The sequence below is a fragment of the Streptomyces sp. MBT65 genome (assembly GCF_016612545.1).
Lineage (GTDB): Bacteria > Actinomycetota > Actinomycetes > Streptomycetales > Streptomycetaceae > Streptomyces.
Genome location: NZ_JAENRY010000006.1, coordinates 1 through 57,492, shown reverse-complemented (window position 1 = coordinate 57,492; position 57,492 = coordinate 1). Strand labels below are relative to the sequence as shown.

Below are 57,492 nucleotides of genomic sequence, written 5' to 3'. Positions count from 1 at the left end.
GCCGGGAGGCCGCGAAACCGCGAGCCCGCCAGGCCCCGAAGCCGCAGAGCGCGACGCGCATGCCGCCTCGACGCGCAGATCCGGGTACGAGCGCCTGGCGCGCAGGCGGTAGCGGCCCTGGATCGTGTGCCAGGCGTCCAGCTCCGCGTCTCAGATCTGCGCGGCCCTGAGAGGCACCGGTATCTCCACCACGGTCGTCTTTCCGGGGCGGCCTGGCTCGTACAGCTCTCCCATGTCCTGGCCGCCGAATCGGGGGGCGGCGACCACCCGGCGGCCGAGTACAGCAGACGGCACTTCATGGAGGCGCGGACGCTGGTGCGTACGGCCCTGGAGGCGGGCATCGCTGACGGTGAGCTGCGCGAGGACCTCGACTGCGGGCTGCTGGCCACGCAGATCGTCGCCGTCATGGAGGGCCTGGAGAACCAGTGGCCGGCCGATCCCGGCCAGGTCGACCTGGTGGGCGTGTTCCACGCGTACACCAGGGACCTGCGCGAATGGATCCGCGCGACGCCCTGACTCGCGCGGGCGCCGACCCCAGGAGCACCATCCGTCCCGTTATGAGCGTGCAGTAACTCCTCTACGTCCCTCTGTGTACAGCCGATGTTTCATTAGGGTCACCGACGACCCAGCCGTCTCGCATATCGAATCCATGCCCTGTCCAGGCACGGACGGCGGGCCTACGTTCGCGGCCACTTCCTCCACTCGCCGCAGCCCGTGACCTGCGGCTCAAGGCCCTCCGGAGCCCGCCATGGAACACCCCGCGATCAAGCCGTCCCGCCGCAGCGTCCTCAGAGGCCTCGGAGCCACTGCTGTGGCGGCCTCCCCGATCCTTGCCGCCTGTTCCTCCGGCCTCAAGGGCTCGGGCGGCTCGACCGGCAACACCATCAAGATCGGTTACGTCAGCCCGCGCACCGGCGCCTACGCGGCCTTCGCCGAGTCCGACGCGTACATCCTCAAGCAGGTGCGGGCGTTCTTCGCCAAGGGGATCACGCACGACGGCAAGAAGTACGACGTGAAGATCCTGGACCGTGACACGGGCTCGGACCCGCAGCAGGCGGCCACCATCGCGGACGAGCTGATCTCCCAGCAGCAGGTCGACCTCGTCCTCGTCACCGCGACACCGGACACGATCCACCCGGTCGCGGCCAAGTGCGAGAGCGAGGGCGTGCCCTGCGTCTCGACCATCGAGCCCTGGCAGGCCTGGTTCTTCGGGCGCGGCGGCACGCCGAAGAAGACCTTCAAGTACACGTTCCACTTCTTCGACGGCATCGAGCACCTGGCCAGGGTCGAGAGCGACATGTGGCGGCAGCACGACACCAACAAGAAGGTCGGCGTGCTGTGGCCGAACGACTCCGACGGCAATGCCTTCCGGGACAAGACCACCGGTTACCGCGCGCAGCCCCCGACCAAGGCCTTCACGTTCGTCGACCCGGGTTCCTACGAGCCCGGCACCAAGGACTTCTCCTCGATCATCGCGAAGTTCAAGAAGGAGGGCGTCGAGATCCTCGCCGGCGTGCCCTCGCCGCCCGACTTCTCGACGTTCTGGACGCAGGCCGCACAGCAGAGCTTCAGGCCCAAGGTCGCCACCATCTCCAAGGCCATCCACTTCGAGTCGTCGGTGGCCTCCCTGCCGAACAACCTCGGCAACGGGCTGTGCACGGCGAGCTGGTGGGTGCCGCAGTTCCCCTTCACCTCCACGCTCACCGGCCAGACCGCCACCGCACTGGCCGACGACTACGAGAAGTCCCCGCTGGCGAAGGGCCGTTCGTGGAACCAGGGGCTCGGCCCCAACCACGCGCTGTTCGAGGTGGCCAACCACGTCCTGCGCAACGCGAACCCCAAGGACCGCGAGGCCGTCGCCGCCCAGATCGCGAAGACCAGCCTCGACACCGTCCTCGGCCACCTCTCGTGGACCGGCGGCGGCGCCGCCAACCCGGTCAAGAACGTCGCCACCATCCCCATGGTCGGCACCCAGTGGATCAAGGGCAGCGGTGAGACGTACGAACTGAAGGTCATCAGCAACAGCTTGATGCCGATGGTCAAGCCCGACGCCAAGGCGGCGGAACTGTGACCGCTCCACTCCTCGAAGTGGACCATCTCGCCGTGCACTTCGGCGAGTTGCAGGTCCTGGAGGACGTCGAGCTGTCCGTCCCCCGCGGGCAGGCCGTCGGAATCGTCGGCCCGAACGGCGCGGGCAAGTCCACCCTGCTCAGCGCGATCTCGGGCGTCGAGCCCGCGACCGCCGGTTCCGTGCGGCTCGCGGGCCGCGACGTCACCCGCACCTCCGCGGCGCAGCGATGCCGGCTCGGCGTCGGCCGCTCCTTCCAGATACCGCGCCCCTTCGGCGACCTGACCGTGTTCGAGAACGCCCTGGTCGGCGCCGAGCGGGGAGCCCGGCTGCGTGGCGGCCCCGCCCGCGACCAGGCCCTGCGCGCGCTGGAGACCGCCGGGCTGCTCCACCTCGCCAACAAGCCCGCAGGGTCCCTGCCCCTCCTCGGCCGCAAACGGCTGGAGCTGGCACGGGCGCTGGCCACCGGCCCCGAACTGCTCCTCCTCGACGAGATCGCGGGCGGCCTCACCGAGGCCGAGGCGGAGGAACTCGTCGCCACCGTGCTGTCCCTGAAGGAGTCCGGCGTGACGATCCTGTGGATCGAGCACGTCGTCAAGGCCCTGGTCCAGGTCGTCGACCGGCTGGTCTGCCTCGCCTACGGCCGGATCCGCGTCGACGGCGACCCGCACGAGGTACTGGCCAGCGACGAGGTCGCGGAGGTCTACCTGGGAGGTACGGCGGCATGAGCACGCTTCTGCGAGTCGACTCCGTCGACGCCGGATACGGCGACTTCCAAGCCTTGTTCGGCATCGACCTCGAGGTGGCCGAGGGTGAGCTGCTCGCCCTCGTCGGCGCCAACGGAGCGGGAAAATCAACCCTGTTGAAAACCATCGCGGGAGCCCTGAAGCCCTTCCGCGGCACGATCGGCCTGGCCGACGAGGACGTCACCGCCGACCCCGACATCCGCCGGGCCCGCAAGGGCGTCTGCCTGGTCCCGGAGGGCCGCCGGCTCTTCCCGTCGCTCACCGTCGAGGAGAACCTCCAGGTCGGCGCAGCCACCGGGCGCAAAGGCCCCTGGAACCTGGCCAAGGTGTACGAGACGATGCCGCTCGTCGCCGACCGCCGTACCCGCAAGGCGGCCCGGCTCTCCGGCGGTGAGCAGCAGGCCGTCGCCATCGGCCGCGCGCTGATGGGCAATCCGCGTCTGCTGCTCCTCGACGAGGTCTCCCTGGGCCTGGCCCCGCTCGTCGTGGACCAGCTCTACACGGCGCTGCCCGGTATCCGTGCCGAGGGCGCGACCGTGATCCTGGTCGAACAGGACCTGGGCCGCACGTTCGCCGTGGCGGACCGCATCGCGTGTGTCCTGGAGGGCCGGATCGTGCTGACCGGCACGGCGGCCGGACTCACCCGCGACCAGGTGACCGCCGCGTACTTCGGCACCGGCGCCTTCCCGGAGGTGAAGACCCCATGACCTGGCTCAACGTAATCCTGCAGGGCGTCCTGCTCGGCGGCATCTTCGCCATGGCCGCCGCGGGACTGTCCCTCGTCTTCGGCGTGATGCGGATCGCCAACCTCGCCCACGGGGATCTGATGATCCTCGGCGGCTACGTGGCCTCGGTGACCGCGGCCCACTACGGCGTCCCGGTCCCGGTCACCGTCGTCGTGTCGATGGTCGCGGTCGGCGGGCTCGGCTACCTCGTCCAACGCTCCATGCTGGACCGCGCGATGGGCATCGGCGAACTCGCCCCGATGCTGGTCACCTTCGGCATCTCGGTCATCATCCCCAACGTCCTGGTCCAGTTGTTCAGCAGCGACGCGCAGCCCCTGCCCATCGGCTCGCTCGGCACCGCGAGCATCGACCTCGGCGGCGGCCTGGCCATCGGCTGGTTCCCCCTGATCACGGTAGCGGCGGCGGTAGCGGTCCTCTCCTCCCTCCACCTCTTCCTCTACCGCACCCAGCCCGGCCGTATCGTCCGGGCCACGTCCGACGACCGCGCGGTGGTCCGCCTCATGGGCGTCGACAACCGCCGCGTGTACGCCCTGACCTCGGTCATCGCCTTCGCCACCGTGGCCCTGGCCGGTGTCCTCTACACGATGCGGCAGGGCGGGGTCACTCCGTACGAGGGTCAGCTCACCGTCCTGTTCGCCTTCGAGACGGTCATCATCGGCGGCCTCGGCTCGCTGTGGGGCACGCTCGCCGGCGGCGTCGTTCTCGGTGTGGCCCAGTCCGTCGGCGCCCAGATCTCCCCGGACCTCCCCCTGCTCGCGGGGCACGTGGTCTTCCTCCTGGTCCTGGTGTTCCGCCCCCAGGGCCTGTTCGGCAGGAGTGTCCTCGCATGACCGTCCAGACAGCCCCCGCCACCGAGGCGACCGCACTGCCGCCCGTTCACCGGGGTGGCCGCGCCACGGTCCTCGGCCTCACGGGCACAGCCGTCGTCCTGCTGGCGATGGCGGCCCTCCCCTACGTCGTCGAGTCGGGCGTCACGGCCCAACTGGTCAAGCTCTGCTACCTGGTGACCCTCGCCTCCATGTGGAACCTGCTCGCGGGCTACGCGGGCATGATGTCCATGGGCCAGCAGGCGTTCATCGGCCTGGGCGCCTACCTGCTGTTCGTCGTCAACGACCACGGCGTGAACGTCTACGCGGGCACGCTGGTCGTCTCCGCCCTGGTGGCGCTGCTCGCCTGGCCGGTGTCGTACCTCGCCTTCCGGCTGCGCGGCGGCTACTTCGCCGTCGGAACCTGGGTGATCGCCGAGGTCGTCCGCCTGATCGTGGTCCGCTTCGACTCTCTGGGCGCGGCGAGCGGACGCACCCTCTCGGACGTCACCGCCGATCCGGTGCTGCGACGCGCCTTCACCTACTGGCTGGCGCTCGCCGTCATGGCCGCGGCCGTGCTCGGCACCTACGCCGTCCTGCGCAGCCGGCTCGGCCTGAGCCTCCAGGCCATCCGCGACGACGACATCGCCGCCGGTTCCCTGGGCGTGAACGTCACGCGAGGCAAGCGGATCATCTACATCACGGCGGCCGCCGGATGTGCCGCCGCCGGTGCGGTGATCTGCGTCAACAGCCTGGGGGTGGCGTCGCCGACGCAGATCTTCGGGGTGCAGTACTCGGCCCTGATGGTCTTCATGGTGATCATCGGCGGCATCGGCACGATCGAGGGTCCGGTCGTCGGCGCGATCGCGTACTTCCTCCTCGACAAGTACTTCGCGCAGAGCGGTGTCTGGTACCTGATCGTGGTGGGCGCGGCGGCCATCGTGGTCTCGCTGTACCTGCCGCGGGGACTGTGGGGAACGCTTGCGCACCGCACGGGATTCGCCGTCTTCCCGGTGCGCCATACGGTCCGGTCGTAGGCCCGGCATCAGGAAGAGGCGGCCCAGTCGGTAGCTCCTCTCCCTGATGTACGCGCTTCACCTCAAGCGATCCAGTAACCGATCATGATGTGGTTGTCCCACACCGTCATGCCATCTCACCGCGTAACGGGATCACGCATGGTGGATCCGGAGGAGGGAGAGATCCTGCATGGCGGGACGGAGAGCGAACGCCACAACGCAGCCCTCCTCTGCCTTACCTGCCGCCACAAGACTTCCCCGGCAAGACCCATCTCGACAGGCAGCTCGAAAACTCCGCCGACCAGGGCGTCGAAGCCGTCCGCCCCATCCACGACGAGATCAAGACCTCTCATAGAGGGTCTCATCGTTGAGATCGACGCCAAGAGGTCGTGACCCGCATGACCGACAGCCACCAGGGCGACGGCAAAGAAGCCGCGCCCGCCACGCCTGCCGATCCTCTCCGGGCCGTTTCCAGTACGGGCCGCTTCGCGTCCCGGCTCGGACCACACCCCCTTCGGGCGGTCCTCGTACCCACCCGGCGGCCCGGCAGAGGCGCCTGCCCGAAGGCCCCCGGCAGCACTTCTGATTTGTCGTGTCCTGCCAGTGTCCCGAATCCGGCACCCAGGGTCTCGCACACGCCACCCGCGGAAATCTGCCCCATCGCTGGACCACGCCATCTGCTCAGGTCGGAGCGGCGTGAACCAACACCGACCGCAACGGATCCGAACTCACGAGCAGCGGATTCCCTCCGTTCAGGCAAAGTTGACGATCCGACACCCAAAAATGAAAGTTTACGCAGGCCAGAGTCCTGCGCAGGTGGGGCGGGTGGGACTCGAACCCACGGCCGACGGATTATGAGTCCTGGTGTGATCTTGCTGAGTGGTTCCGGACGCTGCTTCGGTTTCCGGAACTGCTTGGTCAGAACGGGTGCTGCCACTTGCCCAGTCCACGCTGTGATGATCTCTGCCAGATCGTCCGCTCACGGATCGCTCACGCAGAAAACACTGCTGAGCAGCCACTTCAGCGTCGTCGAGGCCGAACCCGGCCGAGGATGATCTGGACGAGCAGGATGGTGCGGCGCGCGGAACACCAGGGGCGCCACGTTGCATGCGTCAGGCGAACACTCTGAACCCTTGGGGCCGGCCTGAGGGTTCGAGCAGATTCCCGCCATGGACCGTGACCATGATCGTGGCCTGTCCGCCGGGGGAAGGAATCGCCCGCGAAGCGTTGACCCGCACTCAGTCGTTGTTCATGCACACCGCGGGCGCGGCGCCAGCTGCACGACGCCGGCTCGGGAACCGTCCGACCGGGCCAACGAGCCGATCTCATCGTCCTCGACCGGGACATCACCAAGGTGCCAGCAAAGGACATCCGCGCCACCCAGGTCCGGTACACCCTGATCTCCGGACGGGTGGTCCACGACGCGGTGTCCCGGACTGGACGTGCCCGAACCGAGGCGGCGCAGCACATCGGCGCGCACAGCGCCGGCCGCACAGCCGGTGGCTCCTGCTGCCAAGGGCGCTGACTCGCACAGACCAAGGCGGCCCGGCTCACCCAGGTAGCAGGCGGGGCAACAGATGCCCGCCGACCACGGAATATCGCCTTGGCTTCGGTCCCCGTCGGTCGAGAGGGGATACGTGGCCTGGGCATCGCTCTGACCGGGAGGTTTCGGACGCGTCTCCGAGCATGTCCGTGCGCCGTCTCACGTCGCACGGTCACGGGGAGAACCGCCCGGCGACGGTAAGCGGGCTCGAGGGCGGACACTGTCCGGCTCCCGAGCCCGCTTACCGGTTGGGCTACTTTGCGCGCGTTCGGGCTAGGCCATCTTGATGTACAGGGCCATGGCCAGCTGCTCGTCAAGCGCCTGCATCGTCGTGAAAGACCCACTGCCGATCTGGTAGTTCAGGGGAAAGTGGTTCTGTGTCGCGTTCTCGGCTGCCTGGGACAGGCCTCCCCAGTTGTTCTCCAGATCCAGGGACGTCAGCTGGAGGGCGCGCGACCCGCCGTTGACGACGGACGAGGACCCGGCGTAGAAGGTGCTGTGGTTGCGCATCGCCTGGCCGATCCGGTAGGAGATGAAGTCGAAGCGGGCACCCTCGGAAAGGGCCTGGACAAGGACGAGCAGGGCCCGCGCCTGGTCCTGACTGTTGCCCCTCGCCAGGTCGGTGATCGAACCCTGGATGGCACCCATGGTGATGCCGAGGGAACCGCGGTCGACCCCAGCGGCACGCTCCATGTCGCCGTAGTTGAGCCAGGTCCTGTTCTGCGGTTGACCGTTCTGCCCCGCCATTCCTCCGGGTCCGGCATTGTCCAGCCGGACGTACTGGCGCGTGTTTTCGTTGAACCAGCCGGTCACGTACAGGTTCCGCGCGTTGATGATCAGAGTGACCCGGCTCTGGCCCACCGACAGGGTGAGGGGGAAGTAGTCGTCGCTCGTCCGTGTGACACGGATGCTTTGGTAGATGGACCAGGCGCCGGCCCGCCCACGGATGAAGTTGATGATGGCGTCGTACTGGTCGGCGTCGACGTTCGTCATGTCGAAGCTCATGCCATCGGTCGGGTACGACGCGCTGGCCAGCTGGACGTGCCCGCCCAGCGACTGGTGCTGCGCACCGGTGGTGAGGCTGCCGCCCAGGCCGGCGACGGCGACGGCGCCGGCGAGGGCCGCCGGGATTACGGCCGATGTGCTGAGCCTGCGGAAGATGTGTGCTCGGGACATGGTGTGCGCTCCGTTGTGCGTGGTCGGTGGGCCGGGGGCCCGGCCTGCCCCACCGACACTGACGGCGCAGAAATTGATTCGCAGGCCCCTCCACCGGCCGGATCAACATTGTGTGATTGATCGGAGTCATGGCTCGTCACTCGTGATTAACGCGGCCGTCATGACCGGCCTCTTATGGTCATGGCTGTCGATATCAGTCGATGTCGCTTTCGCCTCATGGACGGAGGTACGAGCCCGTGGGGCGCCCCGAAAGACCACTTGACCCGTCAGCCGGACCCGTCGCACGGTTCGCCCATGAGCTGCGGCAGTTGCGCGGCACCGCCGGTAGTCCGTCGTACCGGACGATGGCGAAAGCGGTCGGCTGTGGAGCGACAACGCTGTCCCAGGCCGCCTCCGGGGACCGGCTGCCCGCGCTCGCCGTCGTCGAGGCCTACGTACGGGCCTGCGGTGGCGATCCGGAGCCGTGGCGGCTGCGCTGGGCAGACGCCCAGGAGGAGGCCGAGCGGACGCCGGCCGAACCTCTCGAGACGGCACCGGCCCCCTACCGCGGGCTCGCCCGGTTCGAGCCGAACGACCGGCACCTCTTCTTCGGCCGCGACCACATGCTGTCGGAACTGGGGAAGCTGGTGTGCGGGCACCGTTTCGCGGTGCTCTTCGGGCCCTCGGGCAGCGGCAAGTCCTCCCTGTTGCGCGCCGGCCTGCTGCCGCGGCTGCGCGAGGAACTCGCCGGACGGCCGTCCCCGGCCGCACTGCGCATCCTCACCCCTGGCGCCAGTCCGGCGACGACCTACGGGCACCTGCTCGAGCCCGCCCCGGACGAACCCGAGAGCTGGGTCGTCGTGGACCAGTTCGAGGAGATCTTCACCCTCTGCGACGACTCTCTGGAGCGCTCCCGCTTCATCGAGATGCTGCTCGCCGCCCGCGACCCGGACCACAGAGTGCGCGTGCTGGTCGCCGTGCGCGCCGACTTCTACGCCCGCTGCGCCGAGCACCCCGCACTGGCCCAGGCCCTGAACCGGTCCGGACTGCTGCTGTGCCCGATGACCGCCGAAGAGCTGCGCGAGGCGGTCGTCGGACCGGCACAGGCGGCCGGCTTTCTGGTGGAACGCGCCCTGACCGCCCGGCTGGTCAAAGAGGTCCAGGCCGAGCCCGGCGGGCTGCCGATGCTCTCCCACGTCCTGCTGGAGACCTGGCGCCGTCGCCACGGCCGGATGCTGACCTTCGACGGGTACGAGGCGGCGGGCGGGCTGCGCGGGGCGATCGCCCTGACCGCCGAAGAGGTCTACGGCGCCCTGTCGCCCGAGCAGGCGCGGGTGGCCCGTCACCTGCTGCTGCGCATGGTCGTACCGGGTCGGGGCACACCCGACACCCGGCGCCCGCTCACACATGAGGAGATGTCGCGGTGCCCGCACGCGCGGGTGGTGATGGAAAGGCTGACCCGGGCGCGGCTGCTGACCGCCGACGAGGACGGCGTCCAGCTCGCCCACGAGGCGCTCATCACCTGCTGGCCCCGCCTGCGCGGGTGGATCGAGGAGGACCGCGAACGCCTGCGCGACCACCGGGCACTGACGGAGGCGGCCCGCGCCTGGCAGGAGCACGGCTGCTGCCCCGGCACCCTGTACCGGGGCGCCCTGCTGGCCCGCGCGCAGGTGCACTTCCCGGACCCCACCGCCCACCTGGCCCTGACGGAACCGGAGCGTGCCTTCCTCACCGCCTCGCTGGAGGGACGTGAGGCGGAACGCCGCACCACCGCCCGGATCGCCCGCCGCCACCGCGTCCTCACCCGGTCGCTGTCCGCCGTACTGGCGGTGGCGCTGCTCACGGCGTTCGCCGTCTGGCGGGAACACGACGACGTCCTGTGGCGGCGAACGCAGGACGCGGCCCGCCGGGTCGCGTCCGCCGCCGACGGGCTGCGCACCACCGACCCCCGCACCGCGCTGCTGCTCGGCGCCGCGTCCTGGCGGATCGCCCGGCTGCCCGAGTCCCACCGGGCCCTCCTCGGCTCCCTCGTGCAGCCCCAGTCGGACACCTTCACGGATCCCACGCCCGGCAACACGCCCCAGCGACGGCTCACCGACACCGGACGCACCCTGTTCAGCGCGGCGGACGGCACCTGGCGGAGCTGGGACGTCGCCACCCACCGGCGTACCGGCCGGGGCAGCCTGCCCGCGGGCACGGTCACCGCCGTCGGCCCGCACGCCCACGTGCTCGCCATCAGCCGTACGGACGGAACGCGGCTGTGGGACACCACCCGCGGCCGGTGGACCGCCGGCTCACCCGTACTTGCCGGGTACGGCGACGTCCAACTCACCGACGACGGCCACGCCTATCTGGCCACGGACGGCAAAGGCGTGCGGCTGGGCTCGGTCTCCGACGGTCGGGTGCTGTTCCGGGCTCCGGCGCCGCAGTCGACGCTCAGCGCCGTCAGCGCGGACGGACGGTACGTGGTGGCCTGTCCCGCGGGCCGGTCGCCGAGCGTGTGGGACACCTCGGCCGACCGCCCGCTGAGCGGAGCCTGGAAGCGGGACCGGCTGTGCGCCGTCGGCGACACCCAGCTCACCGTAGGCGCCGGCCGCATGGCCGCTGTCACCGGCGCGGGTGTCCGCGTCTGGGACCTGAGGTCCGGCCTCCGGATCGCCGATCTCGCCACCTCCGACGTGGACGACATGGCCCTCACCGCGGACGGCACCTTCCTGGCCCTGGCCACCCCACAGGAAGTACAGGTGTGGCGGCTGGCCGACACCGACGGGCCGGTGTTCCGGGCCTCCCTGGACAACCAGCAACTCGGCCTGGACCCGGCCCTGCACCTGGAGGGCCGCACCCTGCGCTATCTGGAAGGCGGAACGGTCCACACCCTCGACGTCGGCGCCGCCGTCACCACCGCCTGGCACCCGGCCACACTGGCGAACGTCGTGCTCAGTCCCGACGGCCGCACCTTCGCCACCGCCGAACTCATCCATGACCGGTTCCTGATACGGCTGCGCAGCACCGCCGACGGACACGTCCTGCACATCCTCCCGGCACTTCCGGCCTCCCTGCCGTCGATCCCGGCGCTCGACATCGACGTACTCCTCGTGTTCAGCACGGACGGCACCCGCCTGGCCTACGGCGTCACCGCGGAGGGACACACCCTCCGCACCCAGTCCCTCGCCCTCTGGGACGTACCGCACGAACGCGTCGCCACCACACTCGACCTGCCCGGCGCCTCGGTCTCCGAGGCCGCGCTCGGCCCCCAGGGCCGTACCCTGCACCTCACCCGGATGGGCGACGACGACCGCATGTTCGGCGAGGTGTGGGACACCCGCAGCCGACGACGCACCAAGCTGCCCGTCGGCCCGGCCGCGCACTTTCCGGCCCTCCGCGGCGACGGACGGCTGCTCGTGGGTGACGGAGTCGTGGCCCGCCCACCGTCCTGGCGGGCGGGCGCACTGGACCTCGTCGGGGGAAGCCCGCTGGGCGCGCTGGCCTTCTCCCCCGACGGCTCCCATCTCGCGGCCGGTGACATGACCGGCCGGGTCACCTTGTGGGACGGCGATCTCCGCCACCGTGTCGCCGCACTGCCCGACACTTTCCGGCCTCCGAGCGGCGCCTCGCTCGACGAGGCGGTGTCGGCGCTCGCCTTCAGCCCCGACGGACGCACTCTCGCGGTCGGCGGGAGCAACGGCGGCCTGCAACTGTGGGACGTGCCGACCGACCAGCCGATCGGCGGCCTGCTCACCACCCCCGGAGACGCGATCTACACCCTCGCGTTCGGCCCCGACGGAACCACGCTGTACGCAGGCAGCGCCCACGTCCCGCTCCAGCGCTACGACCTCGACCCCGCCCACGCCCTCGCACGGGTCTGCGATCGCACGGGCGGGTCCGGTCTGAGCCCGGCCCAGTGGCGGGCCTACATTCCCGACGCCCCGTTCCGGCGGGTGTGCCCGTCCGCGTGAGCACCACGCACCTCCTCTCCCGCATGCCTTTGCGGCCCCAGCGGTTCTACGCTGGAGACGCCCGCTGGACACCAACCCCGGCGGACACCGCTTTGCGGACGGAGGTGTGTGGCGCTTGTAATTTGCCGACAACCAGGACGCTCCCACCGCCGTCGTCAAGTGAAGAGGCCCGACGGCCAAGCTCCTGTGAGGTCACGGACGCCCGCGAGTACACGCAGGGGCATCACCCGCGGGCCGACGATTCAACGCACAGGCAGCCGAAGCGCTGGTCAGCCCCCAGAGTCAGACCCCCGAGCGATGCCTCGTACATCCTCACTGTCGTCTCTTCGCCCACCTGATGCGAAGCCGCCGTCTGGTGCGCGACTTCGAGCGGCGCACCACCAGCGCGGAGGCGATGGTCTACTGGTCGATGACCCTGCTCATGACCCGTCGCCTGGTCCGGTCACGCCTGCCGCGAGGGTGAACCGGCCCAGCTGCTGCCCGGCCAGCCAGCCGCAGGTCACCAGGCGTTTCGCTTTCGACCGCAGGGCCTCCGCCCGCGCCGGCACCACCTCCATGCCGAACACGGCGGCCATCTCCTGGCAGGTCAGCGGCCCTTGACGGAGCCGCGCCCCGTCCGCGAGCGCCGTGAGGATGCGCTTGGTAGTCCACCGACATAACCGACCACGCAAGCCCTTGGCACTACACCGGCATCTGCGACTTCGGCTTCGCCGCGTCCCGCAGCGTCGACTGCACCTCAGCATCCCGAGATCCGCGGTGACCTCCGCCTCGGCGGCGACACCGTCGTCCGGAGCCAGCACCGTATCGACCCGCCTGTGAGCGATCACTCACTCCTGCCGTTCCAACTCGGCCACAGCCGGCTCGGCCTGGATGCGGTCGGCCTCCTCCCGCAGCCCGTCGACTCGACCCCGGCACCTGAGATCGTCCTGGTCCGCGACATCCCCGATGGGGACCGTGGTGGTGAACGAGGGCGGTGTTACCGTTTCGGTCACTTGCTGACCGAAACGGTAACCTTTGGTCATGAAGCCAACCGTGAGGCCCACCAGAGACGAGATCGATCGTGCCCTGATCGACGTGGCGGCCTCAGTCTTTGCGCGGCACGGGTTCGCTCAGGGCCCCGTGCAGGCGATCGCCGACGGTGCCGGCTACTCCAAGGCGGCTGTGCTGAAGCGCCTTGGCTCGAAGGAGCGGATCCAGGACGCCGTGGTCGCTCGCGCGGAGGAACACGCCGCACGAGTGGCGGCTGCGGGTGAGGGCCTCCCGGTCGGGCTTGAGCGGGACGCCGCCCTGCTCGGTGCGCTGGTCGAGCTGATCGAGGAGTGGCCGGGGACTGGTGCGCTCATCGTCGGCGCCTTCGGGCTGACGCGAGAGCCCGAGATCATGCAGCGCCTCTCCGGGGCGCAGCGCATGTTGATGGAAGCCTTCGATCCCGATGTCTGGACTGATGAGGAACGGCATGTGCGGGTGGTGTCCGCGATCGGTGCTGTGACCGTCACGATGATGGCAAACCGTGAGGCCAGGTGGACCGAGCGCACTGATGTGGTGATTGCCGCGAGCCTTGGCGCACTGGGCCACAGGGGCAACGGCGATGCCGGCGCGGGTGATTGAGGCACTGCGACGGGGTAGCCGGCGGTGCAGTACGGAACAACGGGACCGGCGAGCAGTGCGCAGCGCCGGCTGAGGCAATGCTGCGTCACTTGTACAGTTCGGCCGGGGCAGAGTGCCCTCGGCGAACGTCGTCGAGGTCGCTTCCGCACTCGAGGTGCTGCGGTGACGAGCCGGCTTCTGACGCCCGGCCGTTCGTGCCTCCCGGCGTGTGGCGGTGCGAGGCCCGGTCTGCCGTGAACTGCTGACGCGCGGGCGCATGCCAGGAACACAACGGCCCCTTGACACGGTCGGTGCCACTCGAAGTTCCGCTCTCGGCCAGTGTGGTTGGTATCGACCTGGGCGCTGTCGGCTCAGACGGCCGGTTCCTGCCCCAACCTGGCACGGAGCGAAGGCCGCGGCAAACCCATAGTGGGATTGGCCTGTGCCGGAGTCCCCAATGAGCGGTCGGCCATGGGCTGATCGAAGGGGGCGCCGCCGCTCCATGCCCAACCGGCGATCTCCAAAGTGGATACGGTGTTGCTGTTATGGTGCTGGCCGAGGAGGTGGACGTTCAGTGGCAGCAGCTGGTCCTGTGCGAGCGGCCACGGCATCGGCTCGGCGCCCGGGACGTCCTCCCGTGCCGCTGGAGCGCATCGTCTCTACGGCATTGCAGATCGTGGATGATGAAGGGGCCGACGCTCTCTCGATGCGGACGCTGGCCCAGCGCCTGGGCTCGGGCACGGCGACGCTGTACCGGCATTTCGACAACCGGGCAGCGCTGGTCGCCCATGTCGTGGACCGCATGTTCGGCGCCGTGAAACTGAACGGCGACGAACTCCTCGCGATGGGCTGGCAGCAAGGGCTACGGACGGTCGCGCACACCATGTTCGAGGCCCTGGCCCGGCACCGGAACGCTGCGCGCCTGATGGTCGAAGAGATTCCCCTGGGGCCGAACGCCATGGCACTGCGGGAGCACTGTGTCGCGGCGCTGCTCGACAGCGGCTTCCCGCCGCGACTGGCCGCGCACGCCTTTGCCACCCTCTCCCGCTACGTCCTCGGATTCGCCATACAGGTCAACGGTCATGGCGGCGGCGGGCAACTCGACGACGCACAACTGTCCGCCGTCTTTCAGGGCGTCGATCCAGCCTTGTTCCCGGCAACGGTCACCGTCGCCGGGTCGATGCCCGTTCCGATCGAGGACGAGTTCTCCTTCGGACTCGAACTCCTTCTCAGCGGGCTTGCCCACCTGCGCGACGACGCCTGACCAGTCAGAACGTGAATCTGAGGCCGCCGGCCCATGGAGTCATCCCGGTCGGCATCGGGCGTCGCCGCGGCTGCCGGTGCCGAGCGCGTGATCTTGTGCAGTGGCTGGAGAGTCCCGGTGGTGACCGGGCGCTGCAACGCAGAGTGCCCGGGGCAGACGGGCTTCGTCCCCGAGCACCGGCTTGCCTCGGTGACAGCCGGCCTTGCAGGCAAGAACATCCCGACAGCGCCCTGTACCGCTCGAATCTCGGCTCCGTACTCGGCGTTACCGCCATCGCAACCCACCTCGGCCTGGCCCGGGCCGCGCTGAGCCTGGTGCGGGAGAAGGGGCAGGTGAAGGCGATCCCGTACGCCTTCTTCACCCGACAGGCAGACTCGACCGCGTTCCAACTCCAGCTCGCCGAGGCGGCGCTGAAGATCGACACCGCTCATCTGCACGCATACCGCGCCGCTGATGACGTCGACCGGGCAGCGGCGCGGGCCGAGCACCTCAGCATGTTCGACGCGGGTGCGAGCGGACGTCGGATACGTCGCAGAGACCGGTTGCGCGGCCCTGCAGACTCTGCTCTCCGCCCACGGCGCGGCGAGCTTCGCGGAGAACAACGTGCTGCAGCGGATCTGGCGGGACGCCAACACGTCCGCTCGCCACGGCGCAGTTGTCGGAGCTGTCGGCTACGAAGCCTTCGGCCAGGTCCTCGCGGGCCTCGACCAGACGCTCACACCCCTGATCTGAACCTTCCAGGAAGATGCGAAGCTCCGGTGAACAGGGGCCGCCCTGCGATTCAGCGGCCTGGTGCATCTGTAACGGCCGTGGGGCCCCCGCCAACCGGCCCGGCACGGTGATTCGCTTGGGGCGTACGTTTCCCTTCGCCTCCGCAGCCGCCTACCCGGCGGCCCGATCCTTCCCGGGGCGGGCGGAACCAGGTGCCGGGGATGTCGGAGTATCCCCGGCAGGGCCGCGGTTCACTGCCCGGCAGCGGCAGCGGTGTGCTTCCTGGCCAGCCCCTTGAGGTCGTAGGCGCGAGTACCCAGGGCGCCGACGAGGAGGCCGAGGCCGACCGCGATCACCGAGGCGATCACCGCACGCCCCAGCCCCGCATCCCAGCTGGCCCCGAAGTACAGGATCGAGCGCGTACCCAGATAGATCTGGTGCATGGGCTCGAACGAGCTGAGGAAGCGGACGAAGGGGGGCATGGCTTCCAGCGGTGTCGTACCCCCGGAGCTGGGGATCGACAGCACGATGAAGAGGAAGAGGTTGACCACCATGCCCAGGCCGCCCAGCAGGGCGAGGATCGCCTGCGCGACCACTGCGACGGCCGTGATGGCCAGCACGCTGAACAGCCAGAGCTGCCCGGGGTGGTCCAGGGGCATGCCGATCCGGTCCGCGATCCCGAGGTAGACGGTGCTGACGACCACCGCGATCCCCGTCATGAGCCCCCACTTCAGAGCAAGAGTGGACAAGCGGCTGCGACCCGAGTGGCTCTCCATGCGGTAGAGCGGACCGATCTCCGACGGAGTGAAACCGAGCTGGGAGTCGACGAGATTGGTGGCGATCAGGGAGCCGGTGAAGCCGGCCAGCGCCAGCAGGAGGGCGTAGTAGAAGGCCGACAGGCCGCCGCCGCTGCCGTCCGGCACTTCCTTGAAGGGTGTGACATGGACCTGCATCGGCTCGGACAGGACGATGCGAGCGGTCCCTGAGACGGATCGACTGCCGGACCCGGCCTTTTCCGTGGCCTGCGCAGCGCTGGTGAGGAGCTGTTTGCCCACCGTCTGGTTCGCCTCGGCCAGCGCCTGAGAGGCGAAGGAATTGACGATGGATGCGCTGGAAGTGTTCGCGAGGGGATTGGTGAACACGGTGACCGCAGGCTGCTCAGCGGCCCCGCCGGTTGCCGCGCTCGCCGTGAGCGTCATCAGCTTCTCGCTCAGGCCCGAGGGCAGGACGATCGCACCGTAGAGCTTCCCCCTGCCCATGTCCTTCTTCGCCGTGGCGAGGCTGACGAAACGCAGATCGAACTTGTCGTCGTCGACGCCCTTGCGCAGGCTGTCGGCGATCTCCTTGCCGACGTCGATGCGCTGTCCCGATGCGCTGGTGGCGCCGGTGTCGGCGTTGATGACCGCTACGGGAAAGTCGTTGAGGTCTTTGGAGGCGTTGACCGTCCCTCCCAGGTACAGCGCCGCCAGCGCGGCCATGACCACGGTGACGATGACGGCCGGGGCCAGCCACAACCGCGGCCCCAGCCTGCTCCCTGCCGCGCCCTTGCCGTTTGCCATGGTGTGCACACCCTTCGAGGTGACCATTTTGGTTACTAGGTGATCAGAATGGTCACCTAGATCCATGAAGTCAAATGGAGGGCCGAATGGCGAGGAGATTGACGTTGCTTCAATGAGTGGATTCAGGCGGCAGTGGCCCCGTGGATCACGGAGTGAACCCCTGGGATCACGGCGGATACGCGACGACCATCGAAGTGCGGACGCCAGGCGCCGCCGTAGGCACCACCGGCGCACAAGCACCTGGGTGGGGGGCAACCGGTCGCCGGACAATCAGGCCTACAGCTGTTGTGACCCGTGCGGTCGGCGGCTCGTCAGCGGAAGGCGAAGTGCTCGGCGTGGAGATGCCGGCGGGGGACGCCCTGGCGATGGAGGGCGCGAGTGAGGTTTTCGATCATGGAGACGGGGCCGCAGAGGAAGACGTGCGTGTCGGGGGTGATCGGTCCGGCCTCGGCCTGGATTCTTTCGGCGGTCAGACGGCCGTGGCTGCGGCTGAACGTCGGGTGGAGCCGGAACTCGGGGCGGTGTGCTGCCGCTGCGGTGAGTTCCGGGAGGAACGGTGCGTCTTCGGCGGTGGGGGTGCAGTAGAAGAGGTCGGTGCGGAGCGGCGCCGTACCGGGGTGGGTGAGCCAGCCGAGGAAGGGTGCGATACCGATGCCCCCCGCGATCCATATCTGCCGGGGTCCGCCGAGGGTGTGGTCGAACATGCCGTAAGGACCCTTGAGGGTTGCGGGGTGTCCTTCACTTATGTCCGTGTAGAGGCCGCGTGTACCGCGGCCCAGGGCACGGATGGTGAGGCGTACCGAGCCGTCGGCTTGCGTTCCTGCGACGCTGAAGGGGTGTTCGTGCCAGCCGCCGACCCGCAGGTATACGAACTGACCTCCTGTCACGGGAAGCGTCGTCTCGCCGGTGGGCGTGAGGGTGAGGTCGAGGATGTCGGGTGTCGGCCGCTCGACGCGGTCGACGGTGTAGTCCGCCCGGGGTTCCCTGTGCCGTAGCACCAGTTCGTCGTAGGTGTAGGCGGTCATGCCGATGGCGGCGATAGTGACGTAGATCGCCAGGAGGGGCGTGCATCCGGTGATGACGAGATCGAGGAACCAGCCGTGCAACAGCGCCGACAGGAGTAGCAGGCCGGTGAGGCGATGCAGGAACAGCCAGCGCTCGTAGGGCAGTCGGAGGATGCGGCCGACCTGGCCGAGCGAGATGAGGACGAGCAGCAGCAGGCCGATGGCGGAGACGGCACCGAGGAGATGGCCCACCCCAACCGACGCGGCCCGGTGCGCGTAGCCGTACCGGCTCCCGTCGAAACCGGAGAAAAAGTGGAGGAGCAGGTGGGGGGTCAGCAGGAGTATGGACCATACGGCGTACAGCTTGTGCTGACGGTACATACGGTCCAGGCCGCCGAACCACTGCTCCAACCACATCAGGCGGGTGGCCAGCACCAAGGTGCAGGACATCAGGTAGACGGACAGGACGCCGGCGAACTCGCCAACGAAATAGACAGCACTCAGGCCCTCGGGCCTGAGCCAGTCCCAGGCCAGATAGAGCATGACCGCTCCGGTCGTGACCGACAGGGGTCCGACGTTGCGCTTCTTCAGGCGCGCGTCCAAGGGGGCGCGCGCGATCCGGACAGCGTAGATCGCTATCACGATCAGGACGGGCATCGTCTACCCCTGGGGGGGTCGGCACTGTGGACGAAGGGGCGCTGGTGAAGGCAGGCGGACCGTGGGGTCACGGCTTGAGCGCCCTCGAGCCCAGGTGACTGCGTTTCCTGCCACCTCTAATATTGGCAACAGCGTAGCCGTTTGGCTGGTTGTGGTCCAGTGGTGTATTCGGATGCCCGTTGGCCAGCCCTGGATCTGCCCATCCGTGGAGGTGTGGACTCGATCCGCAGAAGAACTGAGTGGCCGTTGACACTGATCACTCAGATGCGGGAACAACACCCTCGATCTCAGGGCAAGTTGACCTTAGAAGCGGAGTGCTCCTTCGGGCAGATCCCGCTCCGCGGTCAGCGGCAACTCCACAGTGGTGAGCATGTCCCGGTACCGCTCGGCCAGTTGGGAGGGGAGCTTTCTGCTGAACACCACCAGCTCCCGGAAATAACCGGGCCCGATCCGCCGGGCGTGCCTCGACCAGCGCAGCGGCACCGCGTTCTCCGGTGTCACCGTCACGCCGATCCCCTCGACCGCGAACAGGAGCGCTGCGGAGACCTGGCCCGTGCGTGCGACGGCGCGCGGCGTGAACCCGAGGTGCCCTGCCAGGCGGTCCACCACTTCGCTCATGCCCTGTTCCTGCTCGTAGAGCACCCAGTCGGCGGCGACCAGTTCGGCTGGATCAGCCGCGGTCCCCGCCGGGTATTCGGCCGAGCCGGTCACCACCATCTCCTCATATCCCAGGGAGATGACGGGCCCCTCCCAAGGGCCGGGCCGTGGACCGACCGCGATGTCACCCTGGCCACTGCGCATGGCCTCTTCGAGGTCCCGGCGGTGGGAGTAGTCGTGCAGTCTCAGCACGGTGGAGGGGTACGTCGAGTGCCAGCGCGCCGCGGACGGCGGCAGAATCCCCGAGGCGACGGACCGTACGGTCAGGACGTGGACGTCGCCCTGACGGCCCTCTACCACCTCGCGCACCGAGTCCTGCGCGTCCTGCACCGCACGGACGACGTTCTGTGCTCGGGGCAGAAAGACACGGCCCGCGGGAGTCAGCGTCACCCCTTGCCGACCGCGCTCCAGCAGGACCGCGCCCAGCTCCTTCTCCAGGGCCCCGATCTGCTGGGACAGCGAAGGTTGTGTGACATAGAGCCGCGCAGCCGCTCCGCTGAAGGAGCCCGCCTCCCAGACCGCGAGGAAGTACTCCAGCTGACGTAGCTGCATGTGATCAAGCTACTCGGCCGAGCGTTGCCCAGTACTCGTGCTGTGACCACAAATCCGGTGTCTTCCAGGATCAGTCGGCATGGCACGCAGCTCGCGTTGGCGGGGATGTGCGAGGGCAGCGCGTGTCGGATACAGGAGACGGGTGTTCCTATCTGGGCAGAGTCCCGGTCTGCTGGCGGGGCGGGGCCAGGTGACGTGGTGCTGTGCTGCTGAGAGGTGTTACCTGTGGGTCATGCCGTGAGTGTGACCCTGCTGTCCTTGCGGGTGAGCCGGGACAGCAAGTAGTCGACCTCGGTGCGGGCACGCGCCGACAGCGCGGCCCCGGGCTTGCGCTGGGCGTCGGAGGCCAGGATTCCGCGGCGCTTCATTACATACTTGCGCACGGCCAGGCCGATGCCCGGCTGCTGTTCGTAGCGCAGCAGGGGCAGGTGGGCGTCGAAGATGTCATGGGCGGCGTCACGGTCGCCGGCGGCGGTGTGGCGCACGACGTCGACGAGGAGTTCGGGCACGCAGTAGCCCGTCATCGCTCCGTCGGCTCCGCGTTCGGTCTCGAAGTCCAGGAAGAGGCCGCCGTTTCCGCACAGGATCGACAGGCGGGGCATCGCTCCATCGGCTTCGAGTTGCCGGAGTCCGCTGATCTTCTCCAAGCCCGGCCAGTCCTCGTGCTTGAGCATCACGCACCCTGGCGCGGCGTTCGCGATGCGGGCGATGACGGCAGGGGACATGACGACGGAGAAGGACAGCGGATAGTCCTGGATCACGAACGGCACGTCCGCGCCGATGGCGCCCGCCGCTCCCTCGTAGTAGCTCACGATCTGGTCGTCGGTACGCAGCGTGTTCGGCGGGGCGATCATGACGCCCTCGGCCCCGGCTGACATGACGTCGACCGCGAGAGCCCGCATGGCGGCGTAGCCGGGTGCGGAGACGCCCACGATGATCGGCAGATCGGTGCGCTTGATGACGTGCTGGACGATGCGCACACTTTCGTCGTGGGACAGCTTGGGTGCTTCGCCCATCTGGCCCAGGAGGGTCAGTCCGGTGACGCCGGCGTCTTTGTAGAAGTCGACGAGTCGGCTGAGCGAGTCGAAATCGATTGCGCCTTCCTCGTCGAAGGGCGTTGGTGCGATGGCGAAAACACCATGGGTGTTGCGGTCCAGGGGTGCCATTGTTCTGCCTCCTCAGAAATTCGATGCCTTTTTCAGAGACTGGCGATGAGTCCGCCGTCGACGCGAATGACCGAGCCTGTGATGTATGAAGCCTGCACGCTTGCGAGGAAGGCGACGGCCGCGGCGTATTCCCGCGGCTCGCCGTAGCGGCCCACAGGGATCGACGCGACGCTCTCGGCGGACGTCTCCGCGACGGACTTGCCCTCCCGATCGGCCTTGGCCTGGTCGAGGAACTTGATCCGCTGGGTGCCGATCCGTCCCGGAACGACCACGTTGCAGGTCACCCCCTCGGCCGCGACTTCCCGGGCCAGCGTCTTGGACCAGCCGAGCAGACTGCCCCGCAAGGCGTTCGACAGCCCCAGGTTGGGGATGGGGACGATCACCCCCGAGCTGGCGCTGGTGATGATCCTGCCCCAGCCGCGGCTCCGCATCAGCGGCACGACCCTGTCCGTGATCGCGATGACGGACAGCACCATGGACTGGAAGTGCTTCAGCCACAGGTCAGGGTCCTGCCCCGCAACCGGCGAGGGCGGCGGCCCTCCCGTGTTGTTGACCAGGATGTCCACGGGACCGAGCGCCCCTTCGACTGCCGCGACGTGCTGGTCGATCGCGCCCAGGTCCGCGAGATCCCATTCCAGGGGCACGGCTTTCCCGCCCGCGTCGGTCACCGCCCCGGCGGTGCTCTCTGCGGCCTGTGGGCTGATGTCCGCGACGGCGACAGCGGCCCCTTCCGCGGCGAGAGCCTGGGCGATCGCGCCGCCGAGACCCCCACCCCCGCCCAGCACGAGCGCGGTCTTGCCCGAAATTCCCAGATCCACAGCTTCGCTCCTTGGGCGGTGGCCCGTTCCCCGGCCGTGCGGCCGACGGCCACGTCCGTCGTTTCCACATGACACTGCCACGAGGTTGTGGTGGGTCTCCAATAGGAATCTCTCGCGACATGCATAAGGGATGCCTATGCGCCACGCATAGGGAATAGGCATTGCCGGCGTGCAGGATGAGGTGGGAAATAGGGCCGTTTCGGCCCGTCGATTCCCGACGCATTTTCATGGCCGTAAATGGAGGCCCCTATGTCCTTGCCGGAAACCATGCAGGCCGCGGTGCTGGGCGAGCCCGGCACCCTCGCCGTCACGACACTGCCCGTGCCGCAGGTGGGACCGGAAGACGTTCTGGTACGCGTCCGCAGGGCGTCCCTGTGCGGAACGGACTTGAAGATCCGCAGCCGGCACTTCTTCAAGGACGGCGGCCCGGCCGCGGGCGAGTTCGTACCCGGCCACGAGTACGCCGGCGTCGTCGCCGCGGTGGGCAGCGCCGTGGACGAGCTCCGGGTCGGCGACCGGGTGGTGACGGAAGCCCACCGCGGCTGCATGCGCTGCGCCAACTGCCTGGCCGGGGCCTACACGGACTGCCTCAACTACGGCCTGCGGCACACCGGGCACCGCGTGCAGGGGATGACCGTCAACGGGGGCTTCGCGGAGTACGCGCTCAACCACGTGGCGACCCTCCACCGGTTGCCGGACACCGTGGACTTCGACGCCGCGGTCGTCCTCACCACCGTGGGCACCGTGATGCACGCCTTCGACGTGCTCGACACCCTGCTCGTCGGATCCACGGTCGCCGTGATCGGCCCCGGACCGATAGGGCTGCTCGCGGTACAGGTCGCACGTGAACTCGGGGCCAGGACCGTAGCCCTGGCCGGCACGCGGGAAGCCAGGCTCGCCATTGGCAAGTCCTTCGGCGCGGACCTGGTCGTCAACTCCCGGGAGGAGGACGCCGTGGCGGCGGTTCGGGAGGCGACCGGCGGGATCGGCGCCGACATCGTCCTGGAGTGCTCCGGCGCCCCGAGTGCGGTGGACGACGCGCTGCGCATGGCCAAGCGGTCCGGGAAGGTCGTCCTCGTCGGCTTCTTCGAAGAGCCCGTGCAGGCCGACCTCAACCACGCCGTGATGAACGGCATCTCGATCCAGACGGTCCGCGGCGAGGGCACCGGTTCGGTGGCCCGCGCCGTGGGCCTGGCCGCCCGGGGCCGGCTGCGCACCGCGGAACTGGTCACCCACCATTTCGGGCTGCCCGACGTAGCCGAGGCGTTCGACACCTACGCCGAGCGCCGGGGCAACGCCATCAAGGTCATGCTTGACATCTCCGAGGACCTGGGGAGCGCCCGTGCCCGGTGACCGCGAAGACACGGCGCCCGACACCCTGACGGCCGGGCGGGAGAAGGCGGCGGCTGTCATGGCCGACGTCGCCACCACCTGGCTGAGCAGCCTGAGCGGAGACCAACTCCCGCTCGCCGCCTACGGCTCCCCGCTTCACCCGGACGCGGAGGCCGAGCGGCTGCGCTGGTTCTACACCCCCACGGAACACGGCGGGCTCGCCATCCGGGACCAGAGCGCCCGCCAGCAGAGCCTGGCCATGCGGCTGGTGGCCACCGGCCTGTCCGTCCCCGGCTACGCCACCGTCACCACCGTGATGGGCCTGGAGAACGTCCTGGACCAGGTGGAAGGGTGGCGGGTTCGATGGGGCCGGCAGCGCGGGCGGGACCCCGGCCTGTACTGGCTGAGGATCTTCGGCCGCCCCGGCGACCGTGTCTGGGCATGGCGGTTCGGCGGCCACCACATCTCCCTGAACAACCTCGTCGTCGCTGGCCGGCTCGTCTCCACGACCCCCTGCTTCATCGGTGCCGACCCGGCCACGACCGAGCTGATCGGAGGCACCTTGCGGCCCTTGCAAGGCCCTGAGGAGACGGCCCGTCAACTGGTCCGCAGTCTGGGCACGGGCCGACTCCGAAGCGCCCTGCTCCACCCGTCCGCGGTCTCGGACATCGTCTCCGGCAACCGCCCACGCGTCGAACACGGCGACACGATGATGCACATGCAGGACCTGTGGCGCGGCCAGTTCGCCGACCCTGAGCTGGACCGGCTTGTCAACGACATCGACCGCCGGGCGGAAGCGGGCAGCGGGTACACCGAGAAGGACCACGCGCGCGTGGCCATCACGATTCCCCCCAAAGGCATCAGCGGTCGCGACCTGAACAACGAGCAGCGGCACCTGTTGCGCCGGCTCGTCACCCTTTACACCGGACGGGCACCCGAGTTCCTCGCAGACGCCTACGACACCCACTACACCTCTGACACCGTCCTCGACGCGGTGCATTTCGGCTGGGCGGGCAGCACGGACGCCGGGGAACCGCACTACTACCGGGTGCAGGACCCTCGCGTCCTCATCGAGTACGACAACACACAGCGCTACGCCAACCACGCCCACTCGGTGTGGCGTGACCTGACCTCCGACTTCGGACTGGACGTGCTCGCCGAACACCGCGCACACATCGCACACATCGCACACGAGTAGGGCGTACTCGGGGAGCGCCGTACACACCCGTACCGCCGGTCCAGCCGCGCCGGAAGAACCAGCACCATGACCACCCTGCTGATCGTCGACGACGAGTCTGCTGCTGTGTCGGCTCAGGCACGGGCGGCAAGCCTGGCTTCGACGCCGTCGAGAAGCGACTGCAGTCCGAAGGACACATACGGGCGAGGGGTGTCTGCCAGGGCGGCGCCGATGGCGAACGTGACGACGCTCTGGGCGGCTTGCTCGGCATCCCGCCTGGTGAGGCCGGACGCTTCGCAGACCGCGAGCAGGTGCTCGTCATGGCGGTCCCTGGCCGGGCCGTCGAGAGGCTGGATGGTCATGGCGGCCAGCAGCCAGGGGTGCCTGAGAAGCATCGAACGCAGGTTGTCTGCCATGGCCAGGAGGACCGGACGCCATTCGGCGCCGTCGGGAGCGGGGAGAGGTGTCTGTCCCCAGACGGTGTCAGCGGCCAGCAGGAGCAGATCCTGTCTGCTCCTGACGTGATAGTAGAGTGCCGCCGCGCTGCTGCCGAGACGGCTGCCGAGTCTTCGCATGGTCAGACTCTCGATGCCGCTCTCGTCCAGAAGGGCAATGGTCGCCTGGATGATCTGCTCCTGGTGCAGGGCGTCGCGGGGCATCCCCGCAGTAGGCGGCATGGGGCTGCTCACGGAACCTTCTTGCTGTGGGAACGAGGCCGCGGTGTGCGGCTCTGAGGGCGCGTGGCCATCGCGCCGACGAGGACGGGGTGTCGTGCGCGTCGGCGCGCGGTTCATGCGTGGGGGCACGTTGCGGTATGTCAGCCGGGAGAGCCCGCGGGCCTGATGCTGCGCAGCAGCCGTTCTCCGGACTCGCGTAGCTGGCCCTTGACGTCGTCGAGGCCGGATGCGAGCAGGGCGTGATCGCGTTTGCGCCAGGTGCCGGCGACCATCACGGCTTCGATGTTGGCGATGTCGGCGTGCAGGACCGTGGCGATGGGGTCGTGCGCCGGCCACAGGTTGAGCGCCCGGGCGTCGACGGCGACCAGGTCGGCCTGCATGCCCACCTCGATCCGGCCCACCTTGTCCGCCAGGCCCAGTGCTTTCGCTCCTTCGACCGTGGCCCAGGCAAGTGCCTGTTTGCTGGTGACAGACGGTGTGTTGGCGTACATGCCGGTCGTCTGCCGGTGATGGGCGTGGTCCAGGCTGCGCTGGTGGGCCAGAGCGATCCGGGCGGCGGTGAGGACCGTGCCGGGCACGGCGGTGTCGATGTCGGTGCCCAGGGAGGGTGCCGCGTCCAGGCTCATCAGGGATCCGGTGACGGGTGTGCCGTGACCCTGGCCCAGTTCGTTCTCCGGGGTGGTGGTGAAGGTGACGCCCGCCTCGACGAGCGTCTTCAGCCAGTCCTCGGGCAGGTCGGCTCCGTGCACGACGTTGGTCAGGGGGCTGAACAGCCCGGCGTTGCGCACGGCTTCCCAGCCGGGTGAGGGTTCGCCGCCGCTCTGGTGCATCGAGACGACGAGGCCGCGTTCCGCGCCGGCTCGGAAGTCGGCCACCGCGGTCTCGGCGGAGGAGTACTGCGGCCCCTGGAGTGCCATGCCCAGGGTGAGGAGGGCGTGGTCGCGGACGGGGCCGTCGAGCAGCCGGTCGATCTCGGCGAGCGGGTGGGGTGTGTCCGGCGACCGGTAGGGCGTGCCGTGCAGGAAGACCGCGCGGATCCCGGCCTGGACCAGTCCCTCGACGGCCGCGTCGGCGTGCTCGGGCGACAGGGCGTTGTGACACCAGTCGCCGAGGGTGGTCGTACCGCAGTTGAGCTGGTTCAGGGCGCCGGCGAGATTGCTGATGTGCATGTCGGCGGGGGTGTACTGACCGACGCACTTCCCGTGGAGGTGGGTGAGGTACTCCATCAACGTCCAGTCGGCGCCCGCGGAACGCAGCGCGGTCTGCCAGGTGTGCAGGTGGGCGTTGACCAGACCGGGGACGACGATGCGGCCGGAGAAGTCGACGACCTCGGCGTCGGGCGCCTCGATGGTTTCGCCAACGGCGGCGATGGTCTCGCCGTCGACGAGGATGTCGACATGCTCGGCGTCCGGCCGGTCCGGCGTCATCGTGATGACTTGCGCCCCGCGCAGCAGTATGCGGCTCATTCAATGGCCCCCGAACCGGGGGAGGTGTGGCTCGGCTGGGACATGGTGCGGCTCCTTGCCTGGGGCGTCATTGCCCGCACGGCGGATTGTGTGGTGGTGAGGAGATCCCGAGTGGCGATGTGTCCGATGTAGCCGTCGGGACGGATCAGCAGCAGCGTGTCGCCGGTCAGGCCGTAGGCACTCTGCAGCGTGTTCTCGGGGTCGGAGAAGGCGCGGCCGTCGCCCGCTGCCGATCCGACGGTGAGCCGCTTCAGCTGGGCGCCCGTCGTCGGCCAGTCGAGGAGTTCGAGGTCCCGGGCGGCGCCGGGACCGTAGGCGATGGCGGTGAAGTGCGGTCCCTGGAAGAGGTCGAACAGGCGGGTCTCGGTGCCTTCGGCGCCGAGCAGTCGGGCGTCCGGGGCACGGTCGCCCACGTGCAGCGTGCTGGTGCCGCCACTGTCGCCGTCGGCGGAGGCGAGCGGGCCGCCGTAGTAGGTCAGGGCGAGCTGCTGCTCGTCCTTGCCGCGCTTCATGCTGGAGGGATCGAGCTTGGCGATGCCGCCCCACTTCTCCGTGGACAGGCCCAGGACCCCGGCGGCGATCGGCTGCCGCTCGGCCTCGTAGGTGCCCAGCAGGGCCGGGTCGGCTCCGGCGAGGACCTGGCCGAGCTTCCAGCCGAGGTTGTAGCCGTCCTGCATACCGGTGTTCAGGCCCTGGGCACCGGCCGGGGTGTGGACGTGCGCGGCGTCACCGACGAGGAAGACACGTCCGCGTCCGTAGTGCTCCGCAAGACGGATGTTGGGCCGGAACACGGACGTCCAGTGGATCTCGTGCAGCTGGATGTGCCGGTTGCGGGTGTGGGAGTGGATCCGGTCGATGATGGCGCCGATCTCCTGGGGCGGCTTCTCGTCGGGCGTGAGCCGGATCATCCACTGGAACATGTCGCTGTCGGGGAGCGGGCAGGCGCCGATGAGCTTGCCGCCGAGGCCGGGCCACATGTGCCACCGGTTGCGGGCCAGGCCACTTACGGAGGCATCCACGATCAGCACGCGCTCAGCCTCGTCCGTCGTCCCCGCGAAACCGATGTCGAGCTGCTTGCGCACCACGCTGGAGCCGCCGTCGGCCCCCACGGCATAGCGGGCGACGATCTCCTCGACCCCGTCCGCGCCCACCACCTTGGCGACCACCGTGTCCTCGTCCTGCGTCAGCTCGGTCAGTTCCTTGCCGAACTCGACCTCGCGGCCGAGCTCACCGAGCCGGGCGTGCAGGGCGCGGTCCGTGCGGAACTGCGGGATCAGCCAGGTGTTCGGGTACGGGACGTCCGGGGTTGCCTCCTTGTGGGGGAACATCTTCCACGGCACACCGATGGGTCCCGCATGGAGCCCGAGCTTGGGATAGATGTCGCCGCCGGCCAGCACATCGTCGAGAGCGCCGAGGTCTTCGAGGACTTCGAGGCTGCGGGGCTGGATGCCCTTGGCGCGCGAGCCGTCGAAGGCGTGGGGGGACCTGTCGACGATCCGGACGTCGAGTCCGCGGCGTACGAGGTCGATCGCCAAGGCGGAGCCCGAGGGGCCGGCACCGATGATCAGTACGTCGATGGCCTGCGGGCTGTTCATGAGTCGAGCCTTTCGGTGCGTGCGGACACGAACGGGACGAGCTGATCGGCGACGTCGCGAGGCCGTTCGAATGGGGCCATGTGCCCGCATTTGTTAATTACATGATGTTTCTGAGGTGTCAGCAGAGCGCGCGCCGTGTCGAACTGCGCCAGCGGCGTGACGTCGTCCTCGTCGCCCCACAGCAGCAGCGTCGGAACGCCCAGTGCCCCCGTCCGCCGGAAGAGGTCGTCACGGCCGGTGAGAGGCAGGTGCTGCAGGGTGTCGAAGACCGCGTACAGCGAGCCCTCGAAGCGGAGGGAGTCGAGGACCATCTCGGTCAGCTTCGCGCCGAGTTCAGGGTCGCGGACGTTGTGCCCGAGGTGCCCCTGGAGCAGCTGAAGGCCGCGACGGCGGGCGACCGCTCCGGCCAGCAGATCGCTGCGCAGCAGCCGGTCGGGGGAGGCCAACCGCGGTTTCGCGAGACCGGCGGGGCCGACGATGGTGAGAGTGGACACCGACGAGCGGTACTGAGCGGCGTACGTCATGCCGACCAGCGCGCCCATGGAGGTGCCGACCAGGTGCACGGGTCGCGCCGTCAGGCCGAGCCGGTCCGCCAGCTCGGCCAACTGTCGCGTGAACAGCGTCTCGTCGTAGCGCGCCTGTACCCGGTCGGAGTAGCCGCGGCCGTAGGCGCTGCAGGTCAGCGTGCGCAGCCCGCGGGCGTGCAGCTCGCTGACGAGGCCGTCCCAGTAGAACAGCGGGATGGTCAGACCGCCCGCCATCAGGACGACATCCCCGTCCTCGGGCCCCGTCAACTCGTAGTGGGTGACGCCGTCGGACAGCTCGATGAAACTGCCGCGCAGCGCCTTGCGCGAGTCGGCGGTGAGCCTGCGGTCCTCGCCCGAGGCGACGAAGTACTTCATGGAACGGGCCTCCTTGCCCTCAGTTCGCGGGGGTGTCGGCACAGGAGCCGAGGAACTTCGCGATCGCGTCCGCGACCCACTGCGGTTCCTCCTCCGGCAGCAGATGTCCGCCGTGGGGGTGGAGGAGCTCCTGGGCGCCGGGGATGTCGCGGGTGAAGTGCTGGCCGTCGATGCTCGCGCTGCGCAGCACCAGCGTGGGTACCGTGATGCGGGGGATCTGCGCGCTGCGGTCCGGCTGGTCGGTGTTGCAGAAGTCGACGAAGGCCGAGCGGTTGCCGGGACGGCTCATGAGCTGATGGGCGCGGTCCACCATGGCGTCGTCCACGATCTGCGAATGCGGCCCGACGGCCTCGCGCAGGTTGCGCTCGATGGCACCGCGCGGCATCACCCGCCTCAGCAGGGGCCGCACCAGTGGGTTGCGGGCAAGGCGCATCCCCGCGGGCAGCGTCTTCTCCGGGTAGCCGGTGGCATTGACCAGTACCAGGCCGGTCAGCCGCTCCGGATGATCCAGCGCGACGTTCCAGGCGATGTTGCCGCCCAGGGAATTGCCGGCCAACGCGTAGCGCGGCACGCCCAGCGCCTCCACGAAGCCCGCCACCGTCGCGGCGTACGCCGGGATGCGGTAGTCGCGGTCCTTGCGCGGGCCCGTCAGTCCGAACGCCGGCAGGTCGGGACGGATGACATCGAACGAATCCCACAGCAGATCCGCCACGCGGTTGAAGTGCTGCAGGGATGAGGCACTGCCGTGCAGCAGCACGAGTGCCGGGCCGTGCCCAGCACGCTTGTAGTGGATCCGCAGTCCGTCCACCTCGACGAACCGGGAGTCGGGCTGGGGCTCAGACCAGGTACTCATAATGGCTACACTGTTACCGATATGACGGTCGTGTCAAGAGGAAGTCCCCGCGTGTTACTGCCACGGTGGCCTTGAGTGAGGAGATGGATCAGTTGGTGCGCCGCGCTGCCGGTCGTCCGCCGGTCCCACCGGACCGGATCGTCGCCATGGCGCTGCAGATCGTCGACGAGGAGGGAGCCGAGGCGCTGTCGATGAGGGCCCTGGCCGAGCGCCTGGGTTCGAGTACGGCGACGCTGTACCGGCATTTCGGCAACCGGGCAGAGCTCGTGGCGCAGGTCGTGGACCACATGTTCGGCCTCGTCGAGCTGGAGGAACTGGCTTCGGCGAGTTGGCGGCAGTCTCTGAGGGCGATGGCACACGCCATGTTCCGCGCCTTGGGTCGACACGGGAACGCCGCCCGGCTGCTGGCCGAGCAGATTCCCGTCGGCCCCAACGCGATGGCGCTGCGGGAGCGCTGTGTCGCGGTCCTGCTCAAGGCGGGATTCGAGGCCGCACTGGCCACGCACGCGTAGTCGATGTGCAGAGCGTGAAGACCTCCGGAAATGGCGCCGAGGCCAGTCAGGGCATTGATGCCGGCAAGAAGACATCAACGGGCGCAAGCGTCAGGTCGCCACAGACACGCTCGGCCTGGTCCTCGCGGTCATCGTCACTGCCGCCTCAGTCCACGACTCAACCGGCGGGAAACGCCTCCTCGACGAGCTCGCCGCGTCGCACCCCAGCGTGACGAAGGTCTGGGCCGAAGGCGGACACCAGAACAGCGTCTTCCAGCACGGGGCGTCCAGGGACATCGACGTCGAGGTCGTGAAACGCTCCACCGTCAAAGGGTTCCAACCACAGAAGAAGCGCTGGGCGATTGAGCGCAACTTCGGTTGGCTGACGCACAACCGCCGCCTCGTCCGGGACTACGAAGCCCTGCCTCAGCGATCCCGCAGCATGGTCCACTGGGCCATGGCCAACAAAACCAGCCGTGAACTCACCGGAGAATCAGCACTAACCTGACGAATCGAAACAGGCGATTCGCGTAATGCGGCCTGAACGTTGATCAGATGCTCTTTAAGCCTGCCGGCCATCCTGGGCGCCCAGGATGGCCTGAAGCGCGCACCCGAGTCCAAGATCCAGGCCATTCTCGGGCCGATGCGTCCTCCGCCGAGGACAGCAGCCCCGCTTCCACAGGTCAGTGCAAGTACCGCACGTGTACAAGCCATGACACTAAGAAACTGCTGGTGCACAACATCCGAAGCGGGCGCCAAAGACTACCAAGCCAAGGCATCTTCGGTCTCGCGTCTTGTCAGGACCCGCCAATCGCGAGACGCCCGGGCTCCGCCGCCGATCGGACCAACCGTCAGCACCCCCAAGAGACCCTCGATGCTCCAGCCCTGAGATGGCAACTCAGGACACCAGGCGCCAACGAGATCCATCCACAAGCCACGACCAACGACTGATACACCATCAGGAAATTCAGCAAGCGGACTACCACAGCCGCGCGCACACCGCCGCACCTTAGAATTGACACCTCGTCTGTATCGAGCCCCTCAAGATCCGGCGCTCACACGATCCCCTCAGCCGCCCAGGCTCAGGGACGGAAATCCACCCACTCCCTAGCCAGCCAGGCCCGTTGGCACATCTCAGCAGGTCAGCGCACTCTCCCCCGCGGCTTCAACGCCACCGGAGGCAGCTCAGGAGCGGTCAACGGCGCCCCGTCGTACCCCTTCACCTCACCGAACCGTGCCTCTGTCATCCAGTCCTCACGAACCTGTATCTCCTCCTGGGACCGTCCGATCCAATTCCAGAACAACCACGGCATCACCGCAGCCGATGCCATAGAGGCGCCGTTCTCGCAGTTGCCTCCATGTCATGGATGCCGAACCGACATTCGCTACCGCTGAGGTATGGAGCCCAGCGTGAACGGAGCGCGGACGAACTACCGGCTGGTGTCACTCTGTTCCCGATAGCAGCCCTGTCCGCTGCCACCTCCCTCACCCCGCACCGACCACGGTTCCTGAGGGGAACATTCAGTCGCGGCCCGGGGGCGTGTAGAAGTCACCGACGGACGTCCACACGCCGTTCTTCACGACCACGCGCTGCACACTGCGCGTGCCGAGGTGATCGCTCGCGCTGAACTTCATCACCGGCGACACCCCGGGATCCACGGAAGACGCCTTCTCGTACGCCGTGATGATGGCCTTGGACGTGACGGGCCCCTTGATGGTCTTCGCGATCTCGGCGAACACCTTCGCGTTGCTCCAGCCCCACAGCGCGAGGAACCCGGCGTCCTGACCGGGCTCGTACTTGGCCATGGCGGTCCGGAACTCCTTCACCGCCGGGTCGTCGTCGGAGGGCGCCTTCACCAGTTGTACGGCCTTGAGCCCCTCGGCGGCGTCCTTGGCCAGCGCGACCGTCGACTCGGCGGCCACCGGCGCGTAGGCGTAGGTGGGCAGGGACACGCCCTGGAGCTTGGCCTCCTTGAGGAAGGCGGCGGCCTCGGGCGAGGTGAGGATCAGGACCACCGCCTGCGTCTTCGCGGCCTTCACCTTGCTGATCACCGGGGTGTAGTCGGTGGTCTGGTACTTGACCGGCAGCCGGTCGACCTCGACCGAGGGGTCGAGCTTCTTCGCGACAGGCTCCACCTGCTTGGCCACGTTCACGAACGCGGCCGGGTCGCTGTGGACCACTAGGATCTTCTTCGCGCCGTCCTGCACCGCCCACGCGGCGAGCGCCGCCGCCTGGTCCTCGTAGAGGGTCTGGGTGCCGAACAGCCCGGAGCGCGGCGGCTCGTACCAGGACGCGGAACCGCCGACCTCGTTGAGGACCGGCACCTTGGACTGGTTGAGGACGAACGGAAAGGCCGCCTCCGCCTGCGATGTGCCGTTCGCGTTGACGATGGCCACGACCTTGTCCTGGCCGACCAGTTCGCGTGCGATCTGCACGGTCTGCTGTGGATCGGCCGCGTTGTCCTTGACGGTCCAGGTGATCTTGCGGCCGTTGATGCCGCCTTGGGCGTTGACCATCTTGAAGTACGCGTCGCCGCCCGCCTTCTCACCCACGCCGTAGGTCGCGGTGGCGCCGGAAAGAGGGAGCCACGCGCCGATGTGGATCTCGGAGGAACTGCCACCGGCAGTCGCGGAGTCCTGGCCGGCACAGGCGTTGGCGGTGAGTGCCACCGCGGCCATGACGGCCATCGCGCCCGTGGCGCGGCGGAGTTTTCTCTGGGTCCGGAACACGGTCCACCTCGTTCGGTACAGGGTTCGGTGCGGGTTCGGTACGAGCTGTCAATTCACCGGGGAGGTACGGGAGTCGGTCGCCGCGGTGGGAGCGGCCGAGTACCGGCCGCCGCTGAAGTACCCCGATTCCGCCAGGGCCGCGAACTCCGGGTCGCCGGGCCGCCCCTGGGCCGCGACGACGCCCTCGTGCAGTACGGCCACCTCGTGGCACACGGACAGGGCGCGGCTGAGGAGTTGTTCGAGCAGGACGACGGTCAGACCCTCGTGGGCCAGCCGGGTCAGCCGGTCGTAGACCTCGTCGACCAGGGCGGGGGCCAGTCCGAGTGCGGGTTCGTCGACGATCAGGACGTCCGGCGCCACGATCAGGGCCCGGGCGATGGCGAGCATCTGCTGCTCCCCTCCCGAGAGCCCACCGGCGGCGGCCGACATCCGGTCGCGCAGCCGCGCCGGCAACCACTGGACGGTCTCCTCCATCCGCTCGCGCAGCGGCGCACCGGTGATGCCCGCCGCGTACGCCGCGACTTCGAGGTTCTCGCGCAGGGACAGCGTCTTGAACAGGGCCCGGCCTTCCGGCGCCAGGCTGGTGCGGACGGCACCGCCCGACTCCCGCTCCCCGCGCGCTGGTTCGAGCGATCCGTGCAGGATGCCGGCCAGCGTGCTCTTGCCCGCTCCGTTGGCTCCGGCGATGCCCAGCACCACGCCCTGGCGGACATCGAGGTCGACGTCCCGGAGCGCGACCACCCCGCCGTAGGTGTGGCCGACCCCGTGCAGGCGGAGCATGCTCCGTTCACCCACGCGTTCGGGCGGCCGGGTCCTGCCGTCGACCGTTCCCAGGTACGACGACCGCACCTTCGGGTCCTTGAGCACGGTGTCCGGGGTGCCCTCGCCGATCGTGCGCCCGAAGTCGAACGCGAGCACCCGGTGCGCGACGGAGAACAGGTCGTCCAGGACGTGGTCGATGACCACCACCGCGGTGCCGTCGGCGTGCAGCCGCCTGATGTGCCCTGCCAACAGCGCCCGTTCGCCCGCGTCGAGGCCGCCGAACGGCTCGTCCAGGATCAGCAGCTTCGGTTTCTCGGCCATCGCGCGCGCCAGGTCGAGACGCTTCTGGAGGCCGAACGGCAGCTCTCCCGGGCGCCGTTGGGCCACTTCCGCGAGACCGACGGAGCGCAGCAGCCGCGTGACATCGGCCCGGTGCCCGGCCGTGATCCGGCGCCGGGTGCACAACACGTTCTCCGCGACGGTGAGTTCGGAGAACACCTCCGCGTGCTGGAACGTACGGCCGATACCCAGCCGCCGCCGCGCGGTCGCCCTGGCTCCCAGCAGCTGTTGCCCGGCGAAGTCGGCGGTACCGCTCACCCTGCCGTTGCCGGTCAGCCCGGACAGGGCGTTCAACAGGGTTGTCTTTCCGGCGCCGTTGGGACCGATGACGGCCAGGATCTCGTTCTGACGGACGATCAGGGAGGCGTCCTCCAGGGCTTTGAGTCCACCGTACGAGACCGAGACATGCTCCAGGCGCAGCAGTTCGGGTCCGTCGCCGACCGCCTCGGACCGGGGTTGCGGAGACGTGGGGTCCGCCGACTCCTCGGACGGTGACGTGCGTTGGGCGCTCGGTCGGCGCAGGACGCGGCCGGCGAGCCGGCCGAGGAACGGCACGACTCCGCCCGGCAGGAAGAGCAGCACCGCGATCAGCACGAGACCCTGCACGACCGGCTGGGGCAGTCCCACGGCGGAGGAGAGCGAGGGGTTCCAGGTCAGATAGATGCCGCCGGCCACGGCGCCGACGATGGTGCCGACCCCGCCGAGCACGCAGGCCGCGATCAGCGAGATGCCGAACGTCAGCGAGAACGGATCCGGGCTCACGAACCCCGTGAGCAGTCCGAGCAGTACGCCCGCGAAGCAGGTGCACGCCCCGCTCACCGCGAACGACAGCGCCGACTGGGCCTCCGGGGCGATGCCGATCGTACGGGCCGCCAGGGGATGCGACTTGGCGGCCACCAGGCGCATCCGCAGCCCGGAGGCGGCGGCCGGTACGGCCAGTGCGAGGACGACGGCCGCGGCGCCGACCGCGAGGTACTGGGTCTCGGTGCCGCCGCCCGCGAGGGTGCCGAAGCCGAGTGCGCTGCGCAACTGGACCACGGGCACTCCCTGGTCGCCGCCGGTCACGCTGCTCCAGCGGTTGATCAGCTCCAGGGTCACCGTGGTGAACGCGAGGGTCAGCAGGGCGATGTAGAGCACCGAGAACCTGGCACCCGCGTATCCGAGGAAGGCGCCCAGGACGGCACCGGCGGCGACCGCGCCGAGGGCCACCGTCTCAAGCGACCAGCCGTGACCGCTGCCGTACGCGGCGAAGTAGGCGCCGATGGCGAAGAACGCGGGATGGCCCACCGACCAGATACCGGACCAGCCGGCGAGCAGGCCGACCGCCAGGATGACGATCGTGTACACGGCCGCGAGCCCCACCGAGTACATCTGGTACGCGGGGATCGCGCCGGAGGCCATGAACGCCATCAGGACCGCGCCGGCCGCCGGGCCCAGGGCGGCCCGCGCCAGGAGGGAACGGTTGAAGACCATGGATGCGACTCCTCAGACCCGTTGGAAGGTGCGGGTGCCGAACATGCCCTGCGGGCGGATCAGCAGCACCAGCACGGTGAAGGAGAAGACGAACGTGTCCCGGAAGCTGGCGGAGACGTAGTTCGCCGCCAGGTTGTCCAGGACGCCGATGGTCAGCCCGCCGAGTACTGCCCCGTACATGCTGGTCAGGCCACCCAGGAAGATGCCGGCGAAGGACCGGAAGAGCGGCGCGACCAGGGCGGTAGGCACCAGCCCGGACCGGGGCGCGTAAAGGCAGGCGGCGAGGGCCGCGAGGCCCAGGCCGAGCGCCCAGGAGATCCGGGCCAGCCGCTGCGAACTGAGGCCGACCACGCGCGCGGTCTCCGCCGATTCGGCCGCGGCACGCATGGCCGAGCCGAGCGTGGTGCGGGCGAAGAGGTAGCCGACCAGTGCCATCGCCAGGGCGGCGACGCCGATCGTCAGCAGACTCTGGGTCGGTACCGCGGCCCCCGACCAGCGCACCGTCCCGTCGACCAGGCTGGGGAAGGACTTGGGCTGGTCGCCCCAGATCGATCCGGCCACGTTCTCCGCGATCAGGGACACGCCCATCGTCACGACGAGCGCGGAGAACAACTGGCCCTGCCCCAGCGGCCGGATCACCGTCTCCCGGACGAGCAGGCCCGCCACCACCGTGATCACGACGGCGGCGAGGACGCCGAGGATCGTGGCCACACCACGGTCGTGCAGCGAGAGCGCCACGTACAGCCCCAGGGTGGCGAGCGACGCCATCGCGAAGTTCACGACGTCCGTGGCCCGGTAGATGATCACCAGCCCGAGACCCATGAGGCCGTAGACGGCGCCACTGGCCACACCGCTCACCAGGACAAGCAGGAACTGACTCACAGTCCCTCCCTCGGGGAAGAGCGCGTTCGCGCCACATGTGCGAGAAGCATGATCACCTCACGGGGCATTGAGTTAAAGTGAACTCACTTCAGTAAGCTAGGCACTGTCGCGCCGGAGGGGCAAGCCTCGTGCACGGGATTTGTGCCGGACGGGCCGGACGGACCGGGCGGGCTCAGTGCCCGGTGGCCGACGGTGTCCCGGCGAGCGCGGTGCGTGCCGCCGCCAGGCCGAAGACCAGCGCGGGGGCGAGACCGCCCGCGTAGGCACGCCAGTACAGGCCGCCCGCGTCTGCGCCGGCCGCCAGCAGGCCCGGGATCGGCACCCGTCCGTCGGAGGCCGCCGACAGCGCGTGCGCGCCGACGTCGATCAGCAGACCGCCGAAGGTGAACGTGATCGCCGGGGCCGCTTCGACGACGTAGAACGGCGGCTCGTCGAGCGGCTGTCGGTCGAGGAGGCGGCCGGGCGCCGGGCAGCCGCTCGCGCGCACGACGGCGTTGAACTCCTCGATACGGTCACGGATCACGGTGCCGGGATAGCCCCACTCCTCGGGCATCGACGCGAAGTCCTCCAGGCTTTCCGCCACCGCGCTGCGAGCACCGGCGCGGTGGCAGAGCTGGAACTTGTCCACTCCTGGGATGCCCTCGACGTACGAGGCGCTGATCCACTCCCGGTGCACGCGCGCGTCGGCCACCAACAGGCCGCGCGCTTCCGGTCGTTCGAGCAGTGCCATGGCGGTGAGATGATCCCCGACCGTCTCGTCGACGAAGCGCTCGCCGCCCGTGTCGAACAGCAGGGCGTGCTCGCTGTAGTAGAGCGCCAGGTCCACGAAGCGCGCCGGGTCGGCCAGCGAGACGCCGGCCGGCATCAGGTGGCCGTAGAACCCCGCGTCCTTCTTGCCGAACGCCGCGCCCACGCTCCGCCCGAGCGCCAGGCCGTCGCCCCTGCTTTGCGGGTTGGCCCGCAGCCCGATGTCGGCGGCCCGGGGGTGGATGTGTTCGGCGCGCAGGCCCGGATCGCCCTGGAATCCGCCGGTCGCGATGAGCGTCCAGGCGGCCTCGATACGGAGCGGAGAACCGTCCGCCAGCAGGATGTCCGCTCCCCCGACCACTCCGTTCTCCGTCACGAGGGACTTGGTCCAGGCGCCGGTCAGGACTTGCTGGCCCCGGTCGCGGATCAGCCGCTCGCACGTGTCGAGGTAGTGGTTCGTGTCGAGCTGATGGCCCCGGCCGAAGCCGAGCACGGGCACCTGCGGGCGGCAGTCCACGCCGAGCGACCGGATCCAGGCCACGCCCTCGGGGAACCCGTCCAGCAGGGCGACGGCCAGTTCCGGGTCGCCGTCCGGATTGACCCGGCGCATCTCCTCGACGCTCGGGGTCGTCCACACGAAACCGGCGAAGCGGGCCGAGCCGCCGGTGCGTTCCGCCTTCTCCACCAGCACCACCGAGCCGCCCTCGGCGGCCACCCGGGCGGCGGCCGAGAGACCTGCCATGCCGCCGCCGATCACCAGCAGATCCACTGTCTCCGCATCCATAACGGGTCACACCGCCTCCGTGTCGCCGACTGGAATGTGACGCTAATTGAACTCACTTCTGGAGTCGAGAGGGTGGACGACAGAGGACGCGGCGGTACGTTTCTCGGCCATGCGAGCCGTCAGTCCGGCACGAGGACCGCGCGTCCCCGCACCTCGCCGGAGCGAAGCCTCTCGATCGCCTCCGCAGCGCACGACAGCGCGAACCGCTCGACGCCGACCTTCAGCGCGCCCTCCCGTGCGAGGGCGGCGACCGCCTCCAGTTCGGGCAGCGTCCCCCAGAACGGCAGCGAGACACGCGTTCCGGGAGGGAGTGCGCCGGGTTTGCGTACGGCCACCTCCCCGCCCCCGCTGCCGACGACCGCGAGCTCTCCGCCCGCCCGCAGCACCGCCACCGCAAGCCCCAGACTGGACCCGCTGCCGACGAAGTCGAGCACCGCCGTCGCCCCGACACCGCCCGTCCGGTCCCGCAGCACCCGTGCGGTGTCGGGCCGCAGCAGCGTGGCGAAGTGCGCGCCGCACTCGTCGGCGAGGGTGAGCGCCTCCTCGCGCACGTCCACGACCAGGATCCGCGCGGCCGTCGTGGCGCGCAGGATCTGGATGGCCAGGTGCCCCAGGCCGCCGACCCCGAGGACCACCGCATGAGCGCCCACACCGTCCCCCAGGGCGTGCCGGACCATGGCCACGGCGTGGTGGGCGGTGAGTCCGGCATCCGACAGGGGCGCCGCCTGGACGGCGTCCAGGTCGCCCACCGGGACGAGCAGCCGCCCGGACGGCACGAGCAGGAAGTCCGCCATTCCGCCGTCCCGCCCGAGTCCGGCACCGGTGCCGACCCGGCCGGCGTCCAAAGTGGCGCGCCGGTCGCAGTAGTTCTCCGCCCCGGCCGCGCACCGCGCGCAACTCCCGCAGCCCCAGGGGCCGTAGACGATCACGCGTTCACCGACCGCCGGTCCCGTCGCCAGTGGGCCGCGTCGCAGCACGCGGCCCGCGACCTCGTGTCCCAGCGTGAACGGGAGCCGGTAGGGGAGGTCGCCCGGTCGGGCGTCGATGACATGGAGGTCCGAACGGCAGAGGCCGGCCGCCTCCACCTGGATCAGGACCTCCTCGTCCGTGGGGGTCGGCTGCGTCACCTCGGCGAGGACCGGTGGGCCGCCCCAACGGGTCAGCCGGACCGCTCGCGCGCTCTTCCTGCCTGTTGACATACATGCGAGAGTAACAAAAATGAAGTCAGTTCAGGAGATGGACATGAGATGGTGACCGTGCATGAGTGGTGAGCGTGCGGGGCGCTTCGACGGGCGGATCGCGCTCGTCACGGGCGCCGGATCCGGCATCGGCGCGGCGGTCGCCCGGCGACTGGCCGCACAGGGGGCCGACGTCCTCGTCACGGATGTCGACGGCCCGGCGGCGGAGGCCGTCGCGAAGGACCTGCCGCGAGCACACCCGCTGACGCTCGACGTGGCCGAACCGGCGCAGGTCGACAGGGCCTTCGACGAGGTCGTGCAGCGGCACGGGCGGCTCGACATCGTGGTGCACGCGGCCGGAGTCGACGACCCCGTGGCCAAGGAGTGGCTCGCGGAGGCACTGGTCGCGAAGCGGTCGCCGGAGGTCACGGGGCGGCTCGGCGACGACGCGTGGCGGCGCGTCATGCGCGTCAACCTGGACGGCACGTTTCACGTTCTGCGTGCGGCGCTGAGCGTCATGGCGCCGCACCGGTCCGGGGCCGTTGTGACGGTCGGTTCGTCCTCGGCCTTCGACACCCAGGCCGGCTATCCGCACTACGCGGCCTCGAAAGCCGGCGCACACGCGGTGAGCCAGTCGGTCGCCAAGGAGGCGATCGCGTTCGGCGTTCGCGTCAACACGGTGGCGCCGGGGCCGACGGAGACGGGGATGGCAGCGCGGACGCCCGCGGCGCTTCGCCGGGGGTTCACCGAGCCCGGGGTGCGCGCGTATGCGACGCCGGAGGAGATCGCTGATGTCGCTCTGTTTCTGGCGAGCGAGGAGGCGGCGAACTTGGTGGGGGCGGTGGTGCTTGCGAACGGTGGGCGGTTCACGGTGTGAGGGCTCAACCCGTAGTGGTCCGGGGCGAGTTGTTCGCGGCTGGTCGCGCCCACCTGGCAGAGCCGCCCGATGTCACAGTCCCGCGCCCCTCAGGTGGGCCTCGTTGAGGGAGGTTTGGATGTTTCGGCTCGATGGTGGTCCCGCAGCGTTGCTGGAGACTGACGAGCAACGGCAACTACGTTCGGTTCTACGGGACTTGCTCAGCGAATCCTGCGGGCCCGGGGATGTTCGCGCACAGGGCGAAAGCCCGCGGGGGTACGACCCGGCGCTCTGGGAGCGGCTTGCCGGGGAGATCGGGGTGCACGGGCTGGCGTTGCCCGAGGAGTATGGCGGCGCGGGGTACACGTACGCCGAACTCGCCGTCGCTCTGGAGGAGTTGGGGCGGGTTCTGTGCCCCGCTCCCCTGCTCACCACCGTTGTGCTCGCCGGACACGCGCTGCTGGTGAGCGGTGATCGGCGGGCCTGTGCGCGGTGGTTGCCGGGTATCGCCTCCGGTGCGGTCACGGCGACGATCGCCGGATTCCTGCACACCGCCGCGATCACCGCCGAGCGCGGCCCCGACTGCTGGGTCCTGCGCGGCGAGGCCGACTTCGTACCCGGCGGAGAAGGCGCCGATCTGCTGCTGGTCATGGCCCGTACGCCTGACGGGGAGCGGTTGTTCGCCTGCGAGCCGGACGGGACGACCTGCGAGCGTACGGCTCGGCGGGTGCTTGATCCCACGCGGCGGCAGGCACTCGTCCGCTTCCGCGGAGCACGGGCCGAGCCGGTCGGTGAGGCCGGGCAGGCGGCGGGAGTCGTCGAGGCCGTGCTCGACGCCGGGCGGGTGGGGCTGGCGGCCGAGCATGTCGGTGGGAGCGGGCACGCGCTGGACGCCGTACTGGGCCATGTGTCCGAGCGGGTTCAGTTCGGGCGGGCCATCGGTTCGTTCCAGGCCGTCAAGCACCGCCTGGCCGACCTGCTGGTCGAGATCGAGGGGGCGCGGTCGGCCTCGGCCTACGCGAGCGCCTGTCTCGCCGCGTCATCGCCGGAGCTCCCGCTCGCCGCCGGTGCCGCGGCGGTCGTGTGCACCGGCGCCTACCGGCTCGCCACCACGGAATACGTGCAACTCCACGGCGGGATCGGCTTCACCTGGGAGCACCCTGCCCATCTGTATCTGCGCCGGGCGAGGGCCGACGAGGCGCTGTTCGGCACCGGTGACGACCATCGCCTGCGCCTGGCCGGACTGCTCGGCCTCGCCGGCTGATCGCTTACCGGCCGATCGCTTCCCGATCCATTGACAGGGCATTCATCCGCCCACAGAATCGAACTCAATTCAGTTCAGTTTGGAGGAGCTCATGGCAGTCGAAGACGAGATCCAGTTCGAGCGCGACGGACAGGTGGCACGGATCTGGCTGAACCGTCCGCACAAGAAGAACTGCGTGACCGTGCCGATCCTGAACCGGCTGGACGAGATCATCACCGAGATCGACGCGGACCCCGAGCTGCGCGTGCTGGTGCTTCGCGGACGCGGGAACACCTTCTGCTCCGGGTTCGACCTGGACAGCCTCAAGGCCGAGTTCGTGGGCAGGTCCAACGCGATCGACGTCGCCGTACTGTCGGCGAAGGTCTGCGACCGGCTGTACTCGATGAAGACCCCGTCCATCGCCGTCCTCGAAGGCCATGTGACCGCGGGCGGCTTCGAGTTGATGATCTCCTGCGACTTCGCGATCGCCGCGGACGACGCCCTCATCGGCGACTTCCACATCCGCCGCGCCCTGTTCGGCGGTGCCGGTCCCATCTACCGGGTGCCGCGCATGATCGGCGTCCGCAAGACCAAGGAGCTGATGCTCACCGGCAAGCTGCTCACCGGGGTCGAGGCCGCCGACTTCGGCCTCATCAACTCCTCGGCACCCGCCGACAAGTTGGACGCCACGGTCGAGGAGTTCGCCGACCAGCTCGTCGACAAGAGCCCGTTCACCATGTGGATCACCAAGATGACCATCGACCGCAGCCTCGACGCCGACATCCAGTCACTGATGGTCATGGAGCACCTCGCGGTCGGCGTGATGCTCAACTCCGAGGACGCGGCGGAGGGCGTGGCGGCCTTCCTGGAGAAGCGGGAGCCGCAGTGGAAGGGGCGCTGAGCGCCGTGTCGTCGGAGTCCGGGGGCCGGCTGCGCGGCTCCCGGTGCGCCGACTGCGCGGTCACGACCTGTCCCGCCGGCCCGGCTTGCCCGCGCTGCGGCGGACCGACCGAGCAGGTCGTGCTCTCCGGTACGGGCACGCTGTGGACCTGGACCGTGCAGCGGTACGCACCCAAGTCGCCGCCGTACCTCCCGCCCGTCGCCGGGTTCACGCCGTTCGCCGTCGGCTATGTCGAACTGCCGGAAGATGTAAGGGTGTTGGCGGCCCTCGACATCCGGCCCGAGGACGCGGAGATCGGCATGCCGATGACGATCGCGGCGGGCGCCGGGGTGCCGAGGGCCACCGGAGCCGTCGTATGACCGCCGAGGAAGTCCTCGTCTGCGGGGCCGGGATCACCTCCTTCGCCCGTACGGAGGAGAGCGGCCGGCAGCTCGCCGTGCGGGCCGTGCGGGCCGCCCTCGCCGATGCCGGGCTGCCGTGGGCCCGGGTGCGCGCGGCCTACGGCGGCAGTGACGCGGCCGGGAACGCGGACACCCTGGTCGCCGAACTCGGCCTGACCGGCGTCCCGTTCACCAATGTGCGCAACGGCTGCGCCACCGGCGGCAGCGCGCTCGTGTCGGCCGTCAACGCGATCCGGTCCGGGGCGGCGGACGTGGCCCTCGCCGTCGGTTTCGACAAGCATCCGCGCGGCGCCTTCGATCCGCGGCCCGCCGACTGGGGCCTCGACGAGGCCTACGGTCGCGACGGGCTGATGGTCACCACACAGTTCTTCGCCATGAAGATCCAGCGCTACATGCACGACTACGGCATCAGCCCGCGCACCCTCGCCCTGGTTGCCGAGAAGGCGTACGCCAACGGGGTCCTCAACCCGTATGCCTGGCGCCGCAAGCCGCTCGAGGCGGCCGAGATCCTCGCGTCCGGCATGGTCAACGACCCGCTCACCCGGTACATGTTCTGCTCACCGGGCCAGGGTGCGGTCGCCCTGGTGCTGTGCAGCCGGGCCGTGGCCCGCCAACTCGGCGGCACGCAAGTGGCGTTGCAGGCGGCCGTCGTACGGACCCGGCGGTTCGGCTCATTCGAGGTGTTCAGCCCGTGGGCGCCGGTCGGGACGCCCACGAGTGTGACCGCCGATGCCGCCCGACTCGCCTTCGAGGAAGCCGGGTTGGGTCCCGGTGACATCGACGTGTGTCAATTGCAGGACACCGAGAGCGGCGCCGAGGTGATGCACATGGCCGAGTGCGGGTTCTGCGCGCACGGCGACCAGGAGTCGCTCATCCCGTTCGGGGCGACGGGCATCGGCGGCTCACTGCCGGTCAACACCGACGGCGGCTGCATCGCCAACGGGGAGCCCATCGGCGCCTCGGGACTGCGTCAAGTCCACGAGATCGTCCAGCAGTTGAGGGGCCGCGCGGGCGATCGCCAGGTGCCCGGCGATCCGGCGACCGGCTTCACGCACGTCTACGGGGCGCCCGGCGTCAGCGCCTGCACCGTGCTGACCCGCTGACCCGCTGACCCGCTGACCCGCTGACCCGCTGACCCGCTGAGAGGAGTAAGGACCGCCATGGACGGCATACCCGACCCCGACGAGTTCCGTGCCGAAGCCCGGTGTTGGCTGAAGAGCGTGGCGACAGCGCGCGACGCTCACCGCGAATGGGGCAGCGGCGACGACTCGGTGGCCGTCTTCGAGAACTGGACCGAGGCCGAGGAGCGTGACCACACCGCCCGGACACGGGACTGGGAACGCCTCCGGTACGACCAGGGCTGGGGTGCGATCGGCTGGGCCCCGGAGTACGGCGGACGCGAACTGCCCGCGTACTACGAGCAGTTGTACCGCGCGGAGGAAGCCGTCTTCGACGTGCCGCGGCGCACCGAGATCTTCCCGGTCACCCAACAACTCGTGGCACCCGCGATCCGGATCTGGGGCACCGACGAACAGAAGCGGCGCTGGCTGCGCCCCATGCTGCGCACCGACGAACTCGCCTGCCAGCTGTTCTCCGAGACCGAGGCGGGCTCCGACCTCGCCGCCGTCCGCACCCGGGCCGTGCCGAACGGCGACGGCTGGACGCTGACCGGCCACAAGATCTGGACCTCCGGCGCCCGGGTCGCCACCTGGGGTGTCGCCGTCTGCCGCACCGATCCTGACGCGCCCAAGCACGCGGGCATCACGGTCTTCCTCGTCCGCATGGACGCACCGGGCGTGACGGTACGGCCCATCCGGCAGATGACCGGCGGCTCCAGCTTCAACGAGGTCTATCTGGACGAGGTCCGGGTGCCCGACACCGACCGGCTCGGGCCCGTCGGCGAGGGCTGGCGGGTGACCCTCACCGTGCTCGCCGCCGAGCGCCTCGACTCCGGCGGACTCGGACTCGACAACGCCGGGCGCGCCCTCGACCTCGCCCGGCACCTGCCCCGCCCGCTCACCGACGGCGAACGGCAGCAGGTGGCCGACCTGTTCGCCCGCGCCCTGGTCCAGCGGCTGATCGCCCTGCGCGTCACGGCAGCCCTGGCCGCCGGCCGTGAGCCCGGCGCCGAGGCCTCGGTCGGCAAGCTCCACGCCACCGCGACCATGCGCGCCACCACCGACCTGGTCCAGCAACTCCTCGGGCCGCGCCTCGCCGCCGACACGGGAGCGTGGGGCACGTTCGCCTGGACCGAGCACCTGCTCGGCGCACCGGGTTACCGCATCGCCGGAGGCAGCGACGAGATCCAGCGCAACATCCTGGCCGAACGAGTGCTGGGGCTGCCCAAGGAACCGAAAGGGGCGGGACGTTGACCACCACAACCGAGGTGACCGCACTCACGGCACGGGTCCGCGCACGGCTGGCGGAACACCACCCCGGTGTCCCCGTCGGGGAGTTGCACACGCTGCCCGGCGGCCACTCGGGGCTCACCTACCGCATCGCGGCCGGTCCGGTCCCCTACGTCGTGAAAGCGGTGCCGCCCGGGCAACGGCCCGTCGGCCGCAACGACGTGCTGCGCCAGGCCCGGGTGCTGCGCGCGCTGGCCGGATCGCCGGTGCCCGTGCCCGGCGTGGTCGCCGTCGACGAAGGTGAACCGGCCTGGTTCGCCATGGAGTTCGTCGACGGTGAGGCGATCGAGCCGGTCCTCGACGAACACCGGCTCGACCCGGGACTGTGCCGGACACGGATGCTGGCTCTGGCCCCCGTCCTGCGCGCACTGCATCGGACCGATTCGAGGGGTGACGACCCCCGTTCCCCCGCAGGCGAGTTGGAGCAATGGAGCCGCACCATGCGGGCCGTTCCGACGGAACTCCGCCCAGGCGGCGAGGACTTGCTCGCCGCTCTCACCGCCACGATCCCCACCGGCATCGAACCCACCCTGACCCACGGCGACTTCCGCCTCGGCAACGTCCTGTGCCAGGGCGAGCGACCCGCCGCGGTCGTCGACTGGGAGATCTGGGGGTACGGCGATCCGCGCATCGACCTCGGCTGGTTCCTCCTCTTCGCCGACCACCGCAACTTCCCCCGGCTCGGCCGTGCCGTCCCCGGTCTGCCCGGCGAGGACGAGTTGCTCGCCGCCTACCTCGACGGCCGGCCCGAACCTCCCGACCTCGACTGGTTCCGCGCCCTGGCCCGCACCAAAATGGCCGCGATCATGGGCCACAACCTGCGCAGACACCGCGAGGGCAAGCACCACGACCCCGACCAGGAGCGGCTGCCCCCGACGATCGCGGCGATGATCCGCACCGCGCGCGACCTCCTCGCCCGACGGTCCTGAAGGAGCACCACCATGGATTTCGGACTCTCACCGAAGGCCGACGAACTCCGCTCGCGCATGGCCGCGTTCATGGACGAGTACGTCCTGCCCGCCGAGGACGTCTACGACCGACAGCTCGCCGAGGCGGCCGACCCGCACGAGCTGCCGCCCGTCATGCGCGAGTTGAAGGAGAAGGCACGCGCCGAGGGGCTGTGGAACCTGTTCCTCGCACACGGCGAACTGGGTGCCGGCCTCACCAACCTCGACTACGCGCCGCTCGCCGAACTCGCCGGACGCTCGATCATCGGCCCCGAGGTGTTCAACTGCTCCGCGCCCGACACCGGCAACATGGAACTGCTCGCCCTCTTCGGCACCCCCGAGCAACAGGACCGCTGGCTGCGCCCGTTGCTGACGGCCGAGATCCGCTCCTGCTTCGCCATGACGGAGCCCGAGGTGGCCAGCTCCGACGCACGCAACATCCGTACGCGCATCACCCGCGACGGCGACGAGTACGTCGTCAACGGCCACAAGTGGTACACGTCCGGAATCCTCGACCCGGACTGCCGACTGATCATCCTGATGGGCGTCACCGACCCGGACGCGCCCGCCTACCGGCAGCAGAGCATGCTGTTGATCCCGCGCGACACCCCTGGGATCACTGTGCTGCGCGATCTGCCGATGTTCGGCTACACCGACCGGTGCGGCCACGGTGACGTGCTGTTCCAGGACGTACGGGTCCCGGTCTCGGCACTGCTCGTCGGCGAGGGCGAGGGATTCGCCCTCGCCCAGGGGCGGTTGGGGCCCGGGCGCATGCACTACGCGATGCGCGCGGTGGGATTCGCCGAGCGGGCCCTGGAGTTGATGTGCCGGCGGACCCTGACCCGCAGCGCCTTCGGAGGCGCGCTCGCCGAACAGGGGGTGATCCGCGAGTGGATCGCCCGCAGCCGGATCGAGATCGAGCAACTACGGCTGCTGGTCCTCAAGTCGGCCTGGCTGATGGACACCCGGGGCAACGCGGCGGCCCGTACCGAAGTCGCCGCGATCAAGGTGGCCGCGCTGGAGGTGGCCCATCGGGTCGTCGACCGGGCCGTCCAGGCACATGGCGCCGCGGGCGTCAGCGACGACACCGTACTGGCGCGGCTGTACGCGATCACCCGGGCCCTGCGCATCGCGGACGGTCCCGACGAGGTGCATCTGCGGACGGTCGCACGACGTGAACTGGCCAAGTACTCCGGGGAGTCGGCGTGAACGGACAGGAAACGGACGGACAGTCGCTGTACGGGCGGCAGGCTCTCGGCGGCCGGGTCGCCGTGATCACCGGCGGCTCCCGGGGCATCGGCCTCGGGATCGCCAAGGCGTACCGGGAGGCGGGCGCCCATGTGGTCGTCGCCGCCCGGAAACCGGACGGACTGGCCGCCGCGCGCGAGGAGTTGCTGCGGGTCAAGGGCGACGGCGAGGTGCACGAGGTGGTCGCCAACGCCGGGGAGCCCGAGGACGCCGAGCGCTGCGTCGAGGAGACCGTGTCCCGCTTCGGCCGCCTCGACATCCTGGTCAACAACGCGGCCACCAACCCCTACATGGGCGATCTCCTCGACCTCGACCTCCCCCGCGCGGAGAAGACCGTACGCGTCAACCAGTACGGCGTGATCGCCTGGACCCGGTGCGCCTGGCGGGCGTGGATGCGCGAGCACGGCGGGTCGGTCGTCAACATCGCCTCCGTCGGCGGGCTGATCGTCGACCCCCACATCGGCTGGTACAACGCCACCAAGGCGGCCATGCTCCACATGACCCGACAACTCGCCTATGAATTGGGGCCGTTGGTGCGCGTGAACGCGATCGCACCCGGGCTGATCAAGACCGAACTGGCCCGGGCGGTGTGGGAGCCGCGGGAGCCGGTCCTGACCGCGAGGCTGCCGCTGCGCCGACTCGGGACGGTGGAGGACGTGGCGCACGCGGCCGTCTTCCTGGCGTCCGGGGCCTCGTCCTGGATGACGGGGCAGACGCTGGTTCTGGACGGCGGGGCGACCGTGCTGCCGATCGGGGTGGAGGAGTGAGCCACGCGATCGGAGACCTGTTCTCGCTGCACGGCCGGACCGTCGTGGTCACCGGGGCGTCGTCCGGGCTCGGGGCCCGGTTCGCGCTGGTGCTCGCGTCGGCGGGCGCCACCGTGCTGGCAGCCGCCCGGCGCCTGGAAAGACTCAAGGAACTCGCCGACGAGGACCCGCGCATCCATCCCGTCGTCTGCGACGTCTCGCGGGCGGAGGACCGGGTTCGGCTGATGGAGACGGCCCTCGACGAGACCGGCCGGGTCGATGTCCTGGTGAACAACGCCGGCCTGTCCGGCTCCGTCCGTGCCGAGGACGAGAGCGCCGACGACTTCACGGACCTGCTGGCCGTGAATCTGGTGGCGCCCTTCCATCTCGCGCGGCTGCTGGCGGAGGCTCCGGCCCGCGAGCACGCTCGTACGACCCGCTCGATCGTGAACGTCTCGTCCGTCCTCGGGCTGGTCTCGGGCGCTCCGCTCGGCGGCGCGGCCTACGCCGCCTCCAAGGCGGGGCTTGTCGGGCTGACTCGTGAACTGGCCGGGCAGTGGGGGCGGTCGGGGGTACGGGTCAACGCGCTCGCGCCCGGTTGGTTCCGCTCCGAGATGACGGACGAACTGTTCGCCGACGCGCGCGCCCGGCGCTGGGTCGAGCGCGGCACGATGCTGGGGCGCGGCGGTGAACAGAAGGAACTGGACGGGGCGTTGCTCTACTTGGCGTCCGACGCGTCCTCGTACTGCACCGGGCACGTGCTCACCGTGGACGGCGGGTGGACGGCGCGATGAGGGTCACGGTCGAGCTCGACGGCCACGGCTTGGCCCGGGTCGAGATGTGCCGCGGGGCGGGCAACGCGATCGACCTGGCGATGGCCCGCGCGCTGCGGGAGGCAGCGGAGGAGTGCGAGAAGGCGCGGGTCCGGGCGGTGCTGCTCACCGGGCGGGGGCGGTCCTTCTGTGTCGGAGGGGATCTGAAGGAGTTCGCCGCGCTGCCGGAGGAGCGCCTCCCGAGGCACCTCACCGATGTCACCGACGCGCTGCACGTGGCGCTGCGGATCCTCGCGGGGCTGGACGCCCCGCTCGTGGTCGCGGTGCAGGGGGCTGTCGCGGGCGCCGGTCTCGGACTGGTCGCGGCGGCGGATGTGAGCCTCGCGACGACCGACGCCGGCTTCACGGCCGCGTACACCGCGATCGGGTACACGCCGGACGCCGGGGTCAGCTGGTCACTCCCCCGGCTGGTGGGACCGCGCCGGGCCATGGACCTGCTGCTGACCAACCGGCGCGTGGCGGCGGCCGAGGCGCTGGGCATGGGTCTGGTGAGCCGGGTCGTGGAGCCGGAGCGGCTGACGGAGGAAGCCACGCGGACGGCGGCTGCCCTGGCGCGCGGGGCCACTGCGGCGTACGGCGCGACACGGCGGCTGGTCGACCGGGCGCTCACCGCCGGCCTCGACGAACACCTCGACGCGGAGGCCCGTCAACTGGCCGTTGCCGCGGTGTCCGAAGAGGGGCGGGAGGGCGTGGCCGCGTTCGTCGCGGGGCGGTCGGCCCGCTTCACCGGAGGTGAGATCAAGGAGGCCGGTGCCGATCGGTCGCCACCCCGGTTCACCCGCCTCGGCTCGGAGTGACCGGATGACGGCAAGCCCGCCGGGCACGGCCCGGCACAGTCGGACATCGATGTTGTTCCGCCGGTCCCGGCACCGTGGAGGCGAGCGGGTGGAGCGGCTGCGCCTCCGGGCATACGGAGGGGCGTACGGGGTGCCGCGGTGTCCCGAGCGACGGAGGACGGGACGGGTCGATCGTGTCCCGCCGCATGCTGAACGCAGGGAGTCGGTCTCCTCCGGCCCCCGCACCGACGCCGGCAGCCGCATCGGCCCACTCCCCCGTCCTGACCGGAGGGAACTGGTCTCGTCGGGCACCGCCCCACCCGAGCGCAAGGCACGCCGGCAAGACGGACGATCTTCGATTCGTAGCCGACTTGAACTTGGGTCTACTCTCGGACGGACCGGATGGTGATCGGCACCGGGCGTGGCGGAAAGGGAGTGGCGATGGCGAGGGCACGGATCGTGGATCCGGAGGAAGGGCCCAGGTCGAAGCGCGGCGCGATCCTCGTGGCGGCTGTGGAGCGGTTCGGGGAGGACGGCTACGAGAACACCAAGTGGTCGGAGGTGGCCGACCGGGTCGGCATCGGGCAGACCGCCCTCTACCACTACTTCGAGTCCAAGGCCCACTGCCTGCTCACCATCATGCGGCTGGAACTTCAGCGCTCCCACGACCAGTTCGTCGAGGCCACGAGGGACGAGACGGACCCGGTGGAGGAGGTACGCGCGGCGGTGCGGTCCGCCTTCGCGGTCACCGAGCAGGAGATCCGCCAGATGCGCATCCTCCAGGCCAACATGTCCCTGCTCGCCACCCCGCGGAAGTCCAAGCGCGAGGAGACCGAGCGCGTCGCGGCCCGCCAACTGGTCCAGATGGTCGAGCGGGACTGGACGAGTCTGCTGATGCGCGGCATGTCGAAGGGCGCGTTCCCGCTCCGTGACGCCCACACGCTGGGCCTTTCGGTCCTCGGCATGATCGTGAGTGTCTGGCGCTGGTACCGCCCGACCGGGGCGATCCCCCTGTCGGAGATCAGCGAGATGATCGAGGGGTGCGTGGTGCGGATGGTCGCCGAATAGGCCTCGCCCCGCCCCTTGTCCAGGGCGGGGATGCCGCCTTACAGTCAAAATGAACTGAACTCAGGTTGTTTCTCGGGTCGGCAGCTTTGGTGCTGGACGCACCGGTGTCGGACCCGTGGTGCCGAGGGAGAGCGATCTGCGATGGTGCTTCGCGAATACATGGCCAGAATGGACGGCCAGGACCCGGAAAAGGCCCTCGAACTCCTGGAACCCGACTTCCGGTTCCTGATCGCCCTGCCTGGCGGCGGGCGGACCGGTACGTCCCGTGCAGACTTCGCCGGTTACATCGCCGGACGGAACGCGGTGGACCGCAGGCACGAGATCGTGCGGTACTCGGTCGACGGTGACGTCGAGACGGCATACGGCTTCGTCGTCGACGAAGGGGTGACGAGCGGGGCCTTCCTGTCCGCCGCACAGGTGTCGCCGGACGGGCTGATGGCGCGCTACCAGTCCTTCTTCACCCCCGACTTCGACCTCGTGGACCAGCCGTGAGCGCGCCGGCCACGTCCGCCGCCCCGTTCCTGACCACCTGGTTCGGGATCCTGGACAGCGACGACGCCGACCGGATCCTCGACCTGATCAGTGACGACTTCTCCTTCTCCATCCTGTTCTCCACCGGCGGCGACGCCGGCACCGACTTCCACGGCGGCCGGGCCGAGATGGAGGGCTATCTCGCCCAGCGCGAGGTGGGCGTCCGCACGCATCACCTGCTCACCGGGTCCGTCGTCGGCCGGGACGAGCTGTACCTCGGCGAGGTGCGCAGGTCGGGCGAGCCGGAGGCGACCTTCGTGGCCTCCGCCCGACTGGACGACCGGGGCCGGGTGCGGCGCCTGCTGATCGGGCGCTCGCCCGCGGTCCTGTTCACCTGAGGAGACACACGATGTACACCCTCGTTCTGCTGGCCGCCCGGCCGCCCGAGTGGACCCATGAACGGTTCATCGACTGGTGGCGCGGCGAACACGCCGAACTCACCCGGCTGCTGCCCGGACTCAGGTCCTGGCGGCACACCGACCTCGACGCGGCCCTCGAACCGCGCTCGGAGGGCTGGGACGGCCTCTCCGTCCTGGGCTTCGACTCCCCCGAGGACCTGCGCGCGGCACTGGCCAGCCCCCAGTGGGCGGCGGCCGTCGCCCAGGTCGGCGACATGCGCGGCCGCCGCATCGCCGTCATGGGCGGCGAGGCGGAGTTGTACACCGACCCGGCACAGCGGACCGAGCACACCGGGGCGTGACGCCGGGCCGACCCGGAGCGCCCCCCTTCGCAACGAGGCGAGGAAGTGGATGCGACAGACAGTGCGAGAGTTCTACGACCGCTCCCAACAGGCCGACTTCACAGCTGTCGTCGACGACCACGGGTCGCACGGCGCACGTGAACTCCTGCGGCGGGCAACCGAGTTGGCCGAGGCGATGACCCCGAGCGGCACGCCCGGCGGCACGGTGCTCCTCCAGGCGGACAACTCCTGGCGCACCGTCGCGGCGACCCTCGCCGTGGGCCTGACCGGCGGTGTCCTGGCCCTGGTCGACCGGCACGCGACGCGCGCCGAGTTCGCCGGCGCGGTGGCGGACATCCGCCCCGACGTCCTGATCGCCGAACCGTCCGCGATCGAGGAGTGGGGCGCTGTCGCGGCCTTGCCGGACGCGGTGACCGCCGAAGCCCTCGATGGTTGGACGGTCCGCGCCGGACTCGGCCCGCGCGACGTCTCCCGCTGGTCCGGCGGCTCGCTGATCGGCCTCACCTCCGGCTCCACGGGCCGACCCAAGGGCGTCGTCCAGTCCGAGAGCGCCCTGCGGTACGCGTGCTCCTGCACGATCGACGTCAACGGCCTGCGCGCCGGGGACGCGGTGGCCGCCGTGGTCCCGCTCTCCTCGACCGCCGCCTACTGCTTCGGCGTCGGCCTCGCGCTCATGCTCGGCGGACCGCTCGTGCTGTCCGGCCGCTGGGACCGCGAGGAGGCGCTCGCGCGGATGGCCGCACATGACGTCCGGTGGACCATGTGCGTGCCCACGATGGCCCTCCAGATGGGGTCCGCCGCGGCCGGTTCCCAGGTCCTGGACGGGGTCCGTTCGATCACCGTCGGCGGCGGCCCCATGGACCGTGGGGCCCTCGCCCGTGCCGAACGCTCCCTGGGGACACGGATCCTGCGCGTCTTCGGCATGTCCGAGTGTCTCGGGCACACCTCGCCCCGGCCCGACGACCCCGAGGAGATCCGCCTAGGTCGCGACGGACGGCCCTTTCCCGGCACCGACCTCAGGGCCGTCGCCCCGGACGGCACCCATCTCGGGCCCGGGGCGACCGGCCGGGCCCAGGTCCGCGGCCCGTCCCTCTTCCTCGGCTACGCCCGGGACGGCAAGGTCGAGCCGCCGGCCCTCACCCCGGACGGCTTCTTCCCCACCGGCGACCTGCTGGTCACCGACGAGGACGGCACGGTCACCGTCATGGGCCGGGAGAAGGACGTCATCATCCGCGGCGGGCGCAACCTCGACATCACCGAGATCGAACGCGCCGTGGCCGCCCATCCGGCGGTGGCCCGCGCCTGTGTGACCCCCGTGCCGGACCCGCTCCTCGGCGAACGCGCCGCCGTACTCGTCGTGATGGAGGACGGCCACGCCGAACTCGGCCTCGACGAGATCACCGCACACCTGGCCCGCACCGGCCTGTCCAAGCCCAAGTGGCCCGAATTCGCCTTCACCGTCGGCGAGTTGCCCCAGACCACCGTGGGCAAGCTCGACCGGTCGGGCGCCCGCAGGCTCGCCCACGACCTGCACGCGGGGCTCGCCGCGCACCCCGACCCGCATCGTCAAGGAGCTGAATGACCACGCCCACGACCCGAACTCCCCGTTTCGACCGCGGCCGTTGGGCGCAGCCGGGACCCGAGACCGTACGGCCCGGGGTCCACCGCATACCCCTCCCCCTCCCGGACGACGGACTGCGCGCGGTCAACGTCTACGCGCTGGAAGGGCTGACGGAGGGCCTGGTCCTGATCGACGGAGGCTGGTCGATTCCCGAGTCCCGCAGGGCACTTGAGGACGCCCTGGCCGAACTCGGCCACGATCTCGGCGAGATCGACCACATCCTGGTCACCCACATCCACCGCGACCACTACACCCAGGCCGTCGAACTGCGCAGACTGCTGGGTTCCCGCGTCCACCTCGGCGCCGGCGAGCGGCGCGGACTGGAGTTGCTGGGCGAGCTGCGCACGGACCGGCCGGTCGGCTCACTGGAGACACTGCGCCGCGCCGGGGCACACGAACTCGCCGAGCGGGTCGCGGCCATGTACGGCGGCGACTTCGACCCCACCGTCTGGGAGGCGCCCGACCGCTGGCTGCACGCGGAGGAACTCCGCTTCGGGGACGTCCGGTTGACGGTGATCCCGACTCCGGGCCACACGCGGGGGCATGTGGTCTACCTCGACCGGGCGCGGGGGCTGCTGTTCTCCGGGGACCACGTCCTGCCGCACATCACCCCGTCCATCGGCTTCGAACTCGGCGGTCCCGCCCTGCCGTTGGGCGACTACCTCGACTCGCTCCACCTGATGACCACGCTCGGCGACGCCCGACTGCTGCCCGCGCACGGCCCGGTGGGCGACAGCGTCCACGCCCGGGTCGGTGAGTTGCTCGCCCACCACGACGACCGGCTCGCCGAGGCACTGACGGCCCTCGCCGACCGCACCCGCACCGCGTACGAGGTGGCGGGAGACCTCGGCTGGACCCGGCGCAAGGTGCCCTTCGCGGACCTCGGCGCCTTCGACCAGATGCTCGCCGTCAACGAGACGGCGGCGCACCTGGACGTGCTGGCGGACCGCGGACGCGCCCGGCGCACACAGTCCGAAGAGATCAACCGCTATACGGCGACGCCTGGTTAGGGCCGCTCACCGCGCCGTCCAGCCCCCGTCGACGTACAGCTCGGACCCGGTCATGAAGCTCGCGTCGTCGGAGGCGAGGAAGGCCACCGTGGCCGCCACCTCCTCGGGCGTGCCCAGCCGGCCGAGCGGTGTCCCCTCCACCATGGCGCTCAACCGGGGCGTATCGCGCCACAGTTCACGGGACCGGGGCGTCTCGATGAAACCGGGATGAAGTGAGTTCACCCGCACGCCGCGCTTCGCCCAGTGCAGCGCGGCGTTCTTCGTCATCAGGCGTACGGCGCCCTTGGCCGCGTGGTACGAGAACTGCGCGCCGAAGCCACCGACCGTGCCGAAGATCGACGCGACGTTGACGATCGAGCCCCCGCCGGAGCGTTCGATGGACGGGCCGCCGTGCTTCATGCCGAGCCAGACACCGGTCTGGGTCACACCGAGCACCCGCTCCCAGGAGTCCATGGTCTCGGTCTCCACCGTGTGCATCGTGGCGATCCCGGCATTGTTGACCAGCACGTTCAGTTCGCCCAGTGCGGCGGTCGCAGCACCGACGACCTCCTGCCACACCGACTCGTCCGCGACGTCCAGGGCCATTCCGAGGGCACCGCCCCCGACCTCCTCGGCGAGCTTCTCGCAGCGCTCGGCGTCGAGGTCGGTCACCACGACCGCCGCACCCTCGGCCGCGAGCCTGCGCACGACGGCGTCACCGATGCCTCCCGTGGCACCGGTCACCAGTGCCGTCTTCCCTGCCAGTCTCGGCTGCATCGGCCCTCCTCGTTCTCTGATGTGACGTCACATCCCTTACGGGGGAACTCAGTTCCGTACGCCGAGCCAAGCGAGGGCGCCGCCGTCGATCACGTAGGACGATCCCGTGATGAAGGCGGCGTCGTCGGAGGCGAGGAAGCACGCCAGCTTGGCGACCTCCTCCGGACGTCCGAGGCGCTCCACCAACTGCGGTGCGGTCAGCTCGTGTTCCATGGCGTCACGGTCCTTCGCGGCAGCGAAGTAGTCCTGGGCGAGCGGCGTGTCGATGACACCGGGACAGAAGCAGTTGCAGCGCACCGGGGCCAGGTCCACCGCGGTGACCTTGGTCAGATGGATGACACCGGCCTTGGTGACGCCGTAGGCCGGGGCGTTGGGGAAGCCGGTGAGCCCGGAGACGGAGGCGGTGTTGACGACCGAGGGCCCGCGCCGTGAGCGGCGCAGATACGGTGCGGCGAACTTGGTCGCCAGCCACACCGCCTTGAGGTTGACCTCGTAGACCGCGTCCCAGACCTCCTCGGGGAGGGCGTCGACGCCACGGTCCGGTGCGCCGGTGAACGCGGCCTCGATCACGCCCGCGTTGTTGACCAGGACGTCGAGTCCGCCGAAACGCTCCGCCGTACGCGTCACCATGCCGGCGATGTCGTCCCGCACCCGCAGATCACAGACGATCACCTCCGCCCGCGCCCCGGCGGCGCGCACCAGGTCGGCGGTCTCGGCGGCGGTCTCCTCGGTCCGGTCGGCGACGGCCACCGCGGCGGCGCCCTGCCGGGCCATCTGCACGGCGATCGCCCTGCCGATGCCCTGCCCCGAGCCGGTGACGAGAACGGTCCTGCCGTCCAAGGAACCCATCACGAGTCTGCTCCCAGCACATGTCGCGCCACCTGAACTGAACTGACTTCACTTTTCCTGAGTCTAGATTCACGAGAGGTGGGCTACAAGACTCACGGCGAGGCCACCTCGCACGACCGCATTCGTCCGATCGAGCGGGCCGGCCCCGCCCGACCGACACCCCGCGGGACACCGAAGCCGACTGGGCGCTTTTGTCCGTCGACGGTTCCACAGGTCGCCGGTAGTCTCCCACCGGCCGCCGCTACCCCCACATGCCGGGAGCGCCATCTGCCGGTATCAGCACGGAGGGCACTTCATGATGAGACTTGTCCGGTACCTGACACTGCTTGTCCTGGGTGCCTCCCTCCTGTTCCCGTCCGCCGGGACGGCCTCAGCGGCTCCGGCGGACGCCTCCCCGGCCGCCACCGCCGAAGGCTCCTGGCAGCCGCCCCTGTCCACACGCGGGCGCTACATCGTCGACGCCAACGGCAACCGCTTCCGGCTGAAGTCCGCCAACTGGGACGGCGCCCAGGGCTCCTGGACGGGCAGCGGCAGCGAGGCCGACAACGCCAATCACCACGCCGGGCAGAACTCCTACGGCATCCCCCTGGGCCTGGACCGCGTCCCCCTGGCTCAACTGACGTCCGACTTCCGCAAGTTGGGCATCAACAGCATCCGGCTGCCGTTCTCCAACGCGATGATCCATGACACCACCGCCGTACCGGACGCCGCCGTGGCGGCCAACCCGCAGTTGCGCGGCCGGACTCCGCTCCAGGTGTACGACGCCGTGGTCTCCGCGCTGACCTCGGCCGACTTCGCCGTCATCCTCAACAACCACACCAACACGTCCCGTTGGTGCTGCGGGGTCGACGGCAACGAGCGGTGGAACAGCAGCCAGTCCACCCAACAGTGGGCCGACGACTGGGTGTTCATGGCCCGCCGCTACGCCGCCGACCCCCGGGTGGTGGGAGCCGACCTCTACAACGAGGTACGCCGTGACGTCTGGGACGACCCGAACTGGGGCAGCGGCGACGCGCACGACTGGTTCGCCGCCGCCCAGCTCGCCGCCGACCGCATCCTCACCGAGGCCGACCCGAACCTGCTCATCGTCATCGAGGGCATCAACTGGACCGGCCTGCCCATCGACGGCTTCGCCCACGGCCGCCCCCTGCTCACCCCCGCCCTCACGCTCTCGCACACCCTGGTCGCCGCCCACAAAC

Annotated in this window: 51 protein-coding genes and 4 pseudogenes; 35 read left to right on the top strand and 20 right to left on the bottom strand. The window is 69.9% G+C overall.

Features of this window, described 5'->3' with window-relative positions:
- The first annotated feature begins 126 nt into the window (after positions 1-126).
- The 8 genes and pseudogenes from JHN63_RS03110 to JHN63_RS03080 all read left to right on the top strand — a co-directional run bounded on the left by JHN63_RS03110 (position 127) and on the right by JHN63_RS03080 (position 6,907).
- Positions 127-516 (top strand): TetR family transcriptional regulator C-terminal domain-containing protein, encoded by a 390-nt coding sequence (locus tag JHN63_RS03110; protein ID WP_200677095.1) that lies wholly within the window; start codon positions 127-129, stop codon positions 514-516.
- A 232-nt stretch (positions 517-748) separates the two neighbouring features.
- Positions 749-2,071 (top strand): ABC transporter substrate-binding protein, encoded by a 1,323-nt coding sequence (locus JHN63_RS03105; RefSeq protein ID WP_200677094.1) that lies wholly within the window; start codon positions 749-751, stop codon positions 2,069-2,071.
- Entirely contained in the window at positions 2,068-2,796 is a 729-nt protein-coding gene (locus JHN63_RS03100; RefSeq protein WP_200677093.1) for an ABC transporter ATP-binding protein, read from the top strand. Before JHN63_RS03105 ends, JHN63_RS03100 begins: the two co-directional genes overlap by 4 nt.
- Positions 2,793-3,521: an ABC transporter ATP-binding protein gene (locus tag JHN63_RS03095; protein WP_200677092.1), complete on the top strand. Its 729-nt coding sequence runs from the start codon at positions 2,793-2,795 to the stop codon at positions 3,519-3,521. The genes JHN63_RS03100 and JHN63_RS03095 overlap by 4 nt, the downstream gene beginning before the upstream one ends.
- Positions 3,518-4,390: a branched-chain amino acid ABC transporter permease gene (locus tag JHN63_RS03090; protein WP_200677091.1), complete on the top strand. Its 873-nt coding sequence runs from the start codon at positions 3,518-3,520 to the stop codon at positions 4,388-4,390. Before JHN63_RS03095 ends, JHN63_RS03090 begins: the two co-directional genes overlap by 4 nt.
- On the top strand, positions 4,387-5,403 hold the full coding sequence (locus tag JHN63_RS03085) for a branched-chain amino acid ABC transporter permease (protein ID WP_200677090.1): 1,017 nt from the start codon (positions 4,387-4,389) through the stop codon (positions 5,401-5,403). The genes JHN63_RS03090 and JHN63_RS03085 overlap by 4 nt, the downstream gene beginning before the upstream one ends.
- Before the next feature lie 233 nt (positions 5,404-5,636).
- Positions 5,637-5,775, top strand: a pseudogene (locus tag JHN63_RS52340) (phosphotyrosine protein phosphatase); the annotation flags it as partial.
- 883 nt (positions 5,776-6,658) lie between these two features.
- On the top strand, positions 6,659-6,907 hold the full coding sequence (locus tag JHN63_RS03080; RefSeq protein WP_200677129.1) for an amidohydrolase family protein: 249 nt from the start codon (positions 6,659-6,661) through the stop codon (positions 6,905-6,907).
- Positions 6,908-7,198: 291 nt separating this feature from the next.
- On the opposite strand, the gene JHN63_RS03075 is transcribed toward JHN63_RS03080, so the two are convergent.
- Positions 7,199-8,101 carry a ribosome-inactivating family protein gene (locus JHN63_RS03075; protein ID WP_200677089.1) on the bottom strand — a complete coding sequence of 301 codons (903 nt, stop codon included), beginning with the start codon at positions 8,099-8,101 and terminating at the stop codon, positions 7,199-7,201.
- A 236-nt stretch (positions 8,102-8,337) separates the two neighbouring features.
- Between JHN63_RS03075 and JHN63_RS03070 the strand changes: the two genes are divergently transcribed.
- Entirely contained in the window at positions 8,338-12,036 is a 3,699-nt protein-coding gene (locus JHN63_RS03070) for a hypothetical protein (protein ID WP_200677088.1), read from the top strand.
- 337 nt (positions 12,037-12,373) lie between these two features.
- Positions 12,374-12,499 carry a hypothetical protein gene (locus JHN63_RS53860; RefSeq protein WP_267953705.1) on the top strand — a complete coding sequence of 42 codons (126 nt, stop codon included), beginning with the start codon at positions 12,374-12,376 and terminating at the stop codon, positions 12,497-12,499.
- Here JHN63_RS53860 and JHN63_RS54570 read toward each other — a convergent pair.
- Positions 12,456-13,058, bottom strand: a pseudogene (locus tag JHN63_RS54570) (hypothetical protein). The gene JHN63_RS53860 and the pseudogene JHN63_RS54570 overlap by 44 nt on opposite strands.
- Between JHN63_RS54570 and JHN63_RS03060 the strand changes: the two are divergent.
- The 3 genes and pseudogenes from JHN63_RS03060 (at position 13,057) to JHN63_RS54565 (ending at position 15,619) form a co-directional block, all read left to right on the top strand.
- Positions 13,057-13,644, top strand: a complete 588-nt coding sequence (locus JHN63_RS03060; RefSeq protein WP_200677087.1) for a TetR/AcrR family transcriptional regulator — start codon at positions 13,057-13,059, stop codon at positions 13,642-13,644. The pseudogene JHN63_RS54570 and the gene JHN63_RS03060 sit on opposite strands and share 2 nt — an antisense overlap.
- 616 nt (positions 13,645-14,260) lie before the next feature.
- Complete coding sequence (locus JHN63_RS03055) at positions 14,261-14,887, top strand: TetR/AcrR family transcriptional regulator (RefSeq protein WP_200677086.1); 627 nt, start codon at positions 14,261-14,263, stop codon at positions 14,885-14,887.
- An 11-nt stretch (positions 14,888-14,898) separates the two neighbouring features.
- A pseudogene (locus JHN63_RS54565) lies at positions 14,899-15,619 on the top strand (acyl-CoA dehydrogenase family protein).
- Positions 15,620-15,849: 230 nt separating this feature from the next.
- Here JHN63_RS54565 and JHN63_RS03040 read toward each other — a convergent pair.
- From JHN63_RS03040 to JHN63_RS03020, 5 genes are all read right to left on the bottom strand, one after another.
- Positions 15,850-17,223 carry a YhgE/Pip domain-containing protein gene (locus tag JHN63_RS03040; RefSeq protein ID WP_200677084.1) on the bottom strand — a complete coding sequence of 458 codons (1,374 nt, stop codon included), beginning with the start codon at positions 17,221-17,223 and terminating at the stop codon, positions 15,850-15,852.
- Positions 17,224-17,468: 245 nt separating this feature from the next.
- On the bottom strand, positions 17,469-18,818 hold the full coding sequence (locus JHN63_RS03035; RefSeq protein ID WP_200677083.1) for a ferric reductase-like transmembrane domain-containing protein: 1,350 nt from the start codon (positions 18,816-18,818) through the stop codon (positions 17,469-17,471).
- Between the two features lie 303 nt (positions 18,819-19,121).
- A complete protein-coding gene (locus JHN63_RS03030) occupies positions 19,122-20,027 on the bottom strand; it encodes a LysR family transcriptional regulator (protein WP_200677082.1) in 906 nt (301 codons plus the stop codon).
- Between the two features lie 230 nt (positions 20,028-20,257).
- Positions 20,258-21,193, bottom strand: coding sequence for a dihydrodipicolinate synthase family protein (locus tag JHN63_RS03025; RefSeq protein WP_200677081.1), 936 nt, complete (start codon positions 21,191-21,193; stop codon positions 20,258-20,260).
- 32 nt (positions 21,194-21,225) lie between these two features.
- On the bottom strand, positions 21,226-22,011 hold the full coding sequence (locus JHN63_RS03020; protein WP_200677080.1) for an SDR family oxidoreductase: 786 nt from the start codon (positions 22,009-22,011) through the stop codon (positions 21,226-21,228).
- 249 nt (positions 22,012-22,260) lie between these two features.
- Here JHN63_RS03020 and JHN63_RS03015 point away from each other — a divergent pair, with 249 nt between their 5' ends.
- Together JHN63_RS03015 and JHN63_RS03010 are read left to right on the top strand one after the other, a co-directional pair.
- Positions 22,261-23,364, top strand: coding sequence for a zinc-binding dehydrogenase (locus tag JHN63_RS03015; protein ID WP_200677079.1), 1,104 nt, complete (start codon positions 22,261-22,263; stop codon positions 23,362-23,364).
- Entirely contained in the window at positions 23,354-24,541 is a 1,188-nt protein-coding gene (locus JHN63_RS03010; protein WP_307781796.1) for a DUF3500 domain-containing protein, read from the top strand. Before JHN63_RS03015 ends, JHN63_RS03010 begins: the two co-directional genes overlap by 11 nt.
- Positions 24,542-24,654: 113 nt before the next feature.
- On the opposite strand, the gene JHN63_RS03005 is transcribed toward JHN63_RS03010, so the two are convergent.
- From JHN63_RS03005 to JHN63_RS02985, 5 genes are all read right to left on the bottom strand, one after another.
- A complete protein-coding gene (locus JHN63_RS03005) occupies positions 24,655-25,209 on the bottom strand; it encodes a TetR/AcrR family transcriptional regulator C-terminal domain-containing protein (RefSeq protein ID WP_200677078.1) in 555 nt (184 codons plus the stop codon).
- A gap of 128 nt (positions 25,210-25,337) precedes the next feature.
- Entirely contained in the window at positions 25,338-26,663 is a 1,326-nt protein-coding gene (locus JHN63_RS03000; protein WP_200677077.1) for an amidohydrolase family protein, read from the bottom strand.
- Positions 26,660-28,258, bottom strand: a complete 1,599-nt coding sequence (locus tag JHN63_RS02995; RefSeq protein ID WP_200677076.1) for an FAD-dependent oxidoreductase — start codon at positions 28,256-28,258, stop codon at positions 26,660-26,662. The genes JHN63_RS03000 and JHN63_RS02995 overlap by 4 nt, the downstream gene beginning before the upstream one ends.
- A complete protein-coding gene (locus tag JHN63_RS02990) occupies positions 28,255-29,160 on the bottom strand; it encodes an alpha/beta fold hydrolase (protein ID WP_200677075.1) in 906 nt (301 codons plus the stop codon). Before JHN63_RS02990 ends, JHN63_RS02995 begins: the two co-directional genes overlap by 4 nt.
- Before the next feature lie 19 nt (positions 29,161-29,179).
- Positions 29,180-30,013 (bottom strand): alpha/beta fold hydrolase, encoded by an 834-nt coding sequence (locus tag JHN63_RS02985; protein ID WP_200677074.1) that lies wholly within the window; start codon positions 30,011-30,013, stop codon positions 29,180-29,182.
- Positions 30,014-30,096: 83 nt separating this feature from the next.
- Between JHN63_RS02985 and JHN63_RS02980 the strand changes: the two genes are divergently transcribed.
- Together JHN63_RS02980 and JHN63_RS02975 are read left to right on the top strand one after the other, a co-directional pair.
- Positions 30,097-30,525, top strand: a complete 429-nt coding sequence (locus tag JHN63_RS02980) for a TetR/AcrR family transcriptional regulator (RefSeq protein WP_200677073.1) — start codon at positions 30,097-30,099, stop codon at positions 30,523-30,525.
- Between the two features lie 73 nt (positions 30,526-30,598).
- Complete coding sequence (locus JHN63_RS02975) at positions 30,599-31,012, top strand: transposase (RefSeq protein WP_307781799.1); 414 nt, start codon at positions 30,599-30,601, stop codon at positions 31,010-31,012.
- A gap of 634 nt (positions 31,013-31,646) precedes the next feature.
- On the opposite strand, the pseudogene JHN63_RS02970 reads toward JHN63_RS02975, so the two are convergent.
- The 6 genes and pseudogenes from JHN63_RS02970 to JHN63_RS02945 all read right to left on the bottom strand — a co-directional run.
- Positions 31,647-31,808, bottom strand: a pseudogene (locus JHN63_RS02970) (pirin family protein); the annotation flags it as partial.
- A 217-nt stretch (positions 31,809-32,025) separates the two neighbouring features.
- Complete coding sequence (locus JHN63_RS02965; RefSeq protein WP_200677072.1) at positions 32,026-33,234, bottom strand: ABC transporter substrate-binding protein; 1,209 nt, start codon at positions 33,232-33,234, stop codon at positions 32,026-32,028.
- 48 nt (positions 33,235-33,282) lie between these two features.
- Entirely contained in the window at positions 33,283-35,808 is a 2,526-nt protein-coding gene (locus JHN63_RS02960) for an ATP-binding cassette domain-containing protein (protein WP_200677071.1), read from the bottom strand.
- Positions 35,809-35,820: 12 nt separating this feature from the next.
- The gene (locus tag JHN63_RS02955) at positions 35,821-36,690 is read right to left on the bottom strand and encodes a branched-chain amino acid ABC transporter permease (protein WP_200677070.1); all 870 of its coding nucleotides are present in this window, start codon (positions 36,688-36,690) and stop codon (positions 35,821-35,823) included.
- 172 nt (positions 36,691-36,862) lie between these two features.
- On the bottom strand, positions 36,863-38,221 hold the full coding sequence (locus JHN63_RS02950) for an FAD-dependent oxidoreductase (RefSeq protein ID WP_200677069.1): 1,359 nt from the start codon (positions 38,219-38,221) through the stop codon (positions 36,863-36,865).
- 119 nt (positions 38,222-38,340) lie between these two features.
- A complete protein-coding gene (locus tag JHN63_RS02945; protein WP_200677068.1) occupies positions 38,341-39,420 on the bottom strand; it encodes an NAD(P)-dependent alcohol dehydrogenase in 1,080 nt (359 codons plus the stop codon).
- A gap of 61 nt (positions 39,421-39,481) precedes the next feature.
- On the opposite strand from JHN63_RS02945, the gene JHN63_RS02940 reads away from it, so the two are divergent.
- From JHN63_RS02940 to JHN63_RS02860, 17 genes are all read left to right on the top strand, one after another.
- Positions 39,482-40,276: an SDR family NAD(P)-dependent oxidoreductase gene (locus JHN63_RS02940; protein WP_200677067.1), complete on the top strand. Its 795-nt coding sequence runs from the start codon at positions 39,482-39,484 to the stop codon at positions 40,274-40,276.
- 118 nt (positions 40,277-40,394) lie between these two features.
- Entirely contained in the window at positions 40,395-41,519 is a 1,125-nt protein-coding gene (locus JHN63_RS02935; RefSeq protein ID WP_200677066.1) for an acyl-CoA dehydrogenase family protein, read from the top strand.
- Between the two features lie 91 nt (positions 41,520-41,610).
- Positions 41,611-42,399, top strand: coding sequence for an enoyl-CoA hydratase/isomerase family protein (locus JHN63_RS02930; protein WP_200677065.1), 789 nt, complete (start codon positions 41,611-41,613; stop codon positions 42,397-42,399).
- Between the two features lie 5 nt (positions 42,400-42,404).
- Positions 42,405-42,758, top strand: coding sequence for an OB-fold domain-containing protein (locus JHN63_RS02925; protein ID WP_307781795.1), 354 nt, complete (start codon positions 42,405-42,407; stop codon positions 42,756-42,758).
- A complete protein-coding gene (locus JHN63_RS02920) occupies positions 42,755-43,903 on the top strand; it encodes a thiolase family protein (protein WP_200677063.1) in 1,149 nt (382 codons plus the stop codon). The genes JHN63_RS02925 and JHN63_RS02920 overlap by 4 nt, the downstream gene beginning before the upstream one ends.
- A 57-nt stretch (positions 43,904-43,960) precedes the next feature.
- Complete coding sequence (locus JHN63_RS02915) at positions 43,961-45,172, top strand: acyl-CoA dehydrogenase family protein (RefSeq protein ID WP_200677062.1); 1,212 nt, start codon at positions 43,961-43,963, stop codon at positions 45,170-45,172.
- Positions 45,169-46,137: a phosphotransferase family protein gene (locus JHN63_RS02910; RefSeq protein ID WP_200677061.1), complete on the top strand. Its 969-nt coding sequence runs from the start codon at positions 45,169-45,171 to the stop codon at positions 46,135-46,137. The genes JHN63_RS02915 and JHN63_RS02910 overlap by 4 nt, the downstream gene beginning before the upstream one ends.
- Before the next feature lie 12 nt (positions 46,138-46,149).
- Positions 46,150-47,364 (top strand): acyl-CoA dehydrogenase family protein, encoded by a 1,215-nt coding sequence (locus JHN63_RS02905; RefSeq protein WP_200677060.1) that lies wholly within the window; start codon positions 46,150-46,152, stop codon positions 47,362-47,364.
- Positions 47,361-48,170: an SDR family oxidoreductase gene (locus tag JHN63_RS02900; protein WP_307781794.1), complete on the top strand. Its 810-nt coding sequence runs from the start codon at positions 47,361-47,363 to the stop codon at positions 48,168-48,170. Before JHN63_RS02905 ends, JHN63_RS02900 begins: the two co-directional genes overlap by 4 nt.
- Positions 48,167-48,943: an SDR family NAD(P)-dependent oxidoreductase gene (locus JHN63_RS02895; RefSeq protein WP_200677059.1), complete on the top strand. Its 777-nt coding sequence runs from the start codon at positions 48,167-48,169 to the stop codon at positions 48,941-48,943. Before JHN63_RS02900 ends, JHN63_RS02895 begins: the two co-directional genes overlap by 4 nt.
- Positions 48,940-49,779 carry an enoyl-CoA hydratase/isomerase family protein gene (locus tag JHN63_RS02890; protein WP_200677058.1) on the top strand — a complete coding sequence of 280 codons (840 nt, stop codon included), beginning with the start codon at positions 48,940-48,942 and terminating at the stop codon, positions 49,777-49,779. Before JHN63_RS02895 ends, JHN63_RS02890 begins: the two co-directional genes overlap by 4 nt.
- A 420-nt stretch (positions 49,780-50,199) precedes the next feature.
- Positions 50,200-50,826, top strand: a complete 627-nt coding sequence (locus JHN63_RS02885; protein ID WP_200677057.1) for a TetR/AcrR family transcriptional regulator — start codon at positions 50,200-50,202, stop codon at positions 50,824-50,826.
- 141 nt (positions 50,827-50,967) lie between these two features.
- Positions 50,968-51,318 (top strand): nuclear transport factor 2 family protein, encoded by a 351-nt coding sequence (locus JHN63_RS02880; protein ID WP_200677056.1) that lies wholly within the window; start codon positions 50,968-50,970, stop codon positions 51,316-51,318.
- On the top strand, positions 51,315-51,695 hold the full coding sequence (locus JHN63_RS02875) for a nuclear transport factor 2 family protein (protein WP_200677055.1): 381 nt from the start codon (positions 51,315-51,317) through the stop codon (positions 51,693-51,695). Before JHN63_RS02880 ends, JHN63_RS02875 begins: the two co-directional genes overlap by 4 nt.
- An 11-nt stretch (positions 51,696-51,706) precedes the next feature.
- Positions 51,707-52,057, top strand: a complete 351-nt coding sequence (locus tag JHN63_RS02870; RefSeq protein ID WP_200677054.1) for an EthD family reductase — start codon at positions 51,707-51,709, stop codon at positions 52,055-52,057.
- 49 nt (positions 52,058-52,106) lie between these two features.
- Positions 52,107-53,639: a class I adenylate-forming enzyme family protein gene (locus tag JHN63_RS02865; protein ID WP_200677053.1), complete on the top strand. Its 1,533-nt coding sequence runs from the start codon at positions 52,107-52,109 to the stop codon at positions 53,637-53,639.
- Positions 53,636-54,688 (top strand): MBL fold metallo-hydrolase, encoded by a 1,053-nt coding sequence (locus JHN63_RS02860; RefSeq protein ID WP_200677052.1) that lies wholly within the window; start codon positions 53,636-53,638, stop codon positions 54,686-54,688. Before JHN63_RS02865 ends, JHN63_RS02860 begins: the two co-directional genes overlap by 4 nt.
- Before the next feature lie 6 nt (positions 54,689-54,694).
- Here JHN63_RS02860 and JHN63_RS02855 read toward each other — a convergent pair whose 3' ends face one another.
- Entirely contained in the window at positions 54,695-55,444 is a 750-nt protein-coding gene (locus JHN63_RS02855; protein ID WP_200677051.1) for an SDR family NAD(P)-dependent oxidoreductase, read from the bottom strand.
- A gap of 48 nt (positions 55,445-55,492) precedes the next feature.
- Positions 55,493-56,293, bottom strand: coding sequence for an SDR family NAD(P)-dependent oxidoreductase (locus tag JHN63_RS02850; protein WP_234476053.1), 801 nt, complete (start codon positions 56,291-56,293; stop codon positions 55,493-55,495).
- Positions 56,294-56,591: 298 nt separating this feature from the next.
- Between JHN63_RS02850 and JHN63_RS02845 the strand changes: the two genes are divergently transcribed.
- On the top strand, positions 56,592-57,492 hold a 901-nt coding region (locus JHN63_RS02845), incomplete at its 3' end, for a glycoside hydrolase family 5 protein (protein WP_374222885.1).

Excerpts from the sequence above, each read along its gene's own strand:
- JHN63_RS03105 (WP_200677094.1), top strand. The coding sequence starts at position 749 with ATGGAACACCCCGCGATCAAGCCGTCCCGCCGCAGCGTCCTCAGAGGC.
- JHN63_RS03095 (WP_200677092.1), top strand. The coding sequence starts at position 2,793 with ATGAGCACGCTTCTGCGAGTCGACTCCGTCGACGCCGGATACGGCGAC.
- JHN63_RS03090 (WP_200677091.1), top strand. The coding sequence starts at position 3,518 with ATGACCTGGCTCAACGTAATCCTGCAGGGCGTCCTGCTCGGCGGCATC.
- JHN63_RS03085 (WP_200677090.1), top strand. The coding sequence starts at position 4,387 with ATGACCGTCCAGACAGCCCCCGCCACCGAGGCGACCGCACTGCCGCCC.
- JHN63_RS03075 (WP_200677089.1), bottom strand. The coding sequence starts at position 8,101 with ATGTCCCGAGCACACATCTTCCGCAGGCTCAGCACATCGGCCGTAATC.
- JHN63_RS53860 (WP_267953705.1), top strand. The coding sequence starts at position 12,374 with ATGCGAAGCCGCCGTCTGGTGCGCGACTTCGAGCGGCGCACCACCAGC.
- JHN63_RS03060 (WP_200677087.1), top strand. The coding sequence starts at position 13,057 with ATGAAGCCAACCGTGAGGCCCACCAGAGACGAGATCGATCGTGCCCTG.
- JHN63_RS03040 (WP_200677084.1), bottom strand. The coding sequence starts at position 17,223 with ATGGATCTAGGTGACCATTCTGATCACCTAGTAACCAAAATGGTCACC.
- JHN63_RS03035 (WP_200677083.1), bottom strand. The coding sequence starts at position 18,818 with ATGCCCGTCCTGATCGTGATAGCGATCTACGCTGTCCGGATCGCGCGC.
- JHN63_RS03030 (WP_200677082.1), bottom strand. The coding sequence starts at position 20,027 with ATGCAGCTACGTCAGCTGGAGTACTTCCTCGCGGTCTGGGAGGCGGGC.
- JHN63_RS03025 (WP_200677081.1), bottom strand. The coding sequence starts at position 21,193 with ATGGCACCCCTGGACCGCAACACCCATGGTGTTTTCGCCATCGCACCA.
- JHN63_RS03015 (WP_200677079.1), top strand. The coding sequence starts at position 22,261 with ATGTCCTTGCCGGAAACCATGCAGGCCGCGGTGCTGGGCGAGCCCGGC.
- JHN63_RS03000 (WP_200677077.1), bottom strand. The coding sequence starts at position 26,663 with ATGAGCCGCATACTGCTGCGCGGGGCGCAAGTCATCACGATGACGCCG.
- JHN63_RS02995 (WP_200677076.1), bottom strand. The coding sequence starts at position 28,258 with ATGAACAGCCCGCAGGCCATCGACGTACTGATCATCGGTGCCGGCCCC.
- JHN63_RS02990 (WP_200677075.1), bottom strand. The coding sequence starts at position 29,160 with ATGAAGTACTTCGTCGCCTCGGGCGAGGACCGCAGGCTCACCGCCGAC.
- JHN63_RS02985 (WP_200677074.1), bottom strand. The coding sequence starts at position 30,013 with ATGAGTACCTGGTCTGAGCCCCAGCCCGACTCCCGGTTCGTCGAGGTG.
- JHN63_RS02980 (WP_200677073.1), top strand. The coding sequence starts at position 30,097 with ATGGATCAGTTGGTGCGCCGCGCTGCCGGTCGTCCGCCGGTCCCACCG.
- JHN63_RS02960 (WP_200677071.1), bottom strand. The coding sequence starts at position 35,808 with ATGGTCTTCAACCGTTCCCTCCTGGCGCGGGCCGCCCTGGGCCCGGCG.
- JHN63_RS02950 (WP_200677069.1), bottom strand. The coding sequence starts at position 38,221 with ATGGATGCGGAGACAGTGGATCTGCTGGTGATCGGCGGCGGCATGGCA.
- JHN63_RS02945 (WP_200677068.1), bottom strand. The coding sequence starts at position 39,420 with ATGTCAACAGGCAGGAAGAGCGCGCGAGCGGTCCGGCTGACCCGTTGG.
- JHN63_RS02940 (WP_200677067.1), top strand. The coding sequence starts at position 39,482 with ATGAGTGGTGAGCGTGCGGGGCGCTTCGACGGGCGGATCGCGCTCGTC.
- JHN63_RS02935 (WP_200677066.1), top strand. The coding sequence starts at position 40,395 with ATGTTTCGGCTCGATGGTGGTCCCGCAGCGTTGCTGGAGACTGACGAG.
- JHN63_RS02930 (WP_200677065.1), top strand. The coding sequence starts at position 41,611 with ATGGCAGTCGAAGACGAGATCCAGTTCGAGCGCGACGGACAGGTGGCA.
- JHN63_RS02920 (WP_200677063.1), top strand. The coding sequence starts at position 42,755 with ATGACCGCCGAGGAAGTCCTCGTCTGCGGGGCCGGGATCACCTCCTTC.
- JHN63_RS02915 (WP_200677062.1), top strand. The coding sequence starts at position 43,961 with ATGGACGGCATACCCGACCCCGACGAGTTCCGTGCCGAAGCCCGGTGT.
- JHN63_RS02905 (WP_200677060.1), top strand. The coding sequence starts at position 46,150 with ATGGATTTCGGACTCTCACCGAAGGCCGACGAACTCCGCTCGCGCATG.
- JHN63_RS02890 (WP_200677058.1), top strand. The coding sequence starts at position 48,940 with ATGAGGGTCACGGTCGAGCTCGACGGCCACGGCTTGGCCCGGGTCGAG.
- JHN63_RS02885 (WP_200677057.1), top strand. The coding sequence starts at position 50,200 with ATGGCGAGGGCACGGATCGTGGATCCGGAGGAAGGGCCCAGGTCGAAG.
- JHN63_RS02880 (WP_200677056.1), top strand. The coding sequence starts at position 50,968 with ATGGTGCTTCGCGAATACATGGCCAGAATGGACGGCCAGGACCCGGAA.
- JHN63_RS02870 (WP_200677054.1), top strand. The coding sequence starts at position 51,707 with ATGTACACCCTCGTTCTGCTGGCCGCCCGGCCGCCCGAGTGGACCCAT.
- JHN63_RS02865 (WP_200677053.1), top strand. The coding sequence starts at position 52,107 with ATGCGACAGACAGTGCGAGAGTTCTACGACCGCTCCCAACAGGCCGAC.
- JHN63_RS02860 (WP_200677052.1), top strand. The coding sequence starts at position 53,636 with ATGACCACGCCCACGACCCGAACTCCCCGTTTCGACCGCGGCCGTTGG.
- JHN63_RS02855 (WP_200677051.1), bottom strand. The coding sequence starts at position 55,444 with ATGCAGCCGAGACTGGCAGGGAAGACGGCACTGGTGACCGGTGCCACG.
- JHN63_RS02850 (WP_234476053.1), bottom strand. The coding sequence starts at position 56,293 with ATGGGTTCCTTGGACGGCAGGACCGTTCTCGTCACCGGCTCGGGGCAG.